The sequence below is a fragment of the Streptomyces sp. NPDC020597 genome (assembly GCF_044335095.1).
In the GTDB taxonomy this organism is placed as follows: Bacteria; Actinomycetota; Actinomycetes; order Streptomycetales; family Streptomycetaceae; genus Streptomyces.
On record NZ_JBIRUL010000029.1, the window covers coordinates 1 to 56323 of the forward strand.

General features: G+C 72.3%; 50 protein-coding genes and 2 pseudogenes (1 of these 52 cut by a window edge). 33 read left to right on the forward strand and 19 right to left on the reverse strand.

The features are described 5' to 3' along the window. The 4 genes and pseudogenes from ACH4ZA_RS33030 to ACH4ZA_RS33045 form a co-directional block, all read left to right on the forward strand. A pseudogene (locus ACH4ZA_RS33030) lies at positions 1 to 366 on the forward strand (phosphoketolase); the annotation flags it as partial. A gap of 416 nt (positions 367 to 782) precedes the next feature. Then, the gene (locus tag ACH4ZA_RS33035; protein WP_398432937.1) at positions 783 to 1280 is read left to right on the forward strand and encodes a flavodoxin domain-containing protein; all 498 of its coding nucleotides are present in this window, start codon (positions 783 to 785) and stop codon (positions 1278 to 1280) included. A 408-nt stretch (positions 1281 to 1688) separates the two neighbouring features. Beyond that, positions 1689 to 1804, forward strand: a pseudogene (locus ACH4ZA_RS33040) (universal stress protein); the annotation flags it as partial. Continuing rightward, on the forward strand, positions 1790 to 1945 hold the full coding sequence (locus ACH4ZA_RS33045; protein WP_398433016.1) for a hypothetical protein: 156 nt from the start codon (positions 1790 to 1792) through the stop codon (positions 1943 to 1945). The pseudogene ACH4ZA_RS33040 and the gene ACH4ZA_RS33045, both read left to right, overlap by 15 nt. A 40-nt stretch (positions 1946 to 1985) precedes the next feature. On the opposite strand, the gene ACH4ZA_RS33050 is transcribed toward ACH4ZA_RS33045, so the two are convergent. Continuing rightward, a complete protein-coding gene (locus ACH4ZA_RS33050; protein ID WP_398432938.1) occupies positions 1986 to 2738 on the reverse strand; it encodes an SDR family oxidoreductase in 753 nt (250 codons plus the stop codon). A gap of 70 nt (positions 2739 to 2808) precedes the next feature. Between ACH4ZA_RS33050 and ACH4ZA_RS33055 the strand changes: the two genes are divergently transcribed. After that, a complete protein-coding gene (locus ACH4ZA_RS33055; protein ID WP_398432939.1) occupies positions 2809 to 3732 on the forward strand; it encodes a LysR family transcriptional regulator in 924 nt (307 codons plus the stop codon). 155 nt (positions 3733 to 3887) lie between these two features. On the opposite strand, the gene ACH4ZA_RS33060 is transcribed toward ACH4ZA_RS33055, so the two are convergent. Beyond that, on the reverse strand, positions 3888 to 4478 hold the full coding sequence (locus tag ACH4ZA_RS33060) for an exonuclease domain-containing protein (protein WP_398432940.1): 591 nt from the start codon (positions 4476 to 4478) through the stop codon (positions 3888 to 3890). Positions 4479 to 5186: 708 nt separating this feature from the next. Between ACH4ZA_RS33060 and ACH4ZA_RS33065 the strand changes: the two genes are divergently transcribed. After that, positions 5187 to 6371 (forward strand): type III polyketide synthase, encoded by a 1185-nt coding sequence (locus ACH4ZA_RS33065; protein ID WP_398432941.1) that lies wholly within the window; start codon positions 5187 to 5189, stop codon positions 6369 to 6371. Positions 6372 to 6645: 274 nt separating this feature from the next. Here ACH4ZA_RS33065 and ACH4ZA_RS33070 read toward each other — a convergent pair whose 3' ends face one another. After that, positions 6646 to 8808 (reverse strand): SpoIIE family protein phosphatase, encoded by a 2163-nt coding sequence (locus tag ACH4ZA_RS33070; RefSeq protein WP_398432942.1) that lies wholly within the window; start codon positions 8806 to 8808, stop codon positions 6646 to 6648. Positions 8809 to 9026: 218 nt separating this feature from the next. Next, the gene (locus ACH4ZA_RS33075) at positions 9027 to 9767 is read right to left on the reverse strand and encodes a class I SAM-dependent DNA methyltransferase (protein WP_398432943.1); all 741 of its coding nucleotides are present in this window, start codon (positions 9765 to 9767) and stop codon (positions 9027 to 9029) included. Positions 9768 to 9988: 221 nt separating this feature from the next. Between ACH4ZA_RS33075 and ACH4ZA_RS33080 the strand changes: the two genes are divergently transcribed. Then, positions 9989 to 13174 (forward strand): glycoside hydrolase, encoded by a 3186-nt coding sequence (locus ACH4ZA_RS33080; RefSeq protein ID WP_398432944.1) that lies wholly within the window; start codon positions 9989 to 9991, stop codon positions 13172 to 13174. A gap of 60 nt (positions 13175 to 13234) precedes the next feature. Here ACH4ZA_RS33080 and ACH4ZA_RS33085 read toward each other — a convergent pair whose 3' ends face one another. Continuing rightward, complete coding sequence (locus ACH4ZA_RS33085; protein WP_398432945.1) at positions 13235 to 13846, reverse strand: CGNR zinc finger domain-containing protein; 612 nt, start codon at positions 13844 to 13846, stop codon at positions 13235 to 13237. A gap of 78 nt (positions 13847 to 13924) precedes the next feature. On the opposite strand from ACH4ZA_RS33085, the gene ACH4ZA_RS33090 reads away from it, so the two are divergent. After that, positions 13925 to 14734 (forward strand): MBL fold metallo-hydrolase, encoded by an 810-nt coding sequence (locus ACH4ZA_RS33090; protein ID WP_398432946.1) that lies wholly within the window; start codon positions 13925 to 13927, stop codon positions 14732 to 14734. A 46-nt stretch (positions 14735 to 14780) separates the two neighbouring features. Here ACH4ZA_RS33090 and ACH4ZA_RS33095 read toward each other — a convergent pair whose 3' ends face one another. Continuing rightward, positions 14781 to 15434 carry an FMN-dependent NADH-azoreductase gene (locus tag ACH4ZA_RS33095; RefSeq protein ID WP_398432947.1) on the reverse strand — a complete coding sequence of 218 codons (654 nt, stop codon included), beginning with the start codon at positions 15432 to 15434 and terminating at the stop codon, positions 14781 to 14783. A 130-nt stretch (positions 15435 to 15564) separates the two neighbouring features. On the opposite strand from ACH4ZA_RS33095, the gene ACH4ZA_RS33100 reads away from it, so the two are divergent. After that, complete coding sequence (locus ACH4ZA_RS33100; protein WP_398432948.1) at positions 15565 to 15945, forward strand: winged helix-turn-helix transcriptional regulator; 381 nt, start codon at positions 15565 to 15567, stop codon at positions 15943 to 15945. 66 nt (positions 15946 to 16011) lie between these two features. Here ACH4ZA_RS33100 and ACH4ZA_RS33105 read toward each other — a convergent pair whose 3' ends face one another. The 3 genes from ACH4ZA_RS33105 to ACH4ZA_RS33115 form a co-directional block, all read right to left on the reverse strand. After that, a complete protein-coding gene (locus tag ACH4ZA_RS33105; RefSeq protein WP_398432949.1) occupies positions 16012 to 16674 on the reverse strand; it encodes a YceI family protein in 663 nt (220 codons plus the stop codon). 239 nt (positions 16675 to 16913) lie between these two features. Beyond that, positions 16914 to 18335 carry a family 43 glycosylhydrolase gene (locus ACH4ZA_RS33110; protein ID WP_398433010.1) on the reverse strand — a complete coding sequence of 474 codons (1422 nt, stop codon included), beginning with the start codon at positions 18333 to 18335 and terminating at the stop codon, positions 16914 to 16916. A gap of 270 nt (positions 18336 to 18605) precedes the next feature. Next, complete coding sequence (locus ACH4ZA_RS33115; protein ID WP_398432950.1) at positions 18606 to 19643, reverse strand: response regulator transcription factor; 1038 nt, start codon at positions 19641 to 19643, stop codon at positions 18606 to 18608. A 239-nt stretch (positions 19644 to 19882) separates the two neighbouring features. Here ACH4ZA_RS33115 and ACH4ZA_RS33120 point away from each other — a divergent pair, with 239 nt between their 5' ends. The 9 genes from ACH4ZA_RS33120 to gndA all read left to right on the forward strand — a co-directional run bounded on the left by ACH4ZA_RS33120 (position 19883) and on the right by gndA (position 31570). Next, on the forward strand, positions 19883 to 20920 hold the full coding sequence (locus ACH4ZA_RS33120; protein WP_398432951.1) for a sugar ABC transporter substrate-binding protein: 1038 nt from the start codon (positions 19883 to 19885) through the stop codon (positions 20918 to 20920). An 11-nt stretch (positions 20921 to 20931) separates the two neighbouring features. Next, on the forward strand, positions 20932 to 22635 hold the full coding sequence (locus ACH4ZA_RS33125) for an ATP-binding cassette domain-containing protein (protein WP_398432952.1): 1704 nt from the start codon (positions 20932 to 20934) through the stop codon (positions 22633 to 22635). After that, positions 22632 to 23633, forward strand: coding sequence for an ABC transporter permease (locus tag ACH4ZA_RS33130; protein WP_398432953.1), 1002 nt, complete (start codon positions 22632 to 22634; stop codon positions 23631 to 23633). The genes ACH4ZA_RS33125 and ACH4ZA_RS33130 overlap by 4 nt, the downstream gene beginning before the upstream one ends. 101 nt (positions 23634 to 23734) lie before the next feature. Beyond that, a complete protein-coding gene (locus tag ACH4ZA_RS33135) occupies positions 23735 to 25432 on the forward strand; it encodes an amidohydrolase (RefSeq protein ID WP_398432954.1) in 1698 nt (565 codons plus the stop codon). 31 nt (positions 25433 to 25463) lie between these two features. Continuing rightward, positions 25464 to 26405, forward strand: a complete 942-nt coding sequence (locus ACH4ZA_RS33140; protein WP_398432955.1) for an LLM class flavin-dependent oxidoreductase — start codon at positions 25464 to 25466, stop codon at positions 26403 to 26405. 142 nt (positions 26406 to 26547) lie between these two features. Then, positions 26548 to 27120: a MarR family winged helix-turn-helix transcriptional regulator gene (locus ACH4ZA_RS33145; RefSeq protein ID WP_398432956.1), complete on the forward strand. Its 573-nt coding sequence runs from the start codon at positions 26548 to 26550 to the stop codon at positions 27118 to 27120. A 350-nt stretch (positions 27121 to 27470) separates the two neighbouring features. Then, a complete protein-coding gene (locus tag ACH4ZA_RS33150; RefSeq protein ID WP_398432957.1) occupies positions 27471 to 29132 on the forward strand; it encodes a cellulase family glycosylhydrolase in 1662 nt (553 codons plus the stop codon). Between the two features lie 337 nt (positions 29133 to 29469). Next, a complete protein-coding gene (locus ACH4ZA_RS33155) occupies positions 29470 to 29976 on the forward strand; it encodes a MarR family winged helix-turn-helix transcriptional regulator (RefSeq protein WP_398432958.1) in 507 nt (168 codons plus the stop codon). A gap of 154 nt (positions 29977 to 30130) precedes the next feature. Then, the gene (gndA, locus tag ACH4ZA_RS33160; protein WP_398432959.1) at positions 30131 to 31570 is read left to right on the forward strand and encodes an NADP-dependent phosphogluconate dehydrogenase; all 1440 of its coding nucleotides are present in this window, start codon (positions 30131 to 30133) and stop codon (positions 31568 to 31570) included. Between the two features lie 168 nt (positions 31571 to 31738). On the opposite strand, the gene ACH4ZA_RS33165 is transcribed toward gndA, so the two are convergent. The 3 genes from ACH4ZA_RS33165 to ACH4ZA_RS33175 all read right to left on the reverse strand — a co-directional run bounded on the left by ACH4ZA_RS33165 (position 31739) and on the right by ACH4ZA_RS33175 (position 35244). Then, positions 31739 to 33184, reverse strand: coding sequence for a glyceraldehyde-3-phosphate dehydrogenase (locus ACH4ZA_RS33165; RefSeq protein WP_398432960.1), 1446 nt, complete (start codon positions 33182 to 33184; stop codon positions 31739 to 31741). A gap of 172 nt (positions 33185 to 33356) precedes the next feature. Then, positions 33357 to 34814, reverse strand: a complete 1458-nt coding sequence (locus ACH4ZA_RS33170; RefSeq protein ID WP_398432961.1) for an MFS transporter — start codon at positions 34812 to 34814, stop codon at positions 33357 to 33359. Positions 34815 to 34842: 28 nt separating this feature from the next. Next, complete coding sequence (locus ACH4ZA_RS33175; protein ID WP_398432962.1) at positions 34843 to 35244, reverse strand: DUF3291 domain-containing protein; 402 nt, start codon at positions 35242 to 35244, stop codon at positions 34843 to 34845. 118 nt (positions 35245 to 35362) lie between these two features. Here ACH4ZA_RS33175 and ACH4ZA_RS33180 point away from each other — a divergent pair, with 118 nt between their 5' ends. Further along, positions 35363 to 35980, forward strand: a complete 618-nt coding sequence (locus ACH4ZA_RS33180) for a MerR family transcriptional regulator (protein ID WP_398432963.1) — start codon at positions 35363 to 35365, stop codon at positions 35978 to 35980. Positions 35981 to 36306: 326 nt separating this feature from the next. Next, positions 36307 to 36705 (forward strand): SseB family protein, encoded by a 399-nt coding sequence (locus ACH4ZA_RS33185; protein WP_398432964.1) that lies wholly within the window; start codon positions 36307 to 36309, stop codon positions 36703 to 36705. 49 nt (positions 36706 to 36754) lie between these two features. On the opposite strand, the gene ACH4ZA_RS33190 is transcribed toward ACH4ZA_RS33185, so the two are convergent. The 6 genes from ACH4ZA_RS33190 to ACH4ZA_RS33215 form a co-directional block, all read right to left on the reverse strand. Continuing rightward, the gene (locus ACH4ZA_RS33190) at positions 36755 to 37147 is read right to left on the reverse strand and encodes a MarR family winged helix-turn-helix transcriptional regulator (RefSeq protein WP_398432965.1); all 393 of its coding nucleotides are present in this window, start codon (positions 37145 to 37147) and stop codon (positions 36755 to 36757) included. Between the two features lie 82 nt (positions 37148 to 37229). Continuing rightward, positions 37230 to 37577: a VOC family protein gene (locus ACH4ZA_RS33195; RefSeq protein WP_398433011.1), complete on the reverse strand. Its 348-nt coding sequence runs from the start codon at positions 37575 to 37577 to the stop codon at positions 37230 to 37232. Positions 37578 to 37984: 407 nt separating this feature from the next. Continuing rightward, positions 37985 to 39013 (reverse strand): LacI family DNA-binding transcriptional regulator, encoded by a 1029-nt coding sequence (locus ACH4ZA_RS33200; RefSeq protein WP_398432966.1) that lies wholly within the window; start codon positions 39011 to 39013, stop codon positions 37985 to 37987. A 2-nt stretch (positions 39014 to 39015) separates the two neighbouring features. Further along, entirely contained in the window at positions 39016 to 39921 is a 906-nt protein-coding gene (locus ACH4ZA_RS33205) for a carbohydrate ABC transporter permease (RefSeq protein WP_398432968.1), read from the reverse strand. Beyond that, positions 39918 to 40841 (reverse strand): carbohydrate ABC transporter permease, encoded by a 924-nt coding sequence (locus tag ACH4ZA_RS33210; protein ID WP_398432969.1) that lies wholly within the window; start codon positions 40839 to 40841, stop codon positions 39918 to 39920. Before ACH4ZA_RS33210 ends, ACH4ZA_RS33205 begins: the two co-directional genes overlap by 4 nt. Then, the gene (locus tag ACH4ZA_RS33215; RefSeq protein ID WP_398432970.1) at positions 40838 to 42157 is read right to left on the reverse strand and encodes an ABC transporter substrate-binding protein; all 1320 of its coding nucleotides are present in this window, start codon (positions 42155 to 42157) and stop codon (positions 40838 to 40840) included. The genes ACH4ZA_RS33210 and ACH4ZA_RS33215 overlap by 4 nt, the downstream gene beginning before the upstream one ends. Positions 42158 to 42318: 161 nt before the next feature. On the opposite strand from ACH4ZA_RS33215, the gene ACH4ZA_RS33220 reads away from it, so the two are divergent. From ACH4ZA_RS33220 to ACH4ZA_RS33280, 13 genes are all read left to right on the forward strand, one after another. Beyond that, the gene (locus ACH4ZA_RS33220) at positions 42319 to 44340 is read left to right on the forward strand and encodes a beta-galactosidase (protein WP_398432971.1); all 2022 of its coding nucleotides are present in this window, start codon (positions 42319 to 42321) and stop codon (positions 44338 to 44340) included. A gap of 105 nt (positions 44341 to 44445) precedes the next feature. After that, the gene (locus tag ACH4ZA_RS33225) at positions 44446 to 46014 is read left to right on the forward strand and encodes an arabinogalactan endo-beta-1,4-galactanase (RefSeq protein WP_398432972.1); all 1569 of its coding nucleotides are present in this window, start codon (positions 44446 to 44448) and stop codon (positions 46012 to 46014) included. A 218-nt stretch (positions 46015 to 46232) separates the two neighbouring features. After that, positions 46233 to 46520 (forward strand): ArsR family transcriptional regulator, encoded by a 288-nt coding sequence (locus tag ACH4ZA_RS33230; protein WP_398432973.1) that lies wholly within the window; start codon positions 46233 to 46235, stop codon positions 46518 to 46520. Positions 46521 to 46585: 65 nt separating this feature from the next. Next, a complete protein-coding gene (locus ACH4ZA_RS33235; RefSeq protein WP_398433012.1) occupies positions 46586 to 47551 on the forward strand; it encodes an SMP-30/gluconolactonase/LRE family protein in 966 nt (321 codons plus the stop codon). A gap of 104 nt (positions 47552 to 47655) precedes the next feature. After that, a complete protein-coding gene (crcB, locus tag ACH4ZA_RS33240; protein WP_398432974.1) occupies positions 47656 to 48111 on the forward strand; it encodes a fluoride efflux transporter CrcB in 456 nt (151 codons plus the stop codon). After that, the gene (locus ACH4ZA_RS33245; RefSeq protein ID WP_398432976.1) at positions 48108 to 48512 is read left to right on the forward strand and encodes a DUF190 domain-containing protein; all 405 of its coding nucleotides are present in this window, start codon (positions 48108 to 48110) and stop codon (positions 48510 to 48512) included. Before crcB (ACH4ZA_RS33240) ends, ACH4ZA_RS33245 begins: the two co-directional genes overlap by 4 nt. Beyond that, positions 48509 to 48874 carry a fluoride efflux transporter CrcB gene (crcB, locus tag ACH4ZA_RS33250; protein ID WP_398432977.1) on the forward strand — a complete coding sequence of 122 codons (366 nt, stop codon included), beginning with the start codon at positions 48509 to 48511 and terminating at the stop codon, positions 48872 to 48874. The genes ACH4ZA_RS33245 and crcB (ACH4ZA_RS33250) overlap by 4 nt, the downstream gene beginning before the upstream one ends. Before the next feature lie 94 nt (positions 48875 to 48968). Beyond that, on the forward strand, positions 48969 to 49805 hold the full coding sequence (locus ACH4ZA_RS33255) for an undecaprenyl-diphosphate phosphatase (RefSeq protein ID WP_398432978.1): 837 nt from the start codon (positions 48969 to 48971) through the stop codon (positions 49803 to 49805). Between the two features lie 165 nt (positions 49806 to 49970). Next, complete coding sequence (locus ACH4ZA_RS33260; protein ID WP_398433013.1) at positions 49971 to 50648, forward strand: FadR/GntR family transcriptional regulator; 678 nt, start codon at positions 49971 to 49973, stop codon at positions 50646 to 50648. Further along, complete coding sequence (locus ACH4ZA_RS33265) at positions 50645 to 52084, forward strand: amino acid permease (RefSeq protein WP_398432979.1); 1440 nt, start codon at positions 50645 to 50647, stop codon at positions 52082 to 52084. The genes ACH4ZA_RS33260 and ACH4ZA_RS33265 overlap by 4 nt, the downstream gene beginning before the upstream one ends. Before the next feature lie 44 nt (positions 52085 to 52128). Then, positions 52129 to 53145 carry an asparaginase gene (locus ACH4ZA_RS33270; RefSeq protein WP_398432980.1) on the forward strand — a complete coding sequence of 339 codons (1017 nt, stop codon included), beginning with the start codon at positions 52129 to 52131 and terminating at the stop codon, positions 53143 to 53145. Positions 53146 to 53431: 286 nt separating this feature from the next. Next, positions 53432 to 54844, forward strand: coding sequence for an aspartate ammonia-lyase (aspA, locus tag ACH4ZA_RS33275; protein ID WP_398432981.1), 1413 nt, complete (start codon positions 53432 to 53434; stop codon positions 54842 to 54844). A 57-nt stretch (positions 54845 to 54901) separates the two neighbouring features. Next, positions 54902 to 55840: a glutaminase gene (locus ACH4ZA_RS33280; protein WP_398432982.1), complete on the forward strand. Its 939-nt coding sequence runs from the start codon at positions 54902 to 54904 to the stop codon at positions 55838 to 55840. 152 nt (positions 55841 to 55992) lie between these two features. Here ACH4ZA_RS33280 and ACH4ZA_RS33285 read toward each other — a convergent pair whose 3' ends face one another. After that, a protein-coding gene (locus ACH4ZA_RS33285; protein ID WP_398432983.1) for a D-alanyl-D-alanine carboxypeptidase family protein crosses the window boundary here: on the reverse strand, positions 55993 to 56323 show its final stretch. 1004 nt of this gene lie beyond the right edge of the window; 331 of the gene's 1335 nt are visible here — the last part of the coding sequence; its start codon lies beyond the right edge, outside the window — the gene reads right to left on this strand; it ends in the stop codon at positions 55993 to 55995.

Below are 56323 nucleotides of genomic sequence, written 5' to 3' on the forward strand. Positions count from 1 at the left end.
CCGCACGGGATGGGCGACTTCGAGTACGACGGGCTGTTCACCGCCGACAAGCCGGTGATCTTCGCCTACCACGGCTACCCCTGGCTCATCCACCGGCTGGCCTACCGCCGTGCCGGCCACCGGAACCTGCACGTCCGCGGCTACAAGGAGTCGGGGACGACGACCACGCCGTTCGACATGGTCGTGCGCAACGACCTCGACCGCTACCGTCTCGTCATGGACGTCGTTGACCGGGTCCCCGGCCTCGCGGTGCGCGCCGCCGCCGTACGACAGCAGATGGCCGACGTGCGCACCCGCCACCAGGCGTGGATCCGCGAGCACGGCACCGACCTTCCCGAGGTCGCCGACTGGACCTGGAACGCCTGATCGTGAGGCGGCGGCCGACGGCCCGCTGAACGGCGTCCTGCGCGTCTCCAAGGCCCCCCGTCGTCTTCTGGGGAGCTGACGGCGTTGGCGGCGGACGACTGACACGTCCAGATCGCTCGTCGTGACGGCGCAAGCGGGTCCGGACGGCGGCCACGGGAGGGCCGACCGGCCCAGGGGAGGCCCCGTACAGCCCATGGGTTCCTCATCCGCTCCGCCGGACGATCGAAGTACCGAAAGACGTGGAGGAGACCTGCGACGACGGACGGCGTGCTCGACCGGCCCAGGGTCCACGCCCTGCTCGCCGGAGAACCTGCGCCTGCGCAAGAGCGAGACGGAGATCGCCCTCTCCGTGACCCGCCGGATCGACGGCGCGGTCGACGACCGGCTGCGCCGGGTGTGAAAGGAGGCGGACCGCCATGACCGACACCGTGCTGGTCACCTACGGAACGACGAACGGATCCACAGCGGGAATCGCCGAAGCCGTCGCCGACGTCCTGGGCAAGAGCGGGCTGACCGTCGAGGCGTGTCCTGCGCGGTCCGCGACCGACGTGGCGCGTTACGACGCCGTCGTGGTCGGCGGCGGGCTCTACGCGGGGCGCTGGCACAAGGACGCACGGCGGTTCGTCCGCCGCAACCGGGTCCTCCTCGCGGAGCGTCCGGTGTGGTTCTTCAGCAGCGGCCCGCTCGACGCCTCCGCCTCCGAGCGGGACATCCCGCCCGTGCGAGGCGTACAGAAGGCCATGACCCGGCTGGACGTCCGGGATCACGTCACCTTCGGAGGGCGCCTGGAGGACGGCGCCAAGGGGTGGGTGGCCGGGATGATCCTCCGCTCCGGCAAGGGCGGCGACTTCCGGGACTTCGCCGCGATCCAGGCCTGGGCGGGAGGCATCGCCGACGCACTGAGGCACACATAGAGAAGGAGCAAAGGCGCGGCTCGGCCCCGGGACGGCCCCGGCACCCGGTGGGAACCGGGCCTCGGGGCCGCGCTCGTGCAGGAGAGTCACGCGCTCGGTCACGGCCTGCCGAGCCACCCGACCTGGGTCATGGACACATCAGTGGTTCTGCGCCCCGGGTCGCGTTGGTCCTGGGGCCCGGCCGATCGGCCCCGAGGCGGTGTGGACGGTCAGCCTGTCGACGACGCCGACCACCCCGTCCGCGGTAGGTCAGCCGGATCACGAGCGGATCGATCCCGCCGCAGTCGGGCACAGCGCCGGTCGACCTTCCGTGGGGGGCCGATCGGTCCCCGACCGGGACTCCCGGCCCCTCTTGCGGCAGCCGCAAGCCCTGAAATCTGACGGCGCACCCCTGGAGGAGGACCGCACATGCCAGCCATCACCGTCGGCCTCGACGGCTCGCCCGAAAGCCTCGCCGCCGCAGACTGGGCCGCTCGCGAAGCAGCCCAACGCGCGCGGCCGGCCTGCGGGTGGTCCACGGCTGGAACCCGGCGGCCGTCTACGGCTACGGCGCCGTCCTGGATTCGGGACTCAACGCCGAGTTGCCCGAGGAGACACGGCATGGGCTGAGCGGCCTGCTGCGTCCGTGGAAGGACGAGTTCCCCACGGGCGGTCACGACGGCTGAACCGGCCGCGGTACGCGGTGGATTGAGAATCCCCCTCGGCTCACCAGGGCACCGGGCCCTCGTCGTCCGTGAAGGTGCCGGTCGGCCCGTCGGCGCCGATGGTGGCCATCCGGACGGCGGCCACCGCGCCTTCGGGGGCCGTGCGGTGGCCACGGTGGCCGTTCAGGTCGGTGGCGACGTAGCCGGGGCAGACGGCGTTGACCTTGATGTCCTCGGCCAGCAGGTCCCACGCGTATTGCAGGGTGAGCGCCGTGAGCGCCGTCTTCGACGTGGCGTACCCGGCGGAGACCGGCATCAGCGGCGGTCCGTCGGCGCCCTTCAGGTCTGCGTTGATGTTGAGCGAGCCCACCGAGCTGGACACGTTGACGATCCGCGGCGAGGCTGATCGGCGCAACAGCGGCAGCATCGCGTTGGTGACGGCGATCACTCCGAAGTAGTTGGTCGCGAAGACGGCGCGCAGCACGTCCATGTCCGCCGTGCTCGGGCGCTGGTCGGCCGAGTCGCTGCCCGAAGGGCCGCTGATACCCGCATTGTTGACCAGGGCGTCGAGCCTGCCGTAACGGGCCTCGATCGCGGCGGCGGCTGCGGCGGCCGAGTCCGGGTCTGTCACGTCGAGCACGACCGCAGTGGCATCAGCACCGCTTTCCCGCAACTCGGTGGCGGCCCTCTGGCCGAGTTCGGCGTTGCGGGCGCCGACGACGACGCTGTGGCCCAGGGCTCCGAGCTGGGCGGCGATCTGACGGCCGATGCCCTTGTTCGCGCCGGTCACCAGGGTGATCATGGATTCGTTCATGGGCCCAGCACACCACCGCGCCGAACTCGCCGGCCAACACCCGTAGCGTCTCGAACGATACCCTGCGGGTATGGATGTGCCGGAGACGCGTGAGCTCGCCTACTTCGTCGCCGTCGCCGAGGAACTGCACTTCGGCCGCGCCGCACAGCGCCTGGGCATGTCGCAGCCGCCGCTGTCCCGTGCCATCGCCCGGCTGGAGCGACGCATGGGCGTGCGGCTGCTGGAACGCACCAGCCGATCGGTGCACCTCACCGGCGCCGGACAGGTCTTCCTGGCCGAAAGCCGCAAGGCGCTGGACGCGGTCGGGGCGTCGGTCCGGCGCGCGCAGCGGGCGGGCCGGACCGATCCGAAGGTCACGCTGGCGATGAAGCCCGACGGGGACGCGGGACTGCTGGAGTCGATCCTGCAGCGCTACCGCCGCGATCCGGACGCCGTCGACGTCGAGGTGATCGTCTGCGGCGTCGGGGAGCAGGCTCCGATGCTGCGCGACGGCAGGGCCGACGTCGCGTTCCTGACCACGCCCTACGACGACCTGACGGGCTTCGACACCGAATCGCTGCTGACCCAGGGCCAGATGGCCGTGCTTCCCCGGGCCCACCGCCTCGCCGGCCGCGCTGCCCTGACGCTCGCCGATCTCACCGGCGAGCAGCTGCCCCGATGGCCTGGTGACGACGCGGACGCCGCCGATGGCCGTCCGCCCGAAGTGCGCGACGTCTCGCAGGTGATGCAGCTGGTCGCTCTGGGCCAGGTGGTCGCGATCCTGCCCGAGTCGGTGCGCCGGCGCGCCTGGCCCGACGTGGCGTGCGTGCCGCTGCTCGACGCGCCGCCCACCGCTGTCGTCGTCGCCTGGCCGGAGCGGACGACGTCCCGGGCGGTGGCCGCGCTGATCCGCGCCAGTGCGGATGCGGCGGAGGTGGCGGAGGTGGAGGTGGAGGGGGTGGAGGCAGCGGGAGCGGGCGCGGTGCTCGAGGAACATCACGACATGCTGACCTGAACCGGGCGCCCGCATGCGGGCGGGCTGACCGGCGGAGTTCGAGCGACGCCCCGCCGGCTCGGCGGTCAGGTGTGCGATCACGTGTTGCACTGACTCCTGAGGCGATCGTCAGCTGTGGGAACTCCTTTGCCGCACGCTCGGATTCAGTGGAGCGCTCACCGAAGGCCTGTGGTGGTGACTGGCCATGCCTCGCGCTCCAGGAGATCGAGGACGAGTGCGGCGATGTTCCAGGCGTCGTCCTCGCCGCGGTGATGGCGTCCTTCGAGCGGCAGTCCGGCGATCTGCAGGGCTTGGCTCATGCCGGGTTTCCTGCGCAGTCCGTGGGCCGCGGCGAACACGGCCTTGGCGTTGGTGTGGGTGCGCTCCGTCGGATAGCCGAAGGGATAGGCCACCGCGTCGGTCTGGCTCTGCCGGGCGAACTGCCGACGGTCGTACTCGCCCCAGCTCGTCCAGGGGCGCTCGCCGGCTCCGTGCTCCTCGACGAGGATCCGGCAGGCCTCGGCGAAGGTGACGCCCCGGTTCACCTCCGCCTGGGTCAGCCCGGTCAGCTCGGTGCAGAAGCCGCTCACCGTCGACCGGGTGGGTCGGACCAGGACACGGTGCCGGGATACACGGCGCCGTGCCGTGACGTCCACGACGGTGAGACCGATCTCGATGATCTCGTTCACGGAGCCGGGCGGCGGCTGTCCGTTCCAGCAGGTGGCTTCCACGTCGATGACGTTCAACAGAGCGGATTCGTGATGCATGGGCCGAGGGTAGGGATGCGAGACCGGACACAGCACCCGAATTTCCGCATGTCTTCCTCCTCCACCCTTGACGGACTCGGCGGTCCTGCTCGCCTCTGCTCGTCCAGGCCGCGAGCCCGGCTCCGGAACCCCGATGTGGGCGGTACTTCCGCAGCGAGCACTCGCGTTCGGCGACGACGGGCGCTGCGCGTGGCGAAGGACCCCGACGCCGTGTTCGCCGCGGCGCAGGCGGAGTTCGGCGGCCGGTTCGCGGGCTGGATCCGCCCCTTCCTCCCCTGAGGGACGAGACGGGCGACTTGGAACACCGCACGCCGACCCTCGTCGTCCGCCGCGGCTGGAGGGCCGTCGCGCCGGCAGGGGAAGAGGGTCGCGCAGGCTGGCGGTCGTGTCGCCCTGTCGTGGGAATCCGCAGGTCGGCGGCGCACGCGATGGCGTGCGACGGATGCTCACGCAGGGCTGACGGAGGGCCAGGTCGGTTCGGGGGAAGTGCGCCGGAAGTCCGCGTTGCCATGGTGTGTGCGGTATCACGTCCATCTGATGCCGCCCAAGTTGTCTGAGTCACAGCGGAAATGTCCATTTAGCGTCCATGCTCGAGACGCACAGCGACTCCCGAAGCGGAGCCCCTCGGCATGGGCGCGAAGTTCCGAAGTGGCCCATGGCGCCGTCCTCGTGACGTTCCTCGTCGTTCCCCTCGAAAGGGTGCCCACCATGGCCGCATACCTCTGTCCCCCTGCCGTGATCCACGGCGAGCACACCGTGCAGACCAGCCAGATCGTGGCGGAGGTCCGCGACCGGCACCCGCACGCGCCGTGGGCGCCGCGGATCGACGGGATCGCCGCGAGCACCGGCATCGAGTCCCGCGGCTGGATGCTGCCGCTGGAGACGGCCGTCGCACCCGGCAACGGCGGCGGGCTGCGGGCCTGCGGTGTCGGGCCCGCCCAAGAGGCGCTGTACCGCGAGGGGTTCACCCCGCAGGACGTGGAGCGCGTGACAGCCGCCCTCGAGTCGATACCCGCGCCGCAGACCGTCCAGGAGCGCACCGCGCCTGCCTGGGAGGCGGTGCAGTCCTACGGGGAGCGCGCGGCCCGCGGGGCCCTGCAGATCGCCGGCTTGGACGCCGCCGACGTCGACTGCCTGATCACCAGTCACTCCACCACCCCGGCCCTGCCCGGCCTGGACGTCGCCCTGGCCAACAGGCTCGGGCTCCGCAGCGACACGATGCTGCTGCCCGCCACGCAGTGGGCCTGCGTCGCGGGAACCCGCTCCCTGGCGCTGGCGGCGGACCTCGTGGCAGCGGACCCCGACCGGGTGGTCCTGGTGGTGATCTCGGAGGCGCTGAGCACGACCTACCAGCCCGCGGACGACACCCTGGAGTCCCTGATCGTCCGGCTGCTGTTCGCCGACACCGCGGTCGCCGCGGTGGTCACGGGCCGCCCGAGGCCCGAATCGGTGCTGCGGCTCGACGCCGCCTGGCACCACACCCTGCCCGGCACCCAGGACCTGCACCGCCTGGAGACGCGGGCGGACGGCGCCCACTTCGTGATGGACCGGCGCGGGCCGCGCGCCGTGCAGGAGACGGTCACCGCCATGTGGGAGTGGCTGCGCGTGCGCTACGAGGACGCCCCCGACGCCTGGCACCCCGACGTGCTGCTCGCGCACCCCGGCGGGACCCGGGTGCTGGAGTACATGGAGCAGACGATGCCCGACACCTGGCCGTCGGGTCTGCTGGACTACAGCCGGGCCAGCTACACCACCGGCAACCGCGGAGGCGCTGCCGTGTTCGACATCCTGAGGCGGGCGCACGACGCCGGGCAGAAGTCGGGGGACCGCGCCGTCCTGTACGCGGCGGCGCCGGGCCTCACCGCCACCGCGCTGGAAGGGGAGTGGCTGTAGGCCCCAGCCCGCCCGTGCCCCGGCACGAGCCGGTCCGGCCCCCCGTCTCACCGGTCCGGCAACAGCGTCCCGCATCACAGGAGCCGTATCCCCCCAGGCTCACCCGTACTCACGCTCCGGGACTCACCCCCGGACTCACCGCCCCCCGGACTCACCCCGCCCCGGCCCCGCCGCTTGCGCCCCGCCCTGCTCCGCCCACCCCCGATGCCCCGCCCCGCCCGCCTCACCGCTCCCGTCCTGCCGGTGTCCTGTCACCGCTCTCCCCGGTGCCGTGTCACCGCGCGACTTCCGCCCAGACCACCTTGCCGGTGTCCGTCCACCGGACCCCCCACCTGGTGGTGAGCCGGTGCACGATGTGCAGTCCGCGTCCGCCGTCGTCGAGCAGGCCGCCCCTGTTCAGACGCGGCCTGCCGTTGCCGGTGTCGCCCACCTCGCAGAGCAGGCCGTGACCGGCCCTGATCAGCCGTACGGTGACGGGGCCTGCGGCGAACCGCACCGCGTTCGTGACGAGCTCGCCGACCAGCAGCGTCACGTCGTCCCGGATGTCGTCCCTGGTGTTCCACTGCCGCAGCAGCGCGTCGACGTGCGCGCGGGCCCGGACGGGTGCGTCGTCGCGGGCGGGCAGCCGCCAGGTCGCGGTGTCCTCCTTGCGATAGCCGATCGTGCGCACGAGCAGCAGCGTCACGTCGTCGCGCCGCCGCACGGGCGCCAGCGTGGCGACGATGTGCCGGGCGGCCTGTTGCAGGGCGTCCCAGGGGTGCACCGCGGACATGGTGTCGGCCAGCCTGTCGATCCCCTCGTCGATCGACAGGGCCGGATCCTCCACCAGGCCGTCGGTGTAGAGGGCGAGCAGCGAACCCGGCGGCGCGTCGAACGTGTGGACGTCGAACGGCTCCCGCAGCGCGAACTCGGCGCCGAGGCCCGGATGAGGGGTGACCGAGAGCGGGCCCGCCCGGCCGTCCGGAAGCACCATGACCGGGGGGAGGTGACCGGCGCTGGCGAGCGTCACCCGGTGGCTGACCGGGTCGTAGAGGGCGATGCAGCAGGTGGAGCCGAGGGCGCTGTAGCCGGCCGCGAGCCCGGAATCCGCGTCGTCCAGCAGCGTCACGGTCTCGTCCAGGTGCTCCAGCACCTCGTCGGGCGCCAGCCCCGCGGACAGCAGGGCGCGGGCCTCCATGCTCAGCTGGCCCATGGTCGCCGCGGCCCCCAGGCCGTGCCCCACGACGTCTCCGACCACCAGCGCGGTACGCCCGTCGGGCAGCGGGAAGCTGTTGACCCAGTCGCCGCCGACGCCCGCGCTGTCCGGGGTGGCGGGCTGGTAGACGCTGGCGATCTCCATGGTGTGGCCGCTCCTGCGGGGCAGCAGCCGGCGCTGCAGCGCCAGCACCTGGGTGTGCTCGCGGTGGTGCTGACGGGCCAGGTCGACGTGGTGGGCGGTCCTGGCCACCAGTTCCTGCAGGTCGAACAGCTCGCTGTCGCGGAAGGGGCTGTCCGCCCGCCGCCACACCTCCGCCACGCCCAGCACGACGGGCGGTGTGCCGTCCAGGACCAGCGGTATGCAGGCCACGCTCGCCGACCTGTCGCCGGGGACCAGGGCGCGGATCACCCGGGGACTGCCGAGCAGCCGCTCGACCGCCTCACGGTCCGGTATGACGATGGCCTGCGGCGCGTCGTCCCGTCGCACCGCCTGTGCCAGGAGGCGGCTCGCGTCGTTCGGAAGATCGTCGCCGGGAGTCGTGTAACCCGCGGGCCACACCCGGTCCGGCACCAGGGCAGCCCGCCGCAGCCGGATGCGTCCCTGAGCGTGCTCGGTGACTCCCTCACCCGTCCACACCGCGAAGTCGAGGTCGACGGCGGCCACGTCTCCCCAGGCCAGCAGGGACTCCGCCAGCGACTGCGCAGTCTCGCCGATGTCCAGGGAGGTGCCGATCGCGGTCTCGGCGGCGTACAGATGCAGTCGCCTGGCCATGGCGATCAGGGACACGGTCAGGCCGTCCTGGGGCGCCGCCGCGGGCAGGATGCTCATGGAGACCACCAGCTCCGACCCGTCGCCGCGCCGCAGGCGCTGGATCCGCGCGACGTGCGCCTCGCCGATCTCGAGGACCTGCCGCAACCGCCGGGTGACCGTGGGCACGTCACCGGGGGGCAGGAGATCCGCGAAGGGGGCCCCGATCACGGCGTCCAGGCCCGCGAACACGGCGGCGTCCAGATTGCAGCGGGTGATCCGCAGGTCCCTGTCCAGGTTGACCACGCCGAGGATCTGGTCGTGGGGGTCGGCTGCCGGTTCGTCGGGTGGGCGCGGCGGGGCGGCGCGGCCGCCCTGCGCGCCGGCGGGCCCCACGGCCGCTGCCGGCTCCCCGCGCGGGGAGTAGCGTCCCAGGGCGCGGCTGAGCAGGTCGAACGGGGATGAGGACGAGGGCGACGGCGTGCAGTCCATGCTGCTCTCTCGGCATTCCCCGGCCCAGCGCCGGGTGTGTTACTCGGACCCGTGCGACGGGGCCCCGAGATCCCCGACCGCACACCTCATTGAATAACAGCGAGCGTCGCTTCGCCCACACCAGCGGATCGCGTGATGGACACGGAGCGTGAGGAGCATCGCGGGCGCCGGGGCCGGCGCCGGCCCGGGGCTCCCGCCGACGCCTCGGCAACCGGCGCTCAGACCGGCTTGCGCCACACCGAGACGTGCTTGTCGGAGTCCTGGGTGAACGGCGACCCGTCCCAGTCGGCGACGCGACGTTCCAGCTCGAGCCCGGCGATCCGGGCCATCAGGTCGAGCTCGGCCGGCCAGGCGTACCGGTGCCGTGAGGCGTCGCGGCGGTAGCGGCCGTCGTCGCCGTCACGGGTGAGGTGGTGGGAGACGAGGACCTGCTCGACGAGGTCGAAGGTGTCGAAGCCGAGATGCCCCTCGGACACGTCGAACGGCACCGCGACCTGGCCGGGCGGCAGGAACCGCAGCGGTGGTACGCCCAGCTCGACGACGAACCGGCCGCCGGGCTCCAGATGGCGGGCGGCGTTGAGGAAGCATGCGACCTGTTCGTCCTGCGTGAGCAGGTTCGTGATGGTGTTGTAGACGAGATAGACCAGGGTGAACTCGCCGTCCACGACAGTGGTGGCCATGTCCCCGACGGTCACCGGGAGCGCGTCCTCGGCGATCTTGCGGCGCAGCTGCGCGGTCATGTGCTCGGACAGTTCGATGCCCGCGACCGGCACGCCGCGTTCCCGGAGCGGGACGCCTACGCGTCCGGTCCCGATGGCGAACTCCAGCGCCCGGCCCCGGCCGGCGAGCTCGGCGAGGAAGGCGAGCGTGGGTTCCAGTACCGCGGCCGAGGACATCGTGGTCTCCTCGGCGTCGTAGCGGTCGGCGGTCGCTCGCGTCCATACCTCACTGCTCGTCATGGGCCGCCACTCTGCCGGGCGCCGGGGGATGCTGTCGACGCTTTTTCCGCCCTCGCGGAGCAGGGGGCAAGCGCTTTCCGGATGTATCGGACGCCGAGGGACGCCTCCCGGATCTCGGCCCGTCCGCCGTCTTGACGAGTTCATGGCGATCCCCAAGCATGCGCAGAGCGCGAGTCCTTCTGTTCGGTTCTGTTCGGCTCTGTGTTGTGAAAGGGAGTGCCGTGTCCCCTCGGCATCGCATCGTCCGGGCCCTGGCGCCCGCGGTTCCCCTGGCGCTCGGCGCGAGCCTCGTGGCCGCCCCCGCGGCGAGCGCCGATCCGGGGCCGCAGAGCGCGGTCACCGTACGCATCGACCCGTCCTACCGGCAGCAGGAGTTCGAGGGCTGGGGCACCAGCCTCGTCTGGTTCGCCAACGCCACGGGCCGCTACCCCGACCCCATCCGCAGACGCCTCGTGGACATGCTGTTCGGTGCGGACGGCCTCGGCCTGACCATCGCCCGGTACAACATCGGCGGCGGCAACGCCCCGGACGTCCGCACGGACTACATGAAGCGGGGCGCCACCATGGAGGGCTTCTGGAAGGCCCCCGCCGGGACCACCCGCACGGACGTCGACTGGTGGGACCCGAACGACCCCGACCACTGGAACGGGGACGCCGACGCCGGCCAGCGCTGGTGGGTGGACCAGATCAAGGACAAGGTCAGCCGCTGGGAGGCCTTCAGCAACTCGCCGCCCTGGTTCCAGACCGTCAGCGGATACGTCTCCGGGGGCTTCGACGCGAGCACCGACCAGATCCGCGCGGATCGCGTCGACGACTTCGCCGCGTACCTCACCGGGGTGACCGATCGGCTGGAGCGGGCGCACGGCATCGAGTTCGACACGATCGACCCGCTCAACGAGCCCAACACACCTTACTGGGGAACCCAGATCGGCGCGGACGGCCGGCCCACGGGCGGACGCCAGGAGGGCGCCCACGCGGGCCCGGAACTCCAGCAGAAAGTGATCCTCGCGCTCGACAAGGCCCTCCGCGGCGCGAAGACGAAAGCCCGGATCTCCGCCATGGACGAGACCAACCCCACCCTCTTCACCCAGAACTGGAACGCCTACGGCGCTCCCGCCCGCGCCGCCGTGGACCAGCTCAACGTGCACACCTACGGCACGGGCATGCGCACCAGCGCACGGGACATCGCCAAGGGCGCGGACAAGAAGCTGTGGATGAGCGAGGTCGAGGGCACCTGGGGCGCCGGCACCGACTTCACCGGCATGGAGCCGGGGCTCGGCATGGCCACCCGCATGGTCGAGGACATGCGTGAACTGGAGCCTTCCGCCTGGGTGTTCTGGCAGCCGATCGAGGACGCCGTCCCGCAGGCCGCGGCCGGCAAGAACTGGGGCAGCATCCACGTGCCGTTCGACTGCACGGCCGAGGACACCCTGCAGACCTGCCCGATCCGCACCAACTCCAAGTTCCACACCATCCGCAACTTCACCCACTACATCCGTCCGGGCGACCACTTCGTGAAGGCCGACGATCCGTCGAGCGTCGCCGCGGTGCAGAGGTCCGGCCGGACGGCGACCGTCGTGCACGTCAACGGCGGCGCCTCCGCACGTGCGGTGACCCTCGACCTGTCCCGCTTCGGCAGGATCGCGCCGGGGGCCACCGTCACGCCGGTGGTGACGAGCGCCGACGGCGCCCTGGTGCGCGGCGCGCCGGTCCGCGTGACCGACCGCACGGCCACGCTCGTCGTTCCCGCCAAGTCGGTCACGTCCTTCCTCGTCGACGGGGTCGGCGGCGTGGCGCGCGACGCCGCGCTCGTCCGGCCGGGGCACGTCTACCGGCTCCAGGGGACGCAGAGCGGGAAGTCGCTCACGCCGTCGGACGCCGGCAGCGGCGTCGTGCTGCGCACCGACGCCGTCGGCAGCGCACAACAGCTCTGGTCCGTACGCAAGTTGACCCGCGGCATCGGCAACCGTGAACGCTACGCCCTCGCCCGCGCCGGGACCGGCGAGCTGCTCACCGTGCGCGACGGCGAGGCCGTTCTGGAGAAGCCGCGAAAGGGCGGGATCGGCGAAGCGGCACAGTGGATCATGTCGACGACCGGCGACGGCACCTGGACGTTCGTCAACGCCGCCACCGGTCGGCTGCTCGACGTCGTCGGACAGTCGACCGCGGACGGCGCCAGGGTGTCCACCTACACCCCCACCTCCGCGGCGAACCAGCGCTGGTCCGTGATCGACGAAACCGTCCTGCGCACCGAGCCCGCCGACGCGTTCACCCGGCCGGGGCTGCGGCCGGAACTGCCGAAGACGGTGACGCCGGTGTTCCGCGACGGCGCCCGCGGGGCGCTGCCCGTCGTGTGGAGGCTTCCGTCGGACCGGACCTGGCGGGCCCCCGGCACGGTGCGGGTCACCGGTGAAGCGACCGACCCCCTCGGGCGGAGGTTGCCCGCGGTCGCCGTCGTCACCGTCGACACGATCTCCTCGACCCTCACGGGCCGCGCCAAGACCTACGTCGGCGGCACGCCCGACCTTCCGGCCGCCGTAGTCGGCGTCGGCCGCCACGGCGGCCGGGTCGACCTGCCGGTCACGTGGGACCCGGCGCCCGACGGGTCGTTCGACGCCACCGGAGTCGTCGCCGTGCGCGGCGTCGCCCGGATCGTCGGCGGCGGCACGGTCGCCGCGACGGCGCGCGTGCAGGTCACGGAACCCGTGCAGGCCAACATCGCCTCGGACGCCGGCGTCTCCGTCGCGGCCACGTTCACCGAGAGCGGGTACTCCGCGGAGCGCCTGCGCAACGGGAACCGGTCCGAGAAGGCCTGGTCCAACTGGAAACCGGGGACCACCAAGAACCCCTCCGACACGATCACGTTCACCCTGCCCCGGGCGCGTGACCTGACCCGGATCGTCACGCACTTCTACCGGGACGGGAGCAGCGCCTCGTTCCCCGAGACGCTGCAGGTGCAGGTCCGGGCGGCCGCCACGGGGGAGTGGACGGACGCGGGCGGCCCCGTCGCGGTCGGCGTGGAGGGCACGCCGGTGGTCGACGTCCCGGTGGCGGCGAGGGCGGCGTCGGCGGTGCGGGTCGTCATGACGGCCCGCCCGGGCGGCTACGTCACCGCCGGTGAGATCGAGGTGTTCGCCAAGGCCCCGGGAGTCGCCTCGGACGCCGGCGCCGCGTCCCTCGAGGTGTCGGGCACGCCGATCGCGTCGTTCGACCCGGAGACCGCCGACTACCGGGTCGTCACCCGCGCCCCGAGCCGCAGCAGGGTCACGGCGACGGCCCGCGACCCGTACGCGAAGGTCGCCGTCGCGTACCGCGACGAGCCCGGCGGGCGGTCGGCGGTCGTCACCGTGACCGGCGAGGACGGATCGCAGACCCGGACCTACCGGATCCGCCTCGTCCGACGCTGAGACCGCGCCGGCCGCGCAGGGCGGCGACCTCCCGACCGCGCCGGCCGCGCTCGCCGTGCCTCATCCGGTGGTCATCGGCCGGGTGCGGCGTGCGTAGGCGCGGGCCGCGCGGGCGCGGTCGCCGCAGCGGGTCGAGCACCAGTGGCGGCGGCCGTGACGCAGCAGGTAGCGGGTGCAGGGGGCGGAGCCGCAGGCGGTGAGGCGTTCGGTGTCGGCTCCGGTGAGCAGATCGGCCGCGTCGGCGGCGAGGGCCGCGAGGGCGTGGTCCAGGATCCGGTCGGTGGGGTGGGGGGTCGCGCGGGAGAAGCCGCCGTCCTCGTCCCACCGCAGGAGCGGGGCGGCCGGCGCCCGGGTCAGGGCGTCATTGACGGCGGCCAGGGCGGCGGGCGGGGTCGGGAGCGCGGCGACGTGAGCGGCGAACAGGGCGCGGACCTGCTCCCGCAGGGAGCGCAGTCGCCCCGTGCAGGTCTCCTGCAGTCCCGCGTCCGCCGGTGCGAGACCGTGTTCCGCGAGCCACCGGCCGGCCCCGGGCGGTGTGCCGAGACGGTCGGCGAACCGGCCGCCGGTCAGCGCGACGGCGCTGTTGACGAGGGCGAGAGCCGGGTGCTGCTCCTCGCCCGGCGCGGGCGGTGCGGCCGGCTCGATGATCGCGGACGTGTCCATGAGTCTCATGGTACGGCTTGCTGGTATCCGTGAGAAGCGGCTAGGTTTCCTCACGGATACAGTCGTTTCATCCGTGAGGTGTTCTTCGTGACTTCTTCTGCCGAGACCGTCGAGCCGTTCCCCGTTCGCGTCTTCGGGGGCCCGACCGCCTTCTTCGAGTACGGCGGCCTGCGCATCCTCACCGACCCCACCTTCGACGGCCCCGGCGACTATCCGACGCCGGGAAGGCCGCTGCTCACCAAGACCGCGCCCGCCTCCGGAGGCCCCGCCGATCTCGGCCCCGTCGACCTGGTCCTGCTCTCGCACGACCAGCACGCCGACAACCTCGATCGCTCGGGCCGCGCCCTCCTCGCCGGCGTGCCGCTCACCCTCACCACCCCGGAGAGCGGCGAGCGCCTCGGCGACCGAGCCAGGGGACTGGCCGACTGGGAGTCCGTCGAACTGGACCGGCCCGGCGGCGGCACCGTCACCGTGACCGGCGTCCCGGCCGTCCACGGTCCCGGCCCGCGCGAGGAGATCGAGCCGATCTCCGGACAGGTCGTCGGCTTCGTGCTGACCGGGCACGGGCTGCCCACCGTGTACGTCAGCGGGGACAACGCCTCCCTGGACGCGGTCCGGGAGACGGCCGCGCGGTTCGGGCCGGTGGACACCGCCGTGCTCTTCGCCGGTGCGCCCCGCATCGCCGGCCTCTACGACGGGGCGGCCCTCGTCCTGGACAGCGCTCAGGCCGCCGAGGCCGCGCGGATCCTCGACGCCCGCCGCGTGGTCCCGGTCCACTACGACAGCTGGGCCCACTTCACCGAGGGTCGCGAGGAGCTCTTGGACGCTTTCGCGACCGCCGGGTTGGCCGACCGTCTGGACTGGGGGAGCGCAAGCCGTCCGGCGGACGGGCGGTGACGCGCCGCCGCGGGTCTCGTCCGGGGCGGACGTCCCCGGTCGCGTCCTAGGCGACCGCCTTCGCGGCGGCCGCCTTGCCCTTGGCGACGGCCTCCTCGTGAGCCCTGGCCTTCGAGGCCTCGGCCAGCGGGATCAGCTCGGCCATGGCGGGATTGGAGTGGGCGGAGGTGAGCTCGGCGACGATGAACTCGACCGTCATGCCGAGCATGTCGCCCAGGACCGCTTGCAGGTAGTTCTGCACGTACTCGTAGCCCTCGCGCGGAGTGCCCGGGGCGTAGGAGCCGCCTCGGCTGGCCACCACGTAGACCGGGGTGCCCCGGACCGACGACTGCTCGGCCGGCGCGGTGCGGCCCATGAGGATCACCTGGTCGAGCCAGGTCTTCAGCGTCGACGGGACCGTGAAGTTGAACATCGGCGCGCCGATCAGCACGGCGTCCGCGTTCTCCAGCTGCTCGATCAGCTTCAGTCGCGGAGCGAAGGCCGCGGCCTGCTCGTCGGTGTGGTCGGCGGGAGCGGCGTACCCGGCGGAGGCGGTGAGAACGTCCAGGTGCGGCACCGGGTCGTCGGCCAGGTCCCGGTAGATCACGGCGCCGTCCGGGTGCTGTTCCTCCCATGCCCGGCGGAAGGCCGCCGTGACCGAACGCGAGGTGGAGGCGGACCCGGGGAAGAGCGACGAGTCGAGGTGCAGAAGCGTGGCCATGAGAAGTCTCCAGGGCAAGGGGACGGCATGACATGACGTCGGTAAGGAGCTGCCGTTCCGTGTGTACCTATTGATAGCACAGCCACTTACTTTTTTTCAGCTACTGGAGAGGCTGCCGTACACTTCCGGCATGGACGAATCGGCCACGGAGCCCTGCAAGACGGTGGACGGCGGGATCACGCGCGTCTTCGTCCTGCTCGGCAAGCGCTGGACCGGCCTGATCGTGGCCGTGCTGATGGAGCGTCCCGTGCACTTCGCCGACCTGCGGCGGGCCATCCCGGGCATCAGTGAGCGCATGCTGTCGGACCGGCTGACCGAGCTGGGCGCCGCCGGGCTCGTGGTGCGTGAGGTGGACGCGGGGCCCCCGCTGCGCGTCGCGTACCGGCTGACCGAGGCCGGCGCCGCCCTCGGGCCGGCCCTGGCGGAGCTGCGGGACTGGGCGGAGCGGTATCTGCCGGAGGAGCGGCACGGCGCGTGCCGCGGCGCGGCGACCGCCGTACCGGGGGAGTGAGTCCGCCGGAGGCGGCGCGGCGCCGGCGACCGACGTGATGCGGGGCCCCGCTGAGGAGCCTGCGGGTCAGCCCGCGACGGGTGTACGGATGGCGGCGATGTCGAACTGCAGGCGCACCTTCTCGCTCACCATGGCGCCGCCCTCCGCCAGGCGCGCGTTGTACGTCAGACCCCAGTCGGAACGGTCGATCGTGGTGGTGCCGTCGAAGCCCGCACGCTCGTAACCGAACGGGTCGACGACGTGGCCGAGGTAGGTGAGTTCGAGGACCACGGGCCGTGTCACGTTCCTGATGGTGAGGTCCCCGGTCATGCGATAGACGTCGGGGCCCGCGAGCTGTACGGCGGTGCTGGTGAAACGCATCCGCGGATAGGCCGCCGCGTCAAGGAAGTCACGGCCGGTGAGATGGGCGTCCCGCTGCTCCACGCCGGTGTCGACGCTGGCGGTGGCCAGCACGATCTCGGCGCGCGAGCGGGCCGGGTCGCGGCCGTCGAAGTAGAGGCGGCTCTCGTAGCGGGTGAAGGCCCCGCGCACCGTGGTCACCAGGGCGTGCCGGACCGAGAAGCCGACACGGCTGTGCGCGGGGTCGATCATCCACTCGCCGGTCAGCGCGGCCAGCGCGGGATCCGGCCGGCCCCCGGCGGGGGTGAACGCGGCCGGATCGGCGGGCAGTTGGGCAGCGACTGAGGGCGCCGAACGCCGAGGGGACGCTCCGCGGGTGAACAGGTTCATGATTCACGTGGTTACTGCACGGGCTGTTGCCGCTGCAAGCCCTTGCCGGGAGCCCCGCCGGTCCGAATGCGTACCGAAGGGTTCATAGACGGCCATCGTCGGCCGGGGCGCTACAACATCCACACACGGCCGTCACCGGACGGCAAGGACTCGACCGGACTCCACGGGCCGCGGGGCCGGCGTGCGAGTGGTGTTTCCCGGTCGGGCCGTGCGGTGACGGGCCGCGGTCGAGGTGCGGACTACTGGGTGTAGAAGGTGGCGTCGGCCCGGTCGGTCGTCGTGCTCACAGCCTGGACGTACAGCAGGTAGTTGTAGTGGCGGATGTAGCGGCCCGGCAGGTTGAACGACTCGTAGGAGACCCCGGCGGAGTCCGCGAGGCCGGCCCGGGCGGTGAAGGAGGCGTCGCCGGCGAACAGCGCCGTCCCGTCGTTCTTCTCCACCCACACCTCGTTGTTCTTGTGGCGCAGGAAGTAGCCCGGGAAGTTCGCCGACTCCAGGGAGACGGTTCCGGCGCCGGTGAGTCCGGTGACCACGCGGAACTGCGAGTCGGCCAGCGGGGCGACGTTCGCCTCGATCTTGGCGCGGTATTCCCAGTGCCGGACGAAGCGGTCGGGGAAGTTGTAGGAGGACAGCCGGATGGGGGTGAGGCCGTCGGCGACCGGGATGCCGAAGTCGGGTGTGCCGTCGGCCTTCCAGTAGATCTTCTGGACGCGGGTGCGGCGGTTGGGGTCGTTGAGCGGGGAACCGCTGATGTCCTTGTAGCTGCGGTCGTGGTAGACGAGGATGTCGGACGTGCCGTCCTCGGAGACCGTGAACTGGTTGTGGCCGGGGCCGTACTGGCTGGTGGCGGCGTTGCTGGCGAAGACCGGGCCCGTGGACTTGGCCCAGGCCGAAGCGCTGAGCAGGTCGGCCGAGGCGGACGCGGTCAGCATGCCCATGCAGTAGTTGGCGTCGGTGGCGCTGGCCGAGAAGGTCAGGAACACCTTGCCGTTGCGCTGGATCACGGCCGGGCCTTCGTTCACCGTCTCCCCTCCGGCGGTCTCCCACGAGGCGGTCGGCCGGCTGAGCATGACCGGTGTGCCGGTGATGGTCCAGGGGTTGGACATCTGCGCGAGGTAGATGTTGGTGCCGGGGCCGACGGCCGGGTCGTTCTGCGCCCAGGAGAGGTAGCGCGTCCCGTTCACGGCGAAGGTCGTGGCGTCCAGGGAGAAGGTGTTGAGCGGCAGGGCGATGCGGCCCTTCTCCGTCCAGGCGCCCGTGATCGGGTTCGCGTCCGCGCACTGAAGGACGTAGGGCCGGATGTTCCAGATGTTGTTGGCGTCCCCGGCGGCGAAGTAGACGTACCACGTGCCGTCGATGAAGTGGATCTCCGGGGCCCAGATGTGCGCGCCCATCGCGCCGGTGGCGTGCTTGGTCCAGATGGTCGTCTCGGCGGCCGACGTGAGCCCCTGGATCGTGGTGGCCCGGCGCAGCACGATCCGGTCGTACGCCGGCACCGTGGCGGTGAAGTAGTAGAAACCGTCGGTGTGCTTGAAGATGTGCGGGTCGGCCCGCTGCTCGGCGATGGTGTTCGTGTAGGTCACGCCGGGGGATGCCGGCACTGCGGCGCGGGCGGTGCCGGCCGAGACGCCGGTGAACGCGGCGGCTGCCGAGCCGGCCATCAGGCCGAGGACCGTGCGGCGGGTGAGCGCAGGTGTCACGGAGTACTCCCTCTGGTGCGGGTGCGGGTGCGGGTGCGGGTGCGGGTGCGGGGTGGGGTGGGGTGCGGAGGCTGCGGAAGTGCCCGCCCTTCGCGGTGCCGGTATTTCGAACAGCGTTCGTAAACTCGGCCAAAAGATAAGTTCTGCACCTGCCCCGGTCAACACTTCCGTCACAGGGGTATCCGTGAGCCTCGCGTGACGCCGCGTCGAGAGGGTCGAAGGGGAGGGGCGTCAGCGGGCCGGCGTGCGTTCGACGAAGTGCTCCAGGTCCTCCGGCGTGGGCCGCAGCAGGCCGTCGCGCAGGGCGAGGGCCGTGGCCTCGGCGCGGGAGGCGCTGCCCGTCTTGCGGAGCAGGTGCTCTACGTGACTGTGCACGGTGCGCGGGGACAGGAACAGGGCCTGGGCGATGGCCTGGTTGGTCTGTCCGCGGGCGGCCTGGGTGAGGACCTCGAGCTCGCGCGGGCTCAGGCCGTACGGCAGTTCGGTGGGCGTCTCCGTCACGAGAACCGCGTCCCTGGTCAGCGGCGACCCCGCGGCGCACCGGCTCAGCACCACGCGCCGCCACTCGCGGCCCACGGGCCACAGTGCCCGCAGCCGTCGGCCGCCGGCGGCGCTGAACGACCCGACCAGAGAGGTGAACGCGTCGTCCGCCAGGACCTCGGCCGGCTCGCGGCCGGGGAGGTCGATGACGCCAGCCGCCGTGACCAGGCTCGCGCCCGCGTCGGGCGGCAGGTCGTCCACGTCGCCGGTGTGCGCGACCGGGTCGGCGAGGGCGCCCAGGGCCGGCAGCACCGAGGAGAGCAGCCGCCGTGCGTCCGTGTCGTACGCGCCGGTGCCCTCGACGGACAGGTTGATCAGGCCGACCAGGCGCCCGCGATGGCGCAGGGCCCCGGTCAGGGCGTCCCGGAAGCCGGCCGGGCGGACCCGCTCGGCGTAGAACCAGCCGTTACGGAACCGCTGTCCGCCGGACGTCGTGTCCTCCACGTCCTCGGTGATGGACGGAGGCAGCGCCTGCCGGACGACGTTTGTGTACCAGGGGGTCGAGGTGAACTCGGCGGCCAGCGACTCCGACGTCCGGGCCGGGTAGCCGATGCCCGCGAGCTGGACGTGCGCGCCGGTGCGGGGGTCGATCGCCAGCAGGGTCGCCGCGTCGAGGGGCAGGGCCCGGCCGAGTTCGTCCAGGGCCTGGGCGCAGGCCGAGGCGGTGTCCCGTTCGCGGGTGAGCATGCCGATGCGGGCGGCCGCCGCGAGCTGCTGGTGGCTGATCATGGCAGGCCTCCGGGAACCCACGACCGGAACTGTCGTTTGGTCCCTAACGGTATGACTCTTCGGGCGGCCCGACAAGCGGTTCGCCGTTTCGTGACCGAAGTGCGCCTGCGGCCGCCCGCCGCCCGGGCCGCTCGGTATTTGTACGGATGGCGGGGCGGGACGCCGGGGTCTTTCCTGTTCGGCACAGCCCGACGCCCGATGCCAGCGAGGCCGGGCCGCGACCCTCGGAGAGCGCCGCCATGAACAGATTCCCGTCCCCGCCCCCCTCCTCGCGCCGGCTGTTCCTCGGCCTGTCCGGCGGGACCCTCGCCGCCGCGCTGCTGGGCGCCGCGGGCTGCTCGGCGCCGGGCGGGGGCGCGAGCTCCGCACAGGCCGCGGGGGCGTCGGGCGCCGGAGCGAAGACCCTCACGAAGATCGGTCTGGACTACCCGTTCACGCAGATTCCGCTCTACTCCTCGCTCGTCAAGCTCTCCACCGCCGCCGGGAAGAAGCGAGGCGTCTCCCTGGTGACCACCAACGACGCCGCGAGCGCCGACGCCCAGGCCGGCAACCTGCGCACCTGGGTCGCCCAGAAGATCCCCGCCATCGTGTCGTTCCCGATGGTCTTCGAGGCGACCGAGTCGATCGCGAAGGCCGCTACGGACGCCGGGCTGATCTGGGTCACCTACGGAGGGTCGCTGGAACACCAGAGCGCCGACATCCAGTTCAACTTCCTCAAGGGCGGCACACTCCTCGGGGAGGCCGCCGCCAAGTGGGCCCAGGAGCACCTCGGCGGCAAGGGGAAGATCGCCTTCCTCGCCGACGACACCATCCAGCTCGGCCGCGAGCGGACCAAGGGCATGATCGACGCCTTCACCAAGGCCGCACCCGGCGTCGACGTCGTCGCCCGGGAGCAGGCCATCGACCCCGACACCGGTCTGTCGAAGACCCGGGCGGTGCTTGCCAAGCACCCCGACCTCAACCTCGTCCTCGGGGTCACGGACGCCGCCGCGTACGGCGCGTACAAGGCGCTCCAGCAGACGGGCCGCGCCACGACCGACGCCAGGACCTTCGTCGGCGGCCAGGACGGCGCCGCCCCCTCCCTGCTGGCGATCAGGCAGGGCACCTTCTATCGGGCGTCGGCCGCGCTCGCGCCGCAGGACATCGCCGACGCCGTCGTCGAGGTGCCCCTCGCCGTCGCCGCCGGGAAGGCGAACCCCAGCGCCCAGGTGCCGGTCACCCTCGTCGGACCGGGCGACACCGCGCGCATCGACGCCCTGCTCGCCCAGAACGCCTAGGCGCGGCCGTCATGACCGAACCGACGCTCCGCATCCGCGGCCTCGCCAAGTCGTTCGGCGGCGTCCGCGCCCTGGACGGCGTGGACCTCACCGTCCCGGCGGGGCAGGTGCACGCGCTCCTCGGGCACAACGGCGCCGGCAAGTCGACCCTGATCAAGTGCCTCGGCGGCGCCTACCCGCCCGACAGCGGAACGATGGAGATCGACGGGACCGTCCACCCGCGGCTCAGCCCGCGCGAGTCCATCGCCGCCGGAGTGGCGATCATCTTCCAGACGCTCAGCGTCGTCGACTCCCTCACGGTCGCCGAGAACATCTTCCTCGGCCAGGAGTGGACCCGCTACGGGACCGTCCACCGGCGCGCCCAGGAGGAGGTGGCGGCGGGCCTGCTGGAACGGGTCGCCGCCACCTGCTCACCGCGCGACCGGCTCGGCGAACTGCCCATGGGGCAAAGGCAGTTGGTGGAGATCGCCAAGGCGCTCAGCCGCAGCGCCTCGGTACTCGTCCTCGACGAGCCCACCGCCGCCCTGTCCGGGGCCGAGAGCGACGCCCTCGCCGCACGCGTGGAGCACCTGCGCGCCCAGGGCCTGGCCATCGTCTACGTCACCCATCTCCTCGCCGAGGTGGAACGCCTCGCGGACGCGGTGACGGTGCTGCGGGACGGCCGCGTCACCCATCGCTCCACCGTGGCGGGACGGACCCGGCGGGAACTGGTCGAGGCCGTCGCCGGAGCCGCCTCCGCCCCGCACGGACCGGGACAGCTGCCCGACGGGCGCGGCAAACCCCGCGAACAGGGCGACCGACCCGGGACGACCGCGACCGCGTCCGACGCCTCGCCGCCTCCGCGCCCGGGACGCCCCTGCTCGGCCCGCCTCACGGTGAGGGAGCTGCGAGGACCGGGCTTCGGCCCCGTGGACCTGCACGTCGCCGAGGGCGAGATCGTGGCGCTGTACGGCCTCATCGGCGCGGGCCGCACCCGCATCCTCGAGACCCTCTTCGGCAGACGCCCCGCCGAGGGAGGAACCGTCCGCGTCGGGGACCGGACCGTCACGGCCGCCCGCCCCGCGGACGCGCTTGCCGCGGGAATCGCCCTGGTGCCGGGCGACCGGCGCCGGCAGGGCGTCTTCCCCGCGCTGAGCGCACAGGACAACGCCCTGCTCCCGTCGGTGCGCGCACTGGCCCGGCGCGGAGTGCGGGCACTGCGCGCGGAACGGCGGGTCTTCGCCGGTCTGTCCGGCGCCGTGGGACTGCGCCCGGCCGACCCCCGGCTCCCGGCGGCCGCCTTCTCCGGCGGCAACCAGCAAAAGCTCGTCCTCGGCCGGTGGATCAACGAGGCCCACGACGTCGACGTCCTGCTGCTGGACGATCCGACGCAAGGCGTCGACGTCGGCGCCCGGCAGGAGATCTACCAGGTGGTGTCCGCGCTGGCCGCACGGCGCGGCACGGCCGTGCTGTGCGCGTCCAGCGACCCCGAGGAGGTCGTCGCGCTCGCCCACCGCTGTCTGATCGTCTCCGGCGGCCGGGTGACCGGCGAGCTCTCCGGCGCCGAACTCACCGAGACCGCCCTCCTCTCGGCCGTCCACGAAACCGCCCGAACGGCGGCCCCGGCCTCCGGGCCCACCCCGTCACCGGCCTCGGCTCCGACCCCCGCACCGCACTCGACTCCGCGCCCGTCACCGGCCTCGGCGCCCACCACGTCCACGGAAGGAGCGGCATGACCACCGCGACCACCGCACCCTCGGCCGACCGTGCGCTGCCCGTCCCCCGCACGGCGGCGCACACCGTGCTCCAAGCCGTAAGGCGGCAGCCGTTGCTGCCCGTGCTCGCCGGCATGGTGCTCGTCTTCCAGTCGACGACCGGCAGCTTCCTGGACTCCGGCAACCTCCGCGGGATCGCCACCGACGCCGCCGCGGTCGCCATCGTGGCCGTGCCGCTGGCACTGCTGGTCATCAGCGGCTACCTCGACCTCTCCGTCGGCTCCACCCTCGCCCTCGGCGGTCTGGTGGCCGGCTGGCTCGCCGGGGAGCAGCAGCAGTCGCCGGCCGTCGCCGTGCTCGGCGCGCTGGCGGCGGGCGCGGCGGTCGGCGCCGTCAACGGTGTGCTGTGCTGCTACCTGGGACTGTCCGCGTTCATCGTGACCCTCGGCATGCTGACGGCGGTGCGCGGTTTCGCGCAGCAGCTCTTCCCGCTGCCGCTGAGCGGTTTCGGCTCCGGGTTCGCCTGGCTCGGCGGGGCCCGGATTGCCGGAATCGACGCACCGGTCGTGATCGCCGCCCTCGTCCTCGTGGCGGGCGCGCTGTTCCTGGCGCTCACCCCGGCCGGCCGGCACGTCTTCGCGATCGGCGTCAACCGGGAGGCCGCCTACCTCTCCGGCATCGGCGTCCGCCGCACCCCGTTCGCGCTGTTCGTCGTGACGGGCGTCGCGGCCGCGCTCGCCGGCGCGATCAAGGCCTCGGTGCTGGACAGCGTCGTCGCCGGAACCTCGGGAGCCGGATTCGAACTGACGGTGCTCACCGCGGTGCTCCTCGGCGGGGTCGCGCTGACCGGGGGCTCCGGCTCCGTTCTCGGCGTCCTGCTCGGCGTGCTGTTCCTCGGCTGCCTGCAGAACGGGCTGACACTGCTGAGCGTGCCGACGTTCTGGCAGCAGATGGCCCAGGGCGCCGCACTCGTCGCCGGCGCGGCGCTCGCCTTCTTCGGGCCCCGGCCGAACCGGTGAGCCCCGCCCGCCCCGCCGCCGGCCCTGCCGCGATTCCCGATCCGCACGCGCACCCACCGCTCCCGACACACCCGCTCCACCCCCGCTCCGAAAGGTGCCACGTGAACGACAGCGCCCCCTCCCTCGTCCTGACCGGCGGCCAGGTCCTGACCGTCGACGGCGACTTCACCGTGACCGAGGGCCTGGCCGTGCGCGGCCGGGACATCGTCGCCGTGGGCAGCGACGCGGACATGCGCGCCCTGGCAGGACCCGGCACCCGCCTCGTCGAACTCGGCGGCCGGACCGTGCTGCCCGGCATCAACGACTCCCATCTCCACGGAGCCGCGTACGGCATGACCAAGCCGCCGTTCGCCCTCGACGTCGGCCACCCGGCGGTCGGATCGATCGCCGACATCGCCGACGCGGTCGGCCGGGCGGCCCGCGCCGCCCGGCCCGGCGACTGGATCGTCGGGCTGGGCTGGGACGCCGGCTACCTCGCGGAGTGCCTCGCCGACCCGCGCCGCTTCCCGCACCGCCGCGACCTGGACGCCGTCGCCCCGGACAACCCGGTCTGCCTCACCCACTTCTCCTCGCACCTCGTCTGGGTCAACAGCGCCGCGCTGCGCCGCTGCGGCCTCGACGCGGACAGCGTGGCGCCGCCCGGCGGCGTCATCGACGCCGACCCCGACGGCCGCCCCGCCGGCATCCTGCGCGAAGCCGCCCAGCAAGCCGTCCACGTCCATCTGCCCACGCCCACGGTCGACCAGCGCCGCCGGGCGATCCAGGGCGTGGTGCGCGAACTCCACTCCCGCGGCATCACCAGCTACACCGAACCGGGTCTCGGCCCCGGCGGGGCCGGATCCTTCTTCGGTGGGTTGAGCACCGACAACTGGACCGCCTACGCCGACCTCGCGGCGAGCGGCGAACTCGAGGCCCGGGTCAGCGTCCTGCTGCTGCCCGCGCCGATGGGCGGCTCGGCCGACGACGTCCGCAAGGGACTGGCCGAACTGCGCCGCCCCGGATCGGCGGACCCGCGCCTGCTGAACGCCATCGGCGTCAAGATCTTCGCCGACGGCGTGCCCCCCAACCGCACCGCCTGGATGAACGAGCCGTACGCCGGCGGCGGCCACGGCGCGCTCTGCGTGCACGGCGACACGCCCGCGCTGCGCAGCGGCGAACTGCGCGAGATGATCCGCGTCGCCCACGAGGCGGGCTTCCAGCTCGGCGTGCACGTCACCGGCGACCGGGCCATCGACGAGGTCGTCGACGCGTTCGTCGCCGCGAACGCCGCCGTACCGCGGCCCGACGCCCGGCACTACGTCATCCACGGCGACTTCGTCGGCGCCCGCAGCCTCGCCAAGCTGGCCGCCCACGGCTACGGCGTCAACATGAACCCGGCCATCAAGTGGACCATCTCCGACCTGATGGACGAGGTCGTCGGTCCCGAGCGCTCCGCCTACCAGTGGCCCGTGCGCTCCGCGGTGGAAGCCGGGGTGCGGGTGTGCGCCAGCTCCGACGCCCCGATCACCGAGCCCGACTGGCGGCAGGGGGTGAGCGCGATGCTGCTGAGGGAGTCCAAGGCCAGCGGCCGCCCGAGCGGACCCGAGCAGTGCGTGCCGCTCGCCGAGGCGCTGCGCGCGTACACCGTCCACCCCGCCCGTCAGGACTTCGCCGAGGAGTGGAAGGGCTCGATCGAGGTCGGCAAGGTAGCCGACCTGTGCGTCCTGGACCGCCCGCTGCTGGACCGGGACCCGCACACGGTCACCGACGCCGCAGTGGACCTCACGGTGTTCGACGGCCGCGTCGTCCACGAGCGCTGAGGAGACGAAAGAGCACGGAAACGGAGACGACATGACCACCGCACCCCGCATGCTGCTCGTCCTCAGCGAGAACTGGACACTCACCGGCGGCCGGGCCGATCTGCCCACCGCGATCCGCTGGGCACGCGAGGCCGAGGACGCCGGCTTCGACGCCGTCATGGTCAGCGAGCACATCGTGCTCGGCCCGGACGCGGCCGCCGACGGAGTCATGGGCAACCCCCGCGACTACGCCCTGCCGGGCAACCAGGACCCGTACACCCCCTGGCCCCACTCGCTGCTCCTGCTGGCCGCCATCGCGTCGGTCACCGAGCGGCTGCGGCTCGCCGCCGCCGCGGTCCTCGCACCCCTGCGCCACCCGCTGCTGATGGCCCGGGAGCTGGGCACCCTCGACCTGATCAGCGAGGGACGGCTGCTGGTACAGCCGACGGTGAGCTGGAGCCGGGACGAGTACGACGCGCTGGGCGTGCCCTTCACCCGCCGGGGCCGGCTGCTGGACGAGCATCTCGACGTCTGGGCCAAGGCCTGGGGGCCGTCGCCGATCTCGCACGAGAGCGCGCACTACCCCTTCCGGGACGTCTACTTCGAGCCCAAGGCCTTCCGGCCCGAAGGCCCCCGGCTCTGGTTCGGCGGACAGCGCCTGGCCGGACCGGTGCTGCGGCGGCTCGTGCGGCACGGCCACGGCTTCCACCCGCTCGGGCGGCCGACGCCACAGGACCTGCGGACGCTCGAGGAGGCCATGACGGCCGCCGGCCGGGACCTCGCCGACCTCGAGATGATCGGCGGCGCGCAGGGGGTCTTCAGCGACGACCGCTCCACCGCCGACCTCGGCGCCGCGCTCGCCGGGATACCGGAACAACTGGAACAGGGCTTCACCACGTTCTGCGTCAAGCCGAACCAGTTCACCGACGACCCGGCCGGGGTCGGAGCGTTCTGCCGTGAGGTGATGCGCCGCGTAGAGACGTTCACCCGCTGAGCCGCGCGCTCCCGGCGACCCGGTGACTGGGTGACCGGCGCCTCGCCCCCGCTCCCGGCCGGAATGTCGTTTCGTACAATTTGAGCCCGAACAACACGACGATCCACCGACCCACGCACCCCGTGGCCGAAGGAGTGTGCCGATGCCCGGCCAGCGATCCATCGCCGAAGCCGAGAAGCTCGCCGAGGCCAAACTCGGCGGCATCCCGCTGCGGCGCGAGCAGATGGCCGTCGTCGCGAACATCTACCGCGCCGCTTCGGCGGTACGGCAGCACCTGGAGAACTCCGTGCTGCGCGGCTCCGACCTCACCTGGACCGCGTTCGTCGTGCTGTGGGTGGTGTGGGTGTGGGGGGAGTCGGAGACGCGGCACGTCGCCGAGGAGGCCGGGATCTCCAAGGGGACGCTGACCGGCGTGGCGCGCACGCTGGAGGGCCGCGGTCTGGTCCGTCGGGCCGGGCACCCCACCGACGGCAGGCTGGTGCTGCTCACCCTCACCGACAAGGGGGAGGCGCTGATGCGGCGGCTGTTCCCGGCCTTCAACGAGGAGGAGGCGTTCGTGGCCGCCCGGCTCAGCGACGAGGAGTGCCGGACCGTCGCGGACGGGCTGCGTCGCGTCGTGCGGCAGGTCGAGGAGGAGGGCGAGGGACGGCGCGCCGACCTCCTCGACGGCGCCGAACCGGCCCCGCGCCGCAGCGGTCGCCGTCCGAAGGCCTGAACGGGGCCCGTTCGTCGACCTGTTCGCCGATCTCCGGCATGTGGCGATCGGCGAACCGGGACCGGGACAGGGCAGGGACCGGGAGAGAGACCGGAACGGCGACCGGGCCGGCGCGCGGGAGGCCGCATCGGAGATCGCGGTCCCCGAGTGCGGTGACGCGACGACCGCCGGCTCATGCCCGCACGGGACGGGCCGGTCTGTGCGCGATGTCTTGACGTGTACTTGGCATAGTGGCTTCATGGGAGCGCTCCCATGCGTCGGTGGCCCCCACGCCCTCCCGACCCTGCTCCGCGTTCCCCCCCACCCCTCCCGCCGGCTGGGTTCCCCGGCCTCTCACCCCAGGAGTCGCCGTGAGCACTGTGCACGCCCCACGCACCTCCTCCTCAGCCGGGTTGCTGACCAGGCTCGCGGCCCTCCTGGGCCTGGTCCTGCTGGGCGCCCTGTGTCCGACGGCGGCGCAGGCGCAGCCGGCCGCCGCTCCCGCGAGCGGCCTGCACATCAGCGACGGACGTCTGGTCGAGGGCAACGGAAAAGACTTCGTCATGCGCGGCGTCAACCACGCCCACACCTGGTACCCGGGCAGGACGCAGCAGTCGCTGGCCGACATCAAGGCGATGGGCGCCAACGCCGTGCGCGTCGTCCTCGCCGACGGTCACCGGTGGAGCGCCAACGGTCCCGCCGACGTCGCGGGCGTGATCGCCCAGTGCAAGGCCAACCGGCTGATCTGCGTGCTGGAGGTGCACGACACCACCGGCTACGGCGAGGAGGCGGCGGCCGGCACGCTGGACCAGGCGGCCGACTACTGGATCGGCCTGAAGTCCGTCCTGGCCGGCCAGGAGGGCTACGTCATCGTCAACATCGGCAACGAGCCCTGGGGCAACACCGATCCGGCGGGCTGGACGGCGCCCACGATCGCCGCGGTCAAGAAGCTGCGCGCCGCCGGACTCCAGCACACGATCATGGTGGACGCCCCCAACTGGGGCCAGGACTGGCAGGGCGTGATGAAGGCCAACGCCCGGTCCGTGTACGACGCCGACGCCACCGGCAACCTGATCTTCTCGATCCACATGTACAGCGTCTACGACACGGCGGTCGAGGTCACCGACTACCTGAACACCTTCGTCAACGCCGGACTGCCTCTTCTGATCGGGGAGTTCGGCGGCCCCGCGGACCAGTACGGGGACCCCGACGAGGACACCATGATGGCCGCCGCCGAGCAGCTGAAGCTCGGCTACCTGGCCTGGTCGTGGAGCGGCAACACCGACCCGGTCCTCGACCTGGCGCTCGACTTCGACCCCGCCCGGCTCAGTTCGTGGGGCAAGCGCGTCTTCAACGGCGTCGACGGCATCGCGCAGACGGCGAAGGAGGCCACCGTCTTCGCGGGCGGCTCGCCGGGCGACACCCAGGCGCCGACCGCCCCCGGCGCCCCGACCGCCTCGGCGGTGACGGCGACCTCCGCGACCCTTTCCTGGCCCGCGGCCACCGACGACGTCGGCGTCGCAGGCTACGACGTGGTGCGGGTCAGCGGCGCCGCCGAGACCAAGGTCGCGGCGTCCACCGGAGTCACCGCCGCCCTCACCGGGCTCACGGCGAACACCGCCTACACCTTCGCCGTGTACGCCCGCGACGCCGCCGGGAACCGCTCCGCCCGCTCGGCGACGGTGAACGTCACCACGGGCAGCGCGCCCGCCGTGGCCTGTTCCGTCGCCTACCGGGTGGTGGGGGAGTGGCCTGGCGGCTTCCAGGGGGACATCACCCTGCGCAACACCGGCGCCGCCCCCATCAACGGCTGGAAGATGGTCTTCGCCTTCGCCGACGGCCAGACCGTCGCCAACATGTGGGGCGGCTCCGCGGCCCAGAGCGGAGGCACGGTGAGCGTCACGCCCGCCGCCTACACCTCCACCGTCCCGGCCGGCGGCTCGGTCACCGTCGGCTTCATCGGCAGCAAGGGCGCGACCAACACCGCGCCGACCGCGTTCACGCTCAACGGCGGTGCTTGCGCCACCTCCTGATGCATCGTCATCGACACTTCCCGATGCCCGCTCCGGGCGCAGGCGGAAGTGAGGGCGGCGGCTCCCGCGCTCCCGCGGAAGCCGCCTCCCGACGCCGTGGGCGTTGCGGTCCGCAGCGGTCCGGGGGAAGCGGGGGATCGCGGTCCGAGGGTGCGAGGGCTGCGGTCCGGAGGGCGAGGGGGCTGCGGTCCCAGGGACGCGAGGGCTGCGGTCCCGGGGACGCGGGCGCTCGGCCGACGGCCCCGTCCCACCCCCCGGCACGCCTCGCCGGCCTGCGGTCCGCCGCCGCCCGGGACGAGCGGACCGATCGTCGGAAAGCACCCCGTACTGTGTGCGCATGTCCTCGACGCCCCGGTGGCTCAACGCCGACGAACGACGTGCCTGGCTGGCCTACGTCGAGTTCTCCACGCTGCTGTCCGACCACCTGAACCGGCAGCTGAGGCGCGACGCAGGCATGACACACGCCGACTACAGTCTGCTGGCCTACCTCTCCATGGCCCCGCGGACCACCCTCGGCATGTCCGACCTGGCAGAGCGGCTGAAGATCACCCGCAGCCGGCTCACCCACGCGGTGAGCCGGCTGCGCGACGTCGGCCTCGTGGACCGCCGGGAGGACCCGGCGGACGGCCGTGGCCAGCTCGCCTTCCTCACCGACGCGGGCCGGGCCCTGCTGGAGGAGGTGGCCCCCGGCCATGTCGAGGCCGTGCGCCGGGCGGTGTTCGACGTGCTCACTCCCGAACAGGTGCGGCAGTTCGCGGAGATCGGCGAGGCGATCGGCGAGGCCCTGCACCGGGCCGAGAGCACCGAGGCCGACCCCGCCGCGCTGCCCTGGCGGCGCCGGTAGGGCCGGTCCCGGGGGCCGGGGCGCGACGGCTGCGGCGATCGCCGTTCCGGCTTGTTCGGCGGGGAATCGAGAAGAACCGGCCGACGGTCCGTACCTGGGGGTACCGGGGGCGGCGTCCGCCCTCCGGCCACGCCACCGATCCTAGGGACACCTCGTGAACGCAACCGCCGCCATCGGCGTCACCGGCCTCGGCGTGATGGGCCGCAACCTCGCGCGCAACTTCGCCCGCAACGGCTACACCGTCGCCGTCCACAACCGCACCGCCGGACGCACCCGCGCACTCGTCGAGGAGTTCGGGCACGAGGGCGCGTTCGTGCCCGCCGAGTCGGCCGCGGACTTCGTGGCGGCGCTGGAACGCCCCCGTCGCCTGATGATCATGGTGCAGGCGGGCGCCGTCACCGACGCGGTCATCGAGGAGTTCGCCCCGCTCCTGGAGCCCGGCGACATGATCATCGACGGTGGCAACGCCCACTACGCCGACACCCGGCGCCGCGAGGAGTCCCTCCGCGAGCGCGGCCTGCACTTCGTCGGGGCCGGCGTCTCCGGCGGCGAGGAGGGCGCGCTGAACGGGCCGGCGATCATGGTCGGCGGCTCCAGCGAGTCGTACGACGTGCTCGGCCCGATGTTCGAGTCCATCAGCGCCAAGGTCGACGGCGAGCCCTGCGCCACGCACATCGGCACCGACGGCGCCGGACACTTCGTCAAGATGGTGCACAACGGCATCGAGTACGCCGACATGCAGCTCATCGCCGAGGCGTACGACCTGCTGCGCCAGGTCGCCGGCTACACACCGGCCGAGATCGCCGGCATCTTCCGGACCTGGAACGAGGGCCGCCTCGGCTCGTACCTCATCGAGATCACCGCCGAGGTGCTCGCGCACGCCGACGCCGCAACCGGCCGGGCGTTCGTCGACGTCGTCGCCGACGCCGCCGGGCAGAAGGGCACCGGTCGCTGGACCGTGCAGACCGCCCTGGAGCTGGGCTCCCCGGTGACCGCCATCGCCCAGGCCACGTTCGCCCGGGCCGCCTCCGGGCAGCGCGAACTGCGCGCCGCCTACGCGGGCCTGCCCGGCGGCACCACGCCGCCGCTCAGCCGCACCGAGGCCACCCGCTTCACTTCGCAGGTCGAGCACGCCCTGTACGCCTCGAAGGTCATCGCGTACGACCAGGGCTGGAAGATGATCCAGGACGCGGCCGGCGAGTTCGGCTGGAAGATCGACCTGGGCGCGGTCGCCCGGATCTGGCGCGGCGGCTGCATCATCCGCGCCTCGTTCCTGGACCGCATCCGCGCCGCGTACGCGACCGACCCGGACCTGGTCAGCCTGCTCGGCGAGATGGAGTTCGCCATGGAGATCACCGACGCTCAGGTGCCCTGGCGGGAGACCGTGGCCTCCGCGGCCCGCCGCGGAATCCCGGTGCCGGCCTTCTCCGCCGCGCTCGCCCACTACGACACCCTGCGGGCGGAGCGGCTGCCCGCGGCCCTGCTCCAGGGCCAGCGCGACTACTTCGGCGCCCACACCTACGGCCGCACCGACCGGCCGGGCGCGTTCCACACCCACTGGGCCGAGCCGGGACGCCCGGAGACGTCCGCCTGACGGATCCCGGAGACTGCGGATTCCGGGAACGGCGGATTCCGGGAACGGCGGATTCCGGGAACGGCGGATTCCGGGAACGGCGGATTCCGGGAACGGCCGGAGCGGGGCGCCCGTCGGGCGCCCCGCTCCGGCCGTCGCGGTCTTCCGGCAGTTCCCGGCGACCGCCGGTCAGGCGCTTGTGGCGGGGAACGTCGGGTACTCCACGCCCGAGACGTGCTGGACGACGCGGACGACCTGGCAGGAGTAGCCGAACTCGTTGTCGTACCAGAGGTAGAGGATCGCGTTGTCCCCGTCGACCTTGGTGGCGCCGGCGTCGATGATCGAGGCGTGGCGCGAGCCGATGAAGTCCATCGAGACCGCGTCCGGCGCCGTGGTGAAGTCGATCTGGCGGCGCAGCGGCGAGGTCAGCGAGACGCCGCGCAGGTACTCGAGGACCTCCTCGCGGTCCGTCTCGCGGCCGAGCCGCAGGCTCAGGATCGCGATCGAGACGTCCGGCACCGGGACCCGGATCGAGCTGCCGGTGATCGGCGCGTCGAGGTCGGGCAGCGCCTTGGCGACCGCGGACGCCGCGCCGGTCTCGGTGATGACCATGTTCAGCGGCGCCGAGCGGCCGCGGCGGTCGGCCTTGTGGTAGTTGTCCAGCAGGTTCTGGTCGTTGGTGAACGAGTGGACGGTCTCCACGTGGCCGCGCAGCACGCCGTACTCGTCGGCCATCGCCTTCAGCGGCGGGACGATCGCGTTGGTGGTGCAGGACGCGCAGGACAGGATCCGCTCGTCCGGCTTGACGGTGTCGTGATTGACGCCGTGCACGATGTTCGGGACGTCGCCCTTGCCGGGAGCGGTCAGGACCACCTTGTCGACGCCGGGGCGCAGGTGCTGGGACAGGCCCTCGCGGTCGCGCCACTTGCCGGTGTTGTCGATCAGGATGGCGTTGTCGATGCCGTACGCCGTGTAGTCGACCTCGGACGGGTCGTTCGCGTAGATGACCGTGATCTCGTTGCCGTTGGCGATGATCTTGTTGTTGGTCTCGTCGACCGTGATCGTGCCCTGGAACTGGCCGTGCACGGAGTCGCGGCGCAGCAGGGACGCCCGCTTGACGAGATCCTGCTCGCCGCCGCCGCGCACCACGATGGCGCGCAGCCGCAGGCCGTTGCCGGAGCCGGACTTCTCGATGAGCAGCCGGGCCACGAGACGGCCGATCCGGCCGAACCCGTACAGCACGACGTCGCGCGGTTCGCGCCGGTCGATCTTGTTGGCGCCGGTGGCGCCGGCGACGGCCTCGGCGGTGAAGTCCCGCACCGACAGACCGCGGTCGTCGGCCCGGTGGCTCTCGGCGAGGATGCCCAGGTCGATCTGGGACGGGCCGAGGTCGAGGGAGGTGAGGGCCTCCAGGTAGGGGAGCGTCTCGGTGACCGAGAGCTCCTCGCCCGCGATCTGCCGGGCGAACCGGTGGGTCTTGAGGATGCTGACCACCGACTTGTTCACCAGGGAGCGGCTGTGCAGCAGGACCGTCACGTCCCGCTCGCGGTGCAGCTTCCCGATCATCGGGATCATCGACTCCGCGATCTCCTCGCGGTTCTTCCAGTCAGTGAACGAATCGTCGTTGAGCGTCACGGGCCTATCTTTCGAGCTAGGTGGCGCTCATATGCTAACCCTTCCGTTTTTTGATCATTCCAGCGGGCCCGCGCTCAGGTGTGCGGGGCCCGTGCGTGGCGGGGGACGGCGGGGCCGGGCGCCCGGGCGGGGGATCGTGCGGGCGTCCGCCCCGGCCGCCCGTCGGGGAGTGTCAGGACTGCTCCGAGGACTGCTCGGAAGGCTGCTGCTGACGACGCGGGATACCGAGGGCGCACACGGCGCCGGCGAGGACGACCGCCACGCCCGTCCAGACCGCGGGGTGCAGCCCGTCCACGAACTGCTGCGGGCCCATGGTGCTGCCGTGGGACACGAACACCGTGCTCAGCACCGCGATGCCCAGGGCGCCGCCGATCTCGCGGACCGTGGAGTTGGCGCCGGACGCCTTGCCGGCGTGCTCCTTGGCGACCGAGCCGAGCACCACCGCCGCCGTCGGCGCGAAGACGAATCCCATGCCGACGCCGGCCACGATCATCGGTCCGACCAGTGAGGAGTACGGCGTGTCGACGTCCGCGACCAGGTTGATCCACCCCAGGCCGACGCCCTGGAGGAAGAGGCCGAGGGCCATCAGTCGGCCGCCGCCCACCCGGTCCGTGAGCAGGCCCGCCACGGGCGCGACGAACATCGGCATCAGCGTCCAGGCCAGGGTGCGCACACCGGCCTCCAGCGGGGTGCGGGCCGGCACGATCTGAAGGTACTGCGCGAGCAGGAACAGGGAGCCGAAGACGCCGAAGTACATCGTCGCCGAGACGACGTTGGCGAGGGTGAAGGATCGGACGCGGTAGAAGGACAGCGGCAGCATCGGCTCCGACACCCGGGACTCCCGGCCGACGAAGGCGGCCAGCAGGACCGCGCCCGCGGTGAACGCGCCGAGCACCTTCGCCGACGTCCAGCCGTCCGGCTCGCCGTGCACGATCGCCCAGACCACCGCGCACAGCCCGGCCGCCGCCAGCACCATGCCGACCAGGTCCAGGCGCACGCCGGGCAGCGAGCTCTCCCGCAGGGCGAAGAGCACCAGCGGGATCGCGATCACGCACACCGGGACGTTGATCCAGAAGATCCACCGCCAGTCGAGGCCTTCCACCACCGCGCCGCCCACCACCGGGCCCATCGCGACGGCCAGACCGCTGACCCCGGACCACACGCCGAGCGCCATGCCGCGCAGCCGGTCGGGCACCGCGTGGGACAGCAGGGTCAACGAAAGCGGCATGACGGCCGCCGCTCCGAAGCCCTGGACCGTGCGGAAGGCGATCAGCTGGGTGCTGGTGTCGGAGAGGCCGCAGCCGATGGACGCCAGGGTGAACAGGGCGATGCCGGCGACGAAGACCCGCCGGCGTCCGAACCGGTCGCCCAGCGCGGCGCCGGTCATGAGCAGACAGGCGAAGCTCAGTACGTACGCGTTGACGAACCACTGCAGTTGCTGCGTGTCCGCCTTCAGATCGACGGCCAGCGTGTGCAGGGCCGTGGAGACGACGAGGTTGTCGAGCGCGACCATGAACATGGGCACACTGGCGGCGACGATCGCGAGCCACAGGGGTATGCGCCGGCGCTCGGCCGGCGGGGCGGAGGCGGCCGGTGCGTCGAGGACCGGGCTCGTTTCGGACAGCGTCATGGCGTGGATCTCTCCTGGGCGAGGGGTTTCAGGCACCGGTGCGTGACTGCTCGGCGAGGCGGCGGCGGGCCTCCGTCCAGTCGACGGGCAGATCCGCCGCCGTGGTCTGCCAGAAGGTGAAGACCGAGTCCTTCATGGTCGGCCGCAGCCCGGTCATGATCGATTTGTGCGGTTCGGTCCGCGCGTACGTGTAGAGCGCGTCCTGGTCCTCCCAGGCCGACAGCGTCCAGAAGGTGCGCTTCAGGGGCTGGGCGATCAGCGAGGCGCCGTAGACGCCCGGCGCGCCGGACACCTGCTTCCACGCGGCCAGCGACCTGAGGAAGAAGCGCGGGACGTCCTTGAACGAGCGGACCTCGAACCGGGACGCCATGACGAACGCCTCGGCGTCGGGGGCGGGGGTGCTGACGGTGGTCCAGCGCAGGGTGGGCATGGCTGATGCCTTCTCTCCGGCGGCGCGAGGGAATATTGGATACCTCTACTATCTATGTTAGACAGTAGAGGTATCCAGTTTTTCGGGCAAGGCCCACCAGCGAACCGGAGCCGACCGCATGCGCATCTCCGAACTGAGCCGCCGCAGCGGCGTCTCCGTGACGACGATCAAGTACTACCTCCGTGAGGGGCTCCTCCCGCCGGGCCGTCAGACCGCCGCCACCCAGGCCGAGTACGACGACCAGCACCTGCGCCGGCTTCGCCTGGTCCGCGCCCTGACCGGCGTGCGCGGCCTGTCGGTGAGCACCACCCGTGAGGTGCTCGACGCCCTCGCCGAGCACACGGGCGACACCCACCGGCTGCTGGGCCTCGCGCTGGGGTCCGTACGGGTGGGCGGCAGTCCGGCCGAGGACGGACCGGAGGCGGCCGAGGTCGAGGAACTGGTCGAGGAGCTGGACTGGGACGTGCACCGGTCGGCGCCCGCCAGGGCCGCCCTCGCCGAGACCCTGGGCTCCCTGCGTGACCTGGGAGTCCCGCTCGACTGGCGGACCCTGCTGCCCTACGCGCGGCTCGCCGAGCGCACCGCCGTCCTCGATCTCGACCAACTCGACGGTCTGGACGACCCGTTGGAGGCCGCCGAGCGCGCCCTGCTGCTGACCGTCCTCCTGGAGCCCGCCCTGATGGCGCTCAGGCGCATGGCCCAGGAGAACGAGTCGGCCCGCAGGCACACGCCCTAGCCGCCCCCCTTTCGCGTCGCGGCGGAAGGCGCCCGGTGTCATTTGCACGCGGCGGGCGGAGAACGTGCCGCACCGGGCGAAGAACGTGCCGCGCCGCGCGGTGGCCGGCGCTTTCCCGGCCGGCACCCGCCGCGACCGGGCGCACCCGCACGGTCGTCGCCTGCCGGGCGCACCCGCACGGTGGTCGCGCCCCGCGGACGTGCCCGCGCGGTCTCGCCTGCCGGAGGCCCCGCGCACGACGGCCGGGCCTGCCCGCCACCGCCCGGGGGATTGAGGTCCGCCCGCTCGGGTACGCGAGCCGGACCGCCGCTACCAGGGGAGACGCCATGGAGACGCCCGCACACGACCGCAACCACAACCCGGCCGCACTGGCGCTGGACGCGCTGGCGCGGGACACCGGGGACACCACGGCACTGGACACGCTCGCGCACAGCGACGTGCTCGTGCCGGTGCCCGACGACGCACTCGACGAGGACATCACCAACCCGGCCACCGTCGCCCTGCCGGTTCTCGAGCAGCCAGGGGGAGCACCCGTGGTGCCGGTGTTCACCTCGGAGCCGGAGATGGTCGAGCTGCTGCCCGAGGTCGACCGCTACCGGTTGGTGCCGCTCGGCGCGCTCGCCGCGCAGTGGCCGACCGGCGAACTGTCCCTGTCCATCGACGGGGCCGGCGACCACCCGCTGACGCTCACCTCCGAGGGGGTGCGCACCCTGCTGGTCCGCTGAGCGGCGCCGGCCGGGCCCTGTCCGCCCCGGATCGGATCCAGCGCGCGCCTCAGGACCCGGTCAGCATCCGCTCCAGCACCGCCCGCTGCAGAGGCAGGACCTCGGTGTGCAGGTCGCGGCCCTTGCGGGTCAGCGCGACCCAGACCCCGCGCCGGTCCTCCGCACAGATCGAGCGCTCCACCAGGCCCTCCTTCTCCAGGCGGCCGATGAGGCGGGACAGCGCGCTCTGGCTGAGGTGCACGCGTCCGACGAGGTTCTGCACCCGGCACTGGTCGCCCGCCCGGGGAGCCTCGGCGGCGAGGATGTCGAGCACCTCGAAGTCGCTGGCCCCCAGGCCGTGCGGATGCAGCGCGCGGTCGATCTCGCACATCGTGCGGGCGTGCACCGACAGGATGTCGCGCCACCGCTGCTCAAGGCCCGTCCCGGCCGTTTTCGCTGCCATACCCGCATGGTAACGCCGTCCGGGGCGTTCGTTGACTACGCAATAAGTGCGAGTGCATGCAGTGGCCCGGGAGGGCCGTCTCTCAGGAGGGGTCCTGGAGAAGGCCCACCAGGTTCCCGTCCGCGTCCTTCACGGACGCGATGAGCCGTCCGTTGCCGACGTCTTGGACGTCCTGGAGCACCTCCGCCCCCGCCGCCAGCAGGGCCGCGAGACGGTCGCGGATGTCGGTGACGTGCCAATAGGGGACCGGCCCCGTCAGCCCCTGGGCGTGGCCGTTGGGGTTCAGGCCGATGTCCTGGCCGGCGGCCTTGTATCCGACGTAGTACGGCTCGTCGGCGTACGGCTCGACTCCCAGCAGCGCGGTGAACAGGGCCTTCGCGCGGTCGACGTCCTTGACGGGGTAGATGATCGTCTGCAGTCCGGCGGCCATGACGCTCTCCTCGGTGAAGTGATGCGGTACCGGGAACACCTCCGTGCTCTCCTGGTCCCACGCTAGGACGGGGGCGCGGCTCGCGGCTTCTCCGATCCTGACCGTTTGCGGCTTCCAGCCGCTCCCCGGCCCGCTGCCACGGCCCCGCTCGCAGGACGCGGCATCGCCCACGAACGCCGGTGACGAGACACCGGCCGCATCCGCCGTCCGGGCGAGGCCGCCCGCCCCGACGCCCGGAGGGCTCCCGGACCAGCGGACCCGGACCAGCGGACCCGGACCAGCGGACCCCGGGCCGGTGAGGCACCCCCGGGCCGGCGAGGCGCCCCCGGGCCGGCGAGGCGACCCCGAGCCGGGGCCCCGAGGCCGGGCGAACGGATCCCCCGAGGCCGGTCGGACGAACCCTGAGGTCAGGCGGACTCCCGCCGCACCAGTTCCGTCGGCAGGATCACCGCTGCCGGGTCCTCGCCGCCGATCTGGGCGAGGAGCACCCGGACCATCTCACTGCTGATCCGGTCCCAGGGCTGGCGGATGGTGGTGAGGGAGGGGCTGGCCGCGGTCGCCGCCGGTGAGTCGTCGAAGCCGCCGACCGCCACGTCCTGCGGCACCCGTCGCCCCGCCTTGTGCAGCGCCGTCAGCACGCCCTGCGCCATCAGGTCGGACGCGACGAACACCGCGTCCAGCTCGGGCGCCCGGGCCAGCAGCAGCTCCGCGCCGGCCTCGCCGCTGGCCCGGCTGTAGTCGCCGGACACGACCAGCCGTTCGTCGTACGCGACGCCCGCCTCGGCGAGCACCTCCCGGTACCCGGCGAGCCGCTCCACACCGCCCGGGGTGTCCAGCGGGCCGGTGACCACGCCGACCCGCCGCCGGCCCTGCGTCAGCAGGTGCCGCACCATGTCCCGGGCGCCGTCGCGGTCGTCGGCGGTTACGTAACTCACCTTGGAGCCGATCCCGATCGGCTTGCCGCAGGCGACCAGCGGCACCCCCGCCTCGCGCAGCTCGGTGGCGATCGGGTCCCCGGAATGACTGGAGACCAGCAGCACCCCGTCCACGTGCCCGGCCGTGATGTACCGCGTGATGCGCCGGCGTTCGTCGTCGGTGCCGGCCAGCATCAGCAGGAGGGGTACGTCGTGCGCGGCGAGCGCCTGGGTGCAGCCGCGCAGCAGGACGTTGAAGTTGGGATCCTCGAAGAACCGCTCCTGCGGCTCCGTGAGCAGGAAGCCCACGGAGTCGGAGCGGCCGGTGATCAGCGAGCGGGCGTGCCGGTTCACGACGTAACCCGTCCTGCGGATGGCGGCGTTGACCGCCTCCGCCGCGGCCGGGCTGACATAGTGGCCGCCGTTGAGGACCCGCGAGACGGTGCCCCGGGAGACCCCCGCCTCGCGCGCCACGTCGTGGATGGTCGGCGGTCTGCGCCGGCCCCCCGCATCCTTGTTCATGGTCACGACTTTACGGCTCCGGACAGCAGATCCAGGCTCCAGAAGCGCTGGACCACCAGGAACAGCGCCACCAGCGGGATCACGGCCAGGAACGCGCCGGTGATCACCAGCGTGTACAGCGCGGGCTGGTTGGCCCCCTGCTCCAGCAACGTGAACAGGCCGAGCGTGATCGGGAACTTCTCGTCGTCGCTGAGCATGATGTACGGCAGCAGGAAGTTGTTCCACACCGCCACGAACTGGAACAGGAACACCGTCACCAGCCCCGGGACCATCATCGGCAGCGCGATCCGGCTGAAGATCCGCCACTCGCTCGCCCCGTCCATCCGCCCGGCCTCCACCACGTCGCCCGGCACAGCCGCCGCCGCGTAGATGCGGGCGAGATAGACGCCGTAGGGCGACAGGATCTGCGGGAGCAGCACCGACCAGTACGAGTCGGTGAGGTCGGCCTGGGCCAGCAGCAGGTACTGCGGGACGGCCAGGATGACCGGCGGCATGAGCACACCCGCGAGCAGGATGTTGAAGATCGACTCCCGGCCGCGGAAGCGGTAGACGGCGAGGGCGTAGCCGCTGAACGCCGACACGCACGTCGACAGCAGGGCGCCGAGCCCCGCGTACAGCGCGGAGTTGCCCATCCACGTCCAGTACACGCCGTCGCGGTAGGAGTCGAGGTCCTGGAGGTTGTCGGCGAAGCCCGTGCCCGGCAGGAAGGTGAACGTGGAGAACAGCTCACGGCCGGACTTGGTGGACGCGATGACCACCCAGGCGACCGGCAGGAGGCAGTAGACCGCGCCCAGCAGCAGGGTGACCGTGGGGATCAGGGCGATCCGGCCGCGCAGCGGCGGACGCCCGCGCGCGGCGCCGGTCGCGCCGGCCGTGGAGGGGGTCTTGTGGACGGCGAGTGTGCTCATGACGCCGCTTTCTGCCTGTTTCGGCGGTTCGCGGCCCGCAGGAAGCCGAAGGACAGCACCAGCGTGGCCAGGGCGATGATCACGGCCTCGGCGGCCGCCTGGTAGACGTCACCCGTGCCGAACGCGTCCCGGTACACCTTCATCAGCGGACTCCAGGTCGTGGACACGGAGTTGGTGAGCGGCTTGAGGGTGGTCGGCTCGTTGAACACCTGGAGCGTGGCGATGATCGAGAAGAAGAAGGTCAGCACCAGCGAGGGCGCCACCATCGGAATCTTGATCCGCAGCGCGGTCTGCAGCGGGGTCGCGCCGTCCAGCTTCGCCGCCTCGTGCACCTCGGCCGGGATGGCCCGCAACGAGGTGTAGATGACGATCATGTTGAAGCCGGTGCCGCCCCAGACCGCGATGTTCGACAGGGCGAGGTACAGCGGGCCGCCGTCGAGCAGGTCGGGCTGCGGCAGCCCCAGCTTCTCGAGGGCGTAGGAGAACGGGCTGACGTCGGGCAGGTAGAGGAAGCCCCACAGCAGCGCCGCCACGACGCCGGGGATGGCGTACGGGAGGAATATCGCGAGCCGGGTGAAGGGGGCGAGCCGCACCTTCTCGGAGTCGAGCATCAGCGCGAACAGCAGGGCCAGGCCCAGCATGACGGGGACGACGATGCAGCCGTACCCGAGGACGCGCAGCGCGCCGTCGAGCAGTTCGCCGTCGGTGAGGGCGTCGGTGTAGTTCTCCGGGCCGGCCCAGACCTCCTTGCGGGCGCCCGAGCCGAGGCCGAGGCCCGAGACGCGCACCTTGTGGAAGCTGAGCCAGACCGCGTACCCGATCGGAAGCGCGAAGAACAGCGCGAAGAGGATCGTCGCGGGGATGAGGAACGCGTACGGGGCGCCCTTGACCCCGTACGACGTCCGGCGTGCGGTGGTCACTCGGAGACCTCGAAGCCCTGCTTCTTCATGTCGGCGACCGTGTCCGCCTGCATGGTGGCGAGGGCGGCGGAGAAGTCCGACCTGTTCTTGGCGGCGGCGCCGAACGCGTCCTTGAAGCTCGTGTAGGCCACGTTCACGTTCGGGCCCCAGGCCGAGGGCGCCGTGCTCTTCGCGATCCTGGCGGCGGTGGTGTAGAAGTCCGCCTGGTTCGAGAAGTAGTCCGGCGGGGTGATGAAGGCGCCGCTGAGCTGGGCGGACGTGGAGGCCGGGTAGATGCCTCCCTCCTTGGCCAGCGCGTTGAGGGCGTCGCCGTCGGTGTTCAGCCAGGCGGCGAACTTCGCGGCGGCCGCCTTGTGCTTCGAGTCCGTCGTCACGGCCGTGGACGATCCGCCCCAGCTGCCGGTGACGTTCCCGCCGGCGGACCACTGGGGGAGCGGGGCCATCGCCCACTTGCCCTTGGTGTCGGGCGCGGCGGTGGTCAGCGTGCCCGGCGCCCACACGGCGGAGACCCAGGCGATCTGCTTGCCGGTGTTGAGCGCCTTGTTCCAGGCCGGGGTGTACATGGGCTGGTTGTCGACGGCGCCCTCCTTGACCAGGCCGCCCCAGAAGTCGGCGACCTTCCTGGTGGCCGCGTCGTCGATGCCGACCTTCCACGTGTCGCCGGAGGTGGTCCACCACTTGGCGCCGGCCTGCTGGGCGAGGCCCGCGAAGAGGCCGGAGTCGTTGGCGGAGAAGGTGGTGAGGTCCGTGCCCGGAGCCTTCTTCTTCAGGGCGCGCGCGGTAGCGGCGAACTGCTCCCAGGTGGTGGGGACGGTCAGGCCGTACTTCTCGAACAGGTCGGCGCGGTAGTAGAACATCATCGGCCCGATGTCCTGCGGCACCGCGTAGACGGCGTCCGTGCCCAGCGTCGTCTGCTGCCAGACGCCGTCCGCGAACTTGCTCTTCGCGTCGCCGACGTCCTTGCCGATGTCCGCGAGCGCGTCGTTGCTGACCAGCGTCGGCAGCGCCTGGTACTCGGCCTGGACCAGGTCGGGGGCCTTGCCGGCCTTGTGCGCGGTGAGGATCTTGGTGATCAGCGTGTCGCCGGACGCCTGCTTCTTCACCGTGACCGTGATCCGGTCCTTCTTGCCCTGGCCCTTGTTCCACAGGTCGACGACCTTGTCCATGCCGGGCGTCCACGTCCAGTACGTGAGCGAGACCGGACCGGACTCGGCGCCGCCGTCCTCGTCGGACGAGCCGCAGGCGGCGAGGGCGGTGCCGCCCAGAGCGACGGCGAGAGCAGCCGCGACGAGGCGTCCGCGCTTCGTGATGGACATGGATCTCTCCCTGACCTGGGTTCTGATGTCTGTGAGCGTTCACAGTAGAGAAACATCCTGGACGCTTGTCAATGGTTGTTGCTGTGCGGTTATGTTGAGGTCGCACCCGCCTGATGATGTGTGTGCACGTTCCCAAATGATCGACCAAACGGGAGAAATCCATGCCGGAGACCACCCCCAAGGGCCTCACCGGGCTCGCCTTCGGTGGGGACTACAACCCCGAGCAGTGGCCGGAATCCGTCTGGCAGGAGGACGTCCGGCTGATGCAGGAGGCCGGCGTCACCATGGTCAGCGTCGGGATCTTCTCCTGGGCCCTCCTCGAACCCTCGCCGGGGGAGTACGACTTCGGCTGGCTCGACCGGGTGATCGACCTGCTGCACGAGCACGGCGTCCGCGTCGACCTGGGCACCCCGACCGTGTCACCGCCGGTCTGGTTCTACCGCCGCCACCCCGACGCCCTGCCGGTGACCGCCGAGGGCGTGCGCTACGAGTTCGGCTCCCGCGGCGCGATCTGCCACAGCAACGCGCACTACCGCGCGGCTGCGGCGAACATCACCACGCGCCTGGCCGAGCGCTACGGCGACCACCCGGCGCTGGCGATGTGGCACGTGCACAACGAGTACGGCGTCCCCGTCTCCGCCTGCTACTGCGACTCCTGCGCCGCCCACTTCCGCCGCTGGCTGGCGACGGCCTACGGCACGGTCGACGCCGTGAACGAGGCCTGGGGCACCGCCTTCTGGGGCCAGCGGTACGCGCGCTTCGAGGACGTCAACCCGCCGCGCGCCACCCCGACGGTCGGCAACCCGGGCCAGGCCCTCGACTACAAGCGGTTCGCCGACGCGACGATGCGCGAGAACTTCCGCGCGGAGCGGGACATCCTGCACCGCCTCGCGCCCGGCGTCCCGGTCACGACCAACTTCATGACCGCCCTCAGCCAGTGCGACTCCGTCGACTACTGGGCCTGGGGCCGAGAGGTCGACATCGTCACCAACGACCACTACCTGATCACCGACGGCCGCCGCACCCACGTCAACCTCGCGATGGCCGCCGACCTCACCCGCTCCGTCGCGGGCGGCGCCCCCTGGATCCTGCTGGAGCACTCCACCTCGGGCATCAACTGGCAGCCGCGCAACCCCGCCAAGGCCCCCGGCCAGATGGCCCGCAACTCGCTGGCGCACGTGGCGCGCGGCTCCGAGGGGGCCATGTTCTTCCAGTGGCGGCAGTCCCGGCGCGGCGCCGAGAAGTTCCACTCGGCGATGGTCCCGCACGGCGGCGCCGACACCCGGGTGTGGCGCGAGGTCGTCGAACTCGGCGCGGCCCTCGACTCCCTGGCCGCGATCCGCGGCACCCGCACCGTCGCCGACGCGGCCGTCCTGTGGGACTGGCACTCCTGGTGGGCGCAGAACCTGGACTGGCGGCCCAGCGAGGACGCCGATCCCCGCGAGCGCGCCGACGCCTTCTACGAGGTCCTCCACGACCGCCACCTCACCGTCGACTTCGCCCCTCCCGAGGCCGACCTGTCGCGGTACCCGCTGGTCGTCGTGCCCGCCCTGTACCTGATGACGCAGGCGGCCGGCCGCAACCTCACGGAGTACGTCGAGAACGGCGGCACCCTCGTCGTGTCGTACTTCTCGGGCATCGTCGACGAGCACGACGCGGTGCACGAGGGCGCCTACCCCGGCCCGCTGCGCGACGTCCTCGGCCTGACCGTCGAGGAGTTCTCGCCGCTGCTGCCGGGCGAGCGCGTGCGCGTCGCCGGCCCCGAAGGCTCAGGATTCGAAAGCGACGTGTGGACGGAGTTCGTGACCCCGCGCGGCGCCGAGACCGTGTGGACGTACGCCGACGGCCTCGCCGCCGGCCGCCCCGCCGTCACCCGGCACCGCCTCGGCGAGGGAACCGCCTGGTACGTCTCCACCCGCCTCGGCGCCGACGGCCTCGACGCGCTGATCGGCCGCGCCGCCGAGGACGCGGCGATCGCCCCGCGCGCCGAACTGCCCCGTGACGTCGAGACGGTGCGCCGCTCCGGCGAGACCGGCGACTACCTCTTCGTGATCAACCACACCGCCGCCGACGTCAAGGTGCCCCTGGAGACGTCCGGCGCCGAACTGCTGACGGGCGAACGCGCCACGGGCCGCCTCGCGGTCCCGGCGGGAGCCGTACGGGTCGTGCGACTCGACGGCTGAACCGACTCCCCCTTCGCCCGTGGAGCCGCGAGCCGCGGGCGGAGCGGGTCCCTCACGCCACGAGGGAATTCCACACCCATCACGTCGAAGGGACGACGGACGACGATGTTCCATCCCAGACGCACGCTCAGGGCCCTGCTGCTTCCGCTCGCCGCGGGCCTCGCCCTCACCGCCCTGCCCGCACAGTCCGCGCAGGCTGCCGCCGCGCTCACCAACGGCGGCTTCGAGGCGGACGGCACCGGCACCGCGAAGCCGGCCGGCTGGTCGACGTACTCGGCGGCCGGCCAGAACTCCGCCTCCTTCACCGAGTCCGGCGGCCACGCAGGCGGTTACCGCCTCTCGCACTACTCGGCGGCCGCCTACAAGGTCGAGACGTACCAGTACCTGTCCGGGCTCACCAACGGCGCCTACAGACTCACCGCCTGGGTGCGCTCCGGCGGCGGCCAGAAGTCCGCGTACATCGCGCTGAAGAACTGCGGCGGCGCCGAGCAGCGCACCGACATCCCGGTCTCCGCCGGCGGATGGATCCGGATCGTCGCCTCCGTCGCGGTCACGAACAACCAGTGCACCGTCGGCATCACCTCCGACGCCAACGCCGGGAACTGGATCAACGTCGACGACCTGACCTTCGCGCCGGGCTCCACGGGCCTCACCGTCAAGGGCTCGGACGTGTCGTCACTCGTCAAGAGCGAAGCCCTCGGCGGCGTCTACCGCAACAGCTCCGGCGCCGCCCAGGACCCGCTCGCCCTCCTCAGGAACGCCGGGCAGAACTACGCCCGCCTGAAGGTCTGGGTGAACCCGGCCGACGGCTACAACGACAAGGCCCGCGTCCTGGCGGCGGCCAAGCGCGTCAAGGCCCGCGGCATGAAGCTCCTGGTGGACTTCCACTACTCGGACACCTGGGCCGACCCGGGCGCGCAGACCGTGCCCTCCGCCTGGGCCGGGCACTCCTACAGCCAGTTGAAGACGGACGTCTACCAGCACACCCACGACGTCCTCGACGCCCTCAAGGCGCAGGGCACGACCGCCGACATGGTGCAGGTCGGCAACGAGATCAACGGCGGCATGCTGTGGCCGGCGGGCTCCACCGACCAGTGGTCGCAGCTGGCAGGGCTGCTCGACTCCGGCTACTCCGCCGTCAAGGCGGTCGACTCCCGTACCCCCGTGGCGCTCCACCTCGCCAAGGGCGGGGACCTGGCAGGCACCCGCCGGTGGTTCGACAACGCCGTCTCCCACGGCGTGAAGTTCGACGTCATCGGCCTGTCGTACTACGGCTACTGGCACGGCACGCTCGCCGACTTCCAGACCACCCTCGACGACGCGGCCGCCCGCTACGCCAAGCCGGTCTACGTCGCCGAGACGGCCTACCCGTTCCGGCTGGACAGCAAGGACCCGCACGAGAACATCATCGACCTGCCGAGCGAGCTGGTGTCCGGATACCCGGCCACCATCTCCGGGCAGACCCGGTGGATGAACGACGTGGCGAGCATCGTGGAGGCCGTGCCGAACGGCCGAGGACTCGGCGTCTTCTACTGGGAGTCCACCTGGACGGCCGTCGCCGGCAACGGCTGGGACCCGGCCGACGCCTCCTCCGGCAACGGCTGGGAGAACCAGGCCCTGTTCGGCTACGACGACAGGGCGCTGTCCTCGATGTCCTGGTTCGCTCACCGCTGATCGACCGCCCACGCACGGCGGGGGCCCGGCCGCACTCCCACGGCCGGGCCCCGTCCGTCCTCCCCGCCCCCGCCGGGGTCCGATCGTCGTCCCCAACAGCCCTGCGGTGCGGGGAGGTTCGATCCGCGACGAGGCCGACGGAGTTCGGGACACGGCGGGCCCGACTGCGGAAGAGTGGGACGACGCGGTACGAGGAGGCTCGGACGGAAGGGACGACGATGCTGAGGACTCCCGCAAGTGAGCGGCGACTCGACATCCTGGAGTGGCTGAAGGAGCCGGCCCGGCACTTCCCGCGGCCACGGCACGGCGACCTCGTCCAGGACGGAGTCACCGCCGACGTCGTCGCGGCGAAACTCGGCGTGCGCCGCCGGGTGGCCGACGCCCACCTCGCCCTGCTCGCCGGCATCGGCCTGCTGCGCGCCGAGCGCGTCGGACGCCGCACCTACTACCGGCGCGACGAGATGCGCATAGCCGAAGTGGCCCGCATGTTCGAGAAGGGCTGGTGACGGACGTGGCGGAGGAGCCGCAGGGACCGCCCCGCGCAGACGCCCCGGTGAACACGGCGGACGCCGTGGACGGCCGGACGGCTCTCGTCCCCCTCCGGTACGTGGCGCTCCCCGGCCACGGCCCCGAGGACGTCGTCGCCGACTCCGAGGGGCGGATCCTGACCGGCGTGGCGGACGGACGGATCCTGCGCGTCGACGGACTGGACGATCCGCCCGCCGCCCGCGTCGAACGCCTCGCCCGGATCGCCGGCCGCCCACTCGGTCTCGAACTCCTGCCGGACGGCGACCTGTTGGTGTGCGCCGCCGACGGCGCGCTGCTGCGCGTGGACCTCGGCGGCGCGGGCAGGGTGCAGGTGCTGACCGAGACGGCGGCGGGGGAGCGGCTGCGCTTCTGCAGCAATGTCGTCGCCCTGCCCGACGGGACGGCCTATTTCACCGTCTCCAGCCGGGTCCATCCGCTGCGGGACTGGATGGGCGACATCGTCGAGCACAGCGGCACCGGACGGCTGCTGCGGCTGGCGCCCGGCGCCCGCGAGGCCGAAGTCGTCCTGGAAGGGCTGCAGTTCGCCAACGGCCTGGTGCGCGGGCGGGACGACTCGTGTCTGATCGTCGCCGAGACCGGCGCCCGCCGTCTCACCCGCTTCCGGCTCACCGGCCCCCGGGCCGGACAGGCCGAACCGCTCGCCACGAACCTGCCGGGCTTCCCGGACAACATGTGGCGCGGCACGCCGGACGGCCCGGTCTGGGTGGCGCTGGCCGGGCCGCCCGTCCCCCCGCTCGGCCTGCTGCACCGCGCGGGCCCCGCTCTGCGCCGCCGCGCCGCCCGCCTCGCCGTGCACGCGCCCTACCGCCCCTCGGGTACGACGGGCGTGCTCGCGGTCGACGACGAAGGCCGGGTCCTGCACCGGCTCACCCGGCGCCGCTCCGGTTTCCGCATGGTCACCAGCGTCTGCGAGAGCGGCGGCAGGCTGGTCCTGGGCAGCCTGTGGGAGCGGGGCATCGCGATCTGCGAGGCGCCGGCGACCGGGTAGGGCGACGCTCCTCGATTTCAGGGCGAGGAGCGTGTCAAGCTGGTGCCCGGCCGTGATCAGTCGGGATCCGGCGGGGCGGGCGGACCGGCGGGAGACGTGACGAGATGACAGCCCCACAGGCCCAGAGCCTCCGCGCCGGGGCCCCGCGCCGGACCGCCCGCTCGGGTCCGCTTTTGGTGGTCGCCGTCGTGGCCCTCGGCGGTGGCGTCGGCGCAGCCGCCCGCTACGCAGCGGCCCTGCGGTGGCCCACCGGGGACGGCGGACTCCCCTGGACGACGTTCTGGGTGAACGTGGTCGGCTGCGCGGCGATCGGCGTGTTCCTGGTGGTGATCACCGAGGTCGTGACGGCCCATCGGCTGGTGCGGCCGTTCTTCGGCACCGGGGTGCTCGGCGGCTTCACCACCTTCTCGACGTACGCCGTCGACGTCCAGAAGCTGCTGGACGCGGGGCGCACGGGCACCGCCCTGGCCTACCTCGCCGCGACCCCGGCCGCGGCGCTCGCCGCGGTGTGGCTGGCGGCCACGGCGACCCGCCGCGTCCTTTCGCGGGGGCGGCGATGACGCGGCTCGCGGGCGGCGCCCTGCGGCTGACCGTCTTCGTCGGCGAGAACGACACCTGGCGGCACAGGCCCCTGTACTCGGAGATCGTGCACCGCGCCCACGCGGCCGGTCTCGCGGGGGCCAGCGTCTTCCGCGGTGTGGAGGGCTTCGGCGCGTCCTCGCTGATCCACACCTCGCGACTGCTCTCGCTCAGCGAGGACCTTCCGGTCGCCGTCGTGATCGTCGACACGCCGGAACGGGTGGAGGCCTTCCTGCCGCAGCTCGACGAGCTGATCACGGACGGACTGGCGGTCCTCGACGAGTGCCGTGTCCTCGGACGCGCCGGCCGGGGCGCCGACGCGGACGGAAGCCGTGGCGACCAGCCGGACGATTCGGACATGAAGGGTAAGAACTCGTTGTGAACTGGCTGGTGGTCGTCGCCGGCGGCATGATCGGCGCGCCGCTGCGCTACCTGACCGACCGCGCGGTGCAGTCCCGGCACGACTCCGTCTTCCCCTGGGGCACCTTCGTCGTGAACATGATCGGCTGCCTGGTCCTCGGCACGCTGACCGGGGCCCCGACGGTCGGCCCCGACCTGCGGTTGTTCCTGGGGACGGGGCTGTGCGGGGCGCTGACCACGTACTCCACGTTCTCGTACGAGACGCTGCGGCTGACCGAGACCGGGGCCGGACTCCAGGCGGTCGCCAACGCCGCCGGCAGCGTGGCCGTGGGCCTCGGGGCCGCGTTCGCCGGGGTCGCCCTCGGGCAGTGGGCGTGGTCGTGAAGACGCCCGGCAGGTCCCGGCCTGGTAGGACTGTCTCCGACACCGGGGCGTCCACCACGCCGTCGACCGATTCGTCTCCTCAGAACTGGATTCCATGAGCGCCATCTCCGTCGGCCAGGCCGTCGTCCTCGGAGCCGTCGAGGGAGTGACCGAGTTCCTCCCCGTCTCCTCCACCGGTCATCTGAAGATCACCGAAGGGCTGATGCACATTCCGGTCGACGACGACGCGGTCGTCGGGTTCTCCGCCGTCATCCAGGTCGGAGCGATCGCCGCGGTCCTCGTGTACTTCCGCAAGGACATCGTGCGGATCGTGTCGGCGTGGTTCCGCGGGCTCCGCGACCGTGAGGAGCGTCACCACCACGACTACAGGTTCGCCTGGTGGGTGATCTACGCGACGATCCCGATCGTCGTCGTCGGCCTCGCCGCCAAGCCGCTGATCGAGGGACCGCTGGCCTCGTTGTGGGTGGTGGCGGGCTCGCTCATCGTCGGCAGCGGGGTGATGTGGGCGGCCGACCAGATGGGCCGGCACAAGCGCGGCGAGGACGACACCTCGTTCAAGGACGCGATGCTCGTCGGCAGCTCCCAGATCCTCGCGCTGCTCTTCCCCGGGTTCTCCCGCTCCGGCGCGACCATGTCCACCGCGCTCATCCTGGACCTGGACCGGGTCGCCGCCACCCGCCTGTCGTTCTTCCTCGGCATCCCCGCCCTCACCGGCGCGGGCATCTACGAGCTGAAGGACGCCCTGGGGACCGGAGCGGGCGCGGCGCCGCTGGCCGTCGGCACGGCGGTGTCCTTCGTGGTCGCCTACGCCTCCATCGCCTGGCTGCTGAAGTTCGTCGCCAAGCACTCCTTCAACGCGTTCGTCGTGTACCGGATCGTCGTCGGACTGGCCTTGTTCGGACTGCTGGCCTCGGGAGTCCTCGACAGCTGAGCCGCCGACTCCCCTACGGGGGCGGGACGTTGCCTTTCAGGCCGCCCGCCCCTGAATTTTTGTCTTCAGACGCCTTGACAGGGCCCTCGGGCCACCCGGAGTATCTCTCCCGTGAACCTGTCAGACAGCCAGACAGGTGGTCGGGTGCCGCGGCGCGTCAGCGCCATGGAAGCGGTGCTCGTCCACCTCCGCGGCGCCATCGAACGCGGCGAGTACGCCATCGGCGACAAGCTCCCCTCAGAGGCGGAGCTCTGCCGCACCCTCGAGGTGTCCCGGCCCGTGCTGCGCGAGGCCCTGCGCGCCCTGCAGACCATGGGCCTGACGGTCGCCAGGACCGGCAAGGGCACCTTCGTGATCGCCAACACCGTCGAGGACCCCACCTTCGGCGACTACGCGGCCAGCGATCTGCTCGAGGTGCGCCGCCACGTCGAGATCCCGGTCGCCGGGTACGCGGCCCGGCGCCGCACCGCGGAGAACCTGGACCACCTGGCCCACCTGCTCGAGCGCATGGAGCGGGAGACGGACACCACCGCGTGGGTCGCGATGGACACCCTCTTCCACCTGGCCGTCGCCGAAGCCGCCCAGAACCCGGTCTTCCGCCGGGTCATCGAGGAGATCCGGGACGCACTGGCGCGTCAGTCGGCCTTCCTCAACGAACTGGGCGGCCGGCGCGAACAGTCCAACCGCGAGCACCGGGCGATCGTCGAGGCGCTGATCGACGGTTCCGAGACCGACGCCGTGGAGGCCATGAGCCACCACCTCGACCGCGTCGAGACCACCCTCACCGACATCGTCCGCGCCGCCGGCACGGACGCCCCCCTGGAAGGCGGACCCGAGGCGTGAGCGACCAGCACCTCAAAGACGAGACGCGACCCTCCACCCCTCACATCGACGCCGGAGACGAGGGCTACAGCAAGTCGCTGAAGTCCCGCCACGTCAACATGATCGCCATCGGCGGCGCCATCGGCACCGGCCTGTTCCTCGGCGCGGGCGGCCGGCTCGCCGACGCCGGGCCCTCCCTCTTCATCGCCTACGCGGTCTGCGGGATCTTCGCCTTCCTCGTCGTGCGCGCCCTGGGCGAACTCGTCCTGTACCGCCCCTCGTCCGGCGCCTTCGTGTCCTACGCCCGTGAGTTCATGGGCGAGAAGGGCGCGTACACGGCCGGCTGGATGTACTTCCTGAACTGGGCCACCACCGGCATCGCCGACATCACCGCGGTCGCCACCTACACCCACTACTGGGGCATGTTCTCCGACATACCCCAGTGGGTGATCGCGCTCATCGCCCTGGCCGTGGTCCTCACCGTGAACCTGATCTCGGTGAAGATCTTCGGCGAACTGGAGTTCTGGTTCGCCATCGTCAAGGTCAGCGCCCTGGTGATCTTCATGTGCATCGGGATCTTCCTGCTGGTCACCCAGCACCCGGTGGACGGCTCCACCCCGGGCCCCTCCCTCATCAGCGACAACGGCGGCATCTTCCCCAGCGGCCTGCTGCCCATGCTGCTGATCATCCAGGGCGTCGTCTTCGCCTACGCCTCCGTCGAACTGGTCGGCGTCGCCGCCGGCGAGACCGAGAACCCCGAGAAGATCGTGCCGAAGGCGATCAACTCGATCATGTGGCGCGTGGGCCTGTTCTACGTCGGCTCGGTGGTCCTGCTGTCGATGCTGCTGCCGTGGAACAAGTACACCTCCGGCGAGAGCCCCTTCGTGACGGTCCTGTCCAACGTCGGCATCCCGGCGGCGGGCGGGGTCATGAACCTCGTCGTCCTCACCGCGGCCATGTCCTCGCTCAACTCCGGCCTGTACTCCACCGGCCGCATCCTGCGCTCCATGGCGATGTCCGGCTCCGCGCCGAAGTTCACCTCGGTCATGAGCCGCAGCCAGGTCCCCTACGGCGGCATCCTGCTCACCAGCGGCATCTGCGTCCTCGGCGTGGGCCTGAACTTCGTCGTCCCGGCGGACGCCTTCGAGATCGTGCTGAACTTCGCGGCGATCGGCATCCTCGCCACCTGGGGCATGATCATGATCTGTCACCTCCTCTTCTGGCAGAAGACCCAGAAGGGCGAGCTGACCCGCCCCGGCTACCGGCTGCCGGGCTCCCCCTGGACCGAACTGGTGACGCTCTTCTTCCTCGCCTCGGTCCTGGTCCTCATGTACGCCGACGGCGGCGCCGGACGGACCACCGTGCTGTGTCTGCCGCTGATCGTCGCGGCCCTGGTCGCCGGGTGGTACGGCATCCGCCGCAACCTCGCCCGCACCTCGTCCGAGGCCGACCTGTGACCCGGCCGCCGGCCGCCGACCGCCCACCAGTGATACAGGCAGTGATGTACAGCAGTTCCCTCGCCGACGCCCCCGTGATCCGCGAACCCCTCCACACACCCGTCGCCCACCTGGTCCGCGGCGGGGTGACCGAGGGCGTCCACTACGGCTCCGTGGTCGTCCTCGGCGCCGGCGGCGCCGTCGAGCTCCAGCTCGGCGACGTCGAGGCCGCCTTCTATCCGCGCTCGGCGCTCAAGCCGGTCCAGGCCGTCGCCATGGTCCGCGCCGGGCTGCCGCTCGACGGCGAGCTCCTCTCGCTCGCGGCGGCCAGCCACTCCGGCGAGGAACGCCACCTCGCCGGGACCCGGCGCATCCTCGAGCTGGCCGGCGTCACGGAGGACGACCTGCGCAACGTCGAGGACCTGCCGTACGCCCCGGCGGTCCGCGACGACTGGATACGGGCGGGCCGCGCGCCCTCCCGCCTGGCCCAGAACTGCTCCGGCAAGCACGCGGCCATGCTCTACACCTGCAAGCTCAACGGCTGGTCCCTCGACGGCTACCTCGACCCGGAGCACCCCCTCCAGCAGGCGATCGCCGAGATCGTCGAGGACCTCACCGGGCAGCGCATCGCCCGGGTCACCGTCGACGGGTGCGGCGCACCGCTGTTCTCCGTCTCCCTGCACGGCCTCGCCCGGGCCCTCTCCCGCGTCATCGCCTCCGCGCCCGGCACCCCCGAGGCACGTGTGGCCGACGCGATGCGCGCCCATGCCGAGATGGCCTCCGGCGCCGGCCGGGACGTCGCGGCCCTGATGCACGCCGTGCCCGGGCTGCTCGCCAAGGACGGCTTCGAGGGCGTCGAGGTCGCCGCGCTCCCCGACGGCCGAGCCGTCGCCGTCAAGATCTCCGACGGTGCGAACCGCGCCCGCGTCCCGGTCACCGCGGCCGCCCTCGTCCGGGCCGGCGTCGACCCGAGCCTTCTCACCGCTTTCGCGGGCGAGCCGCTCCTCGGCGGGGGCGAGCCGGTGGGCAGCCTGCGACCCGTCCGGGCACTGGACCCGGTCACCGTGCGGGCCTGCGCCTGACGACTCCGGTGGCCACCGAGTGTGCGCGGTGGCCACCGGCGGACCGCCGGCTCCCACCGGCCGTCCCTCCCACCGCAGACCCGGCCGGGCCCCGCGCCCGGCCGCCCGACCGCCGGTCCGGTCACCACCGGACGGCGCCCGACCGGCTCGGGCGGACGCCACCCCGCACCGCCCGAGCCGGCCGCCACCTCGAACCGCCCGAGCCGGCCGCCGCCCGACTCCACCGGACTCCGCCTCCCTCGCACGTCCACCCTCAGCGCCAGCCTCAGAAAGAGGTCGCACCCTCATGACCACCGCCGTCACCCGCAGCGAACACGACCTGCTCGGAGACCGGGACGTTCCCGCCGACGTCTACTGGGGTGTCCACACCCTGCGCGCCATCGAGAACTTCCCCATCACCGGCACGTCCATCTCCGCCCATCCCCACCTGATCGACGCCCTCGCCGCGGTCAAGGAGGCCGCTGCGCTGGCCAACGAGGAGCTGGGTCTGCTCGAGCCGGAGAAGGCCGCCGCGATCGTCGCCGCCTGCCGCGAGATCCGCACGGGCCTGCTGCACGACCAGTTCGTCGTGGACGTCGTGCAGGGCGGCGCGGGCACGTCGACCAACATGAACGCCAACGAGGTGATCGCCAACCGGGCGCTGGAGCTGCTCGGCCACGCGAAGGGCGAGTACCGGTTCCTGCACCCCAACGAGCACGTCAACCTCGGTCAGTCCACCAACGACGTGTACCCGACCGCCGTCAAGGTGGCGACGGTGTTCGCGGTGCGCGGACTGCTCGACGCGATGGCCGTGCTGCAGGATTCCTACGCCCGCAAGGCCGTCGAGTTCCGCGACGTGCTCAAGATGGGCCGCACCCAGCTGCAGGACGCGGTGCCGATGACGCTCGGCCAGGAGTTCTCCGCGTACGCCGTCATGACGGACGAGGACCGCAGCCGTCTCGCCGAGGCCGTCGAGCTGATCCACGAGATCAACCTGGGCGCCACCGCGATCGGCACAGGACTCAACGCGCCCGCGGGATACGCCGAGTCGGCCCGCAGCCACCTCGCGCGGATCACGGGGCTGCCCCTGGTGACCGCCGCGGACCTGGTCGAGGCCACCCAGGACTGCGGCGCGTTCGTGCAGATGTCCGGCGTGCTGAAGCGGATCGCCGTCAAGCTCTCGAAGAGCTGCAACGACCTGCGGCTGCTGTCGTCCGGGCCGCGCGCCGGCCTCGGGGAGATCAACCTGCCGCCGGTGCAGGCGGGTTCGTCGATCATGCCCGGCAAGGTCAACCCGGTGATCCCCGAGGTCGTCAACCAGGTCGCCTTCGAGGTGATCGGCAACGACGTCACCATCACCATGGCCGCCGAGGCCGGACAGCTCCAGCTCAACGCCTTCGAGCCGATCATCCTGCACTCCCTGTCGGAGAGCATCACCCACCTGCGTGCCGCCTGCCTCACCCTCGCCGAACGCTGCGTGGACGGCATCACCGCCAACACCGAGGCGCTGCGCGCGAGCGTGGAGAACTCCATCGGCCTGGTCACCGCCCTCAACCCGCACATCGGGTACACGGCCGCGACCGAGATCGCCAAGGAGGCCCTCGTCACCGGCCGGGGCGTCGCCGAACTCGTCCTGGAGAAGGGACTGCTGCCCGCCGAACGCCTCGCCGGACTGCTGCGCCCCGAGGTGCTGGCGGGCAGCGGCCACACCCTGGTCTGACCCGGGCAGACCCCCTGCGACCTGCGACGAACGCGCCAGGAACGGTACGGAGGCACAATGGTGATCATGACAACGACGTCGTCCCTCGCCTTCCAGCCGGTCCTGGAGCGGATCGCCGAGGAGATGGAGCGCACCCCCGGCCGCGGCCGGCCCGCCGACTACATCCCGGCGCTCGCCGCCTTCGACCCGCGCCGCTTCGGCATGGCCGTCGCGGAGCTGGACGGCACGGTGTACGGCGTGGGGGACTGGCGGGAGCCGTTCTCCACACAGTCGCTCACCAAGGTCTTCACCCTCGCGCTCGGCCTCGCCCGCGAGGGCGACGAACTCTGGGAGCACGTGGGCCGGGAGCCCTCCGGCAACCCCTTCAACTCCCTGGTGCAGCTGGAGTACGAGGGAGGCATTCCGCGCAACCCGTTCATCAACGCGGGCGCGCTGGTCGTCACCGACCGCCTGCAGACGCGCAGCGGCGACGCGGCCGGCGAGCTGCTGGAGTTCCTGCGCGCCGAGAGCGGAAACCCCGGCCTCGACTTCGACGAGGAGATCGCCGCCTCCGAGGCCGCGCACGGCCACCGCAACGCCGCTCTCGCCCATTTCATGGCGTCGTACGGCAACATCGACAACGAGGTGCCGGTCCTGCTCGACCAGTACTTCCGGCAGTGCTCCCTCACCGCCTCCTGCGCCGACCTCGCCCTGGCGACCGGCTTCCTCGCCCGGCACGGCGTGCGCGCCGACGGCGAGCGGCTGCTCACCAGGAGCCAGGCCAAGCAGGTCAACGCGGTCATGCTGACCTGCGGGACGTACGACGCCGCCGGCGAGTTCGCCTATCGGGTCGGCCTGCCGGGCAAGAGCGGAGTGGGCGGCGGCATCATCGCCGTCGTGCCGGGCCGCTGCACGCTGTGCGTGTGGAGTCCGGGCCTCGACGAGCACGGCAACTCCGTGGCGGGAGTGGCCGCGCTCGACCGGTTCACGACGCTCACGGGACTGTCCGTGTTCTGACCTCGCCCTGCCTTCGCGGGGACGGTCCGGGACCGGCCCGCGCCGGCCGGGTGGCTCAGCGCCGCGCTGAGGGAAGCGGGCAGGGGCGGAGCGCCCGCGGCCCGTCCCGCCCAGGGAGCCGCCGCCGTGCATGCGCGCCGTGGCCGCCGGGGTCAGTCGCGGGTGAACCGGCGGCGTGCGACCCACAACACCGCCGCCACCGCCGCACCGCCGAGGACGGCCGCGCCGGCGATCTCCGCGACCGCCGTCCATCCAGAACGCAAGGACGGGTCCGCGGAGGCGACCGCGGCCGGCCTCACCGCCGGTGTCCCCGCCGGGGGCGGCGTGGACGACGGAGCCGGCGGGGACACCGGCGCCGCCGTGGCCGCCTGCGGAGGAGTTCGCGTGGGCGCCGGGGTGAACGCCGGCTCCGGTCCGGCGACGGGGGGCGGCGGGGTGCGCAGTGCGTCGAGCGAGCCGACCGGTTCGACACGGCCCGCCGCC

Excerpts from the sequence above, each read along its gene's own strand:
- ACH4ZA_RS33035 (WP_398432937.1), top strand. The coding sequence starts at position 783 with ATGACCGACACCGTGCTGGTCACCTACGGAACGACGAACGGATCCACA.
- ACH4ZA_RS33050 (WP_398432938.1), bottom strand. The coding sequence starts at position 2,738 with ATGAACGAATCCATGATCACCCTGGTGACCGGCGCGAACAAGGGCATC.
- ACH4ZA_RS33055 (WP_398432939.1), top strand. The coding sequence starts at position 2,809 with ATGGATGTGCCGGAGACGCGTGAGCTCGCCTACTTCGTCGCCGTCGCC.
- ACH4ZA_RS33060 (WP_398432940.1), bottom strand. The coding sequence starts at position 4,478 with ATGCATCACGAATCCGCTCTGTTGAACGTCATCGACGTGGAAGCCACC.
- ACH4ZA_RS33065 (WP_398432941.1), top strand. The coding sequence starts at position 5,187 with ATGGCCGCATACCTCTGTCCCCCTGCCGTGATCCACGGCGAGCACACC.
- ACH4ZA_RS33070 (WP_398432942.1), bottom strand. The coding sequence starts at position 8,808 with ATGGACTGCACGCCGTCGCCCTCGTCCTCATCCCCGTTCGACCTGCTC.
- ACH4ZA_RS33075 (WP_398432943.1), bottom strand. The coding sequence starts at position 9,767 with ATGACGAGCAGTGAGGTATGGACGCGAGCGACCGCCGACCGCTACGAC.
- ACH4ZA_RS33085 (WP_398432945.1), bottom strand. The coding sequence starts at position 13,846 with ATGAGACTCATGGACACGTCCGCGATCATCGAGCCGGCCGCACCGCCC.
- ACH4ZA_RS33095 (WP_398432947.1), bottom strand. The coding sequence starts at position 15,434 with ATGGCCACGCTTCTGCACCTCGACTCGTCGCTCTTCCCCGGGTCCGCC.
- ACH4ZA_RS33100 (WP_398432948.1), top strand. The coding sequence starts at position 15,565 with ATGGACGAATCGGCCACGGAGCCCTGCAAGACGGTGGACGGCGGGATC.
- ACH4ZA_RS33105 (WP_398432949.1), bottom strand. The coding sequence starts at position 16,674 with ATGAACCTGTTCACCCGCGGAGCGTCCCCTCGGCGTTCGGCGCCCTCA.
- ACH4ZA_RS33110 (WP_398433010.1), bottom strand. The coding sequence starts at position 18,335 with ATGGCCGGCTCGGCAGCCGCCGCGTTCACCGGCGTCTCGGCCGGCACC.
- ACH4ZA_RS33115 (WP_398432950.1), bottom strand. The coding sequence starts at position 19,643 with ATGATCAGCCACCAGCAGCTCGCGGCGGCCGCCCGCATCGGCATGCTC.
- ACH4ZA_RS33120 (WP_398432951.1), top strand. The coding sequence starts at position 19,883 with ATGAACAGATTCCCGTCCCCGCCCCCCTCCTCGCGCCGGCTGTTCCTC.
- ACH4ZA_RS33125 (WP_398432952.1), top strand. The coding sequence starts at position 20,932 with ATGACCGAACCGACGCTCCGCATCCGCGGCCTCGCCAAGTCGTTCGGC.
- ACH4ZA_RS33130 (WP_398432953.1), top strand. The coding sequence starts at position 22,632 with ATGACCACCGCGACCACCGCACCCTCGGCCGACCGTGCGCTGCCCGTC.
- ACH4ZA_RS33140 (WP_398432955.1), top strand. The coding sequence starts at position 25,464 with ATGACCACCGCACCCCGCATGCTGCTCGTCCTCAGCGAGAACTGGACA.
- ACH4ZA_RS33145 (WP_398432956.1), top strand. The coding sequence starts at position 26,548 with ATGCCCGGCCAGCGATCCATCGCCGAAGCCGAGAAGCTCGCCGAGGCC.
- ACH4ZA_RS33155 (WP_398432958.1), top strand. The coding sequence starts at position 29,470 with ATGTCCTCGACGCCCCGGTGGCTCAACGCCGACGAACGACGTGCCTGG.
- ACH4ZA_RS33170 (WP_398432961.1), bottom strand. The coding sequence starts at position 34,814 with ATGACGCTGTCCGAAACGAGCCCGGTCCTCGACGCACCGGCCGCCTCC.
- ACH4ZA_RS33175 (WP_398432962.1), bottom strand. The coding sequence starts at position 35,244 with ATGCCCACCCTGCGCTGGACCACCGTCAGCACCCCCGCCCCCGACGCC.
- ACH4ZA_RS33180 (WP_398432963.1), top strand. The coding sequence starts at position 35,363 with ATGCGCATCTCCGAACTGAGCCGCCGCAGCGGCGTCTCCGTGACGACG.
- ACH4ZA_RS33185 (WP_398432964.1), top strand. The coding sequence starts at position 36,307 with ATGGAGACGCCCGCACACGACCGCAACCACAACCCGGCCGCACTGGCG.
- ACH4ZA_RS33190 (WP_398432965.1), bottom strand. The coding sequence starts at position 37,147 with ATGGCAGCGAAAACGGCCGGGACGGGCCTTGAGCAGCGGTGGCGCGAC.
- ACH4ZA_RS33195 (WP_398433011.1), bottom strand. The coding sequence starts at position 37,577 with ATGGCCGCCGGACTGCAGACGATCATCTACCCCGTCAAGGACGTCGAC.
- ACH4ZA_RS33200 (WP_398432966.1), bottom strand. The coding sequence starts at position 39,013 with ATGAACAAGGATGCGGGGGGCCGGCGCAGACCGCCGACCATCCACGAC.
- ACH4ZA_RS33205 (WP_398432968.1), bottom strand. The coding sequence starts at position 39,921 with ATGAGCACACTCGCCGTCCACAAGACCCCCTCCACGGCCGGCGCGACC.
- ACH4ZA_RS33215 (WP_398432970.1), bottom strand. The coding sequence starts at position 42,157 with ATGTCCATCACGAAGCGCGGACGCCTCGTCGCGGCTGCTCTCGCCGTC.
- ACH4ZA_RS33220 (WP_398432971.1), top strand. The coding sequence starts at position 42,319 with ATGCCGGAGACCACCCCCAAGGGCCTCACCGGGCTCGCCTTCGGTGGG.
- ACH4ZA_RS33225 (WP_398432972.1), top strand. The coding sequence starts at position 44,446 with ATGTTCCATCCCAGACGCACGCTCAGGGCCCTGCTGCTTCCGCTCGCC.
- ACH4ZA_RS33230 (WP_398432973.1), top strand. The coding sequence starts at position 46,233 with ATGCTGAGGACTCCCGCAAGTGAGCGGCGACTCGACATCCTGGAGTGG.
- crcB (WP_398432974.1), top strand. The coding sequence starts at position 47,656 with ATGACAGCCCCACAGGCCCAGAGCCTCCGCGCCGGGGCCCCGCGCCGG.
- ACH4ZA_RS33245 (WP_398432976.1), top strand. The coding sequence starts at position 48,108 with ATGACGCGGCTCGCGGGCGGCGCCCTGCGGCTGACCGTCTTCGTCGGC.
- ACH4ZA_RS33255 (WP_398432978.1), top strand. The coding sequence starts at position 48,969 with ATGAGCGCCATCTCCGTCGGCCAGGCCGTCGTCCTCGGAGCCGTCGAG.
- ACH4ZA_RS33260 (WP_398433013.1), top strand. The coding sequence starts at position 49,971 with ATGGAAGCGGTGCTCGTCCACCTCCGCGGCGCCATCGAACGCGGCGAG.
- ACH4ZA_RS33270 (WP_398432980.1), top strand. The coding sequence starts at position 52,129 with ATGTACAGCAGTTCCCTCGCCGACGCCCCCGTGATCCGCGAACCCCTC.
- aspA (WP_398432981.1), top strand. The coding sequence starts at position 53,432 with ATGACCACCGCCGTCACCCGCAGCGAACACGACCTGCTCGGAGACCGG.
- ACH4ZA_RS33280 (WP_398432982.1), top strand. The coding sequence starts at position 54,902 with ATGGTGATCATGACAACGACGTCGTCCCTCGCCTTCCAGCCGGTCCTG.